47 protein-coding genes and 1 pseudogene (1 of these 48 only partly in view) are annotated in these 57,345 nt (G+C 73.9%); 10 read left to right on the top strand and 38 right to left on the bottom strand.

The genetic code is table 11. From position 1 onward, the window contains the following. The 3 genes from rdgB to LZF96_RS21025 form a co-directional block, all read right to left on the bottom strand. Positions 1–309, bottom strand: partial view of an RdgB/HAM1 family non-canonical purine NTP pyrophosphatase gene (rdgB, locus tag LZF96_RS21035; RefSeq protein WP_233875332.1) — the 5' portion only. 330 nt of this gene lie to the left of the window's left edge; only the first 309 of its 639 coding nucleotides appear in the window; its start codon is at positions 307–309; its stop codon lies beyond the left edge, outside the window. Next, complete coding sequence (gene rph, locus LZF96_RS21030; protein WP_233875329.1) at positions 306–1,031, bottom strand: ribonuclease PH; 726 nt, start codon at positions 1,029–1,031, stop codon at positions 306–308. The genes rdgB and rph overlap by 4 nt, the downstream gene beginning before the upstream one ends. Before the next feature lie 409 nt (positions 1,032–1,440). After that, the gene (locus tag LZF96_RS21025) at positions 1,441–1,698 is read right to left on the bottom strand and encodes a glucose PTS transporter subunit EIIB (protein WP_233875326.1); all 258 of its coding nucleotides are present in this window, start codon (positions 1,696–1,698) and stop codon (positions 1,441–1,443) included. 377 nt (positions 1,699–2,075) lie between these two features. Between LZF96_RS21025 and LZF96_RS21020 the strand changes: the two are divergent. Beyond that, a pseudogene (locus LZF96_RS21020) lies at positions 2,076–3,227 on the top strand (PTS transporter subunit EIIC); the annotation flags it as partial. Positions 3,228–3,700: 473 nt separating this feature from the next. On the opposite strand, the gene LZF96_RS21015 reads toward LZF96_RS21020, so the two are convergent. From LZF96_RS21015 to clpS, 9 genes are all read right to left on the bottom strand, one after another. Beyond that, the gene (locus LZF96_RS21015) at positions 3,701–4,456 is read right to left on the bottom strand and encodes an MBL fold metallo-hydrolase (RefSeq protein WP_233875323.1); all 756 of its coding nucleotides are present in this window, start codon (positions 4,454–4,456) and stop codon (positions 3,701–3,703) included. Between the two features lie 267 nt (positions 4,457–4,723). Next, on the bottom strand, positions 4,724–5,887 hold the full coding sequence (gene rodA, locus LZF96_RS21010) for a rod shape-determining protein RodA (RefSeq protein WP_233875355.1): 1,164 nt from the start codon (positions 5,885–5,887) through the stop codon (positions 4,724–4,726). Between the two features lie 354 nt (positions 5,888–6,241). Next, on the bottom strand, positions 6,242–7,192 hold the full coding sequence (locus LZF96_RS21005) for a PLP-dependent cysteine synthase family protein (RefSeq protein ID WP_233875321.1): 951 nt from the start codon (positions 7,190–7,192) through the stop codon (positions 6,242–6,244). Further along, on the bottom strand, positions 7,192–7,470 hold the full coding sequence (locus LZF96_RS21000; protein ID WP_233875319.1) for a MoaD/ThiS family protein: 279 nt from the start codon (positions 7,468–7,470) through the stop codon (positions 7,192–7,194). Before LZF96_RS21000 ends, LZF96_RS21005 begins: the two co-directional genes overlap by 1 nt. Before the next feature lie 232 nt (positions 7,471–7,702). Continuing rightward, positions 7,703–7,807, bottom strand: a complete 105-nt coding sequence (locus LZF96_RS27405) for a putative leader peptide (RefSeq protein ID WP_374203295.1) — start codon at positions 7,805–7,807, stop codon at positions 7,703–7,705. 122 nt (positions 7,808–7,929) lie between these two features. Then, positions 7,930–8,361 carry a Mov34/MPN/PAD-1 family protein gene (locus tag LZF96_RS20995; RefSeq protein ID WP_233875317.1) on the bottom strand — a complete coding sequence of 144 codons (432 nt, stop codon included), beginning with the start codon at positions 8,359–8,361 and terminating at the stop codon, positions 7,930–7,932. Between the two features lie 271 nt (positions 8,362–8,632). Further along, positions 8,633–10,201, bottom strand: a complete 1,569-nt coding sequence (locus tag LZF96_RS20990) for a sodium:alanine symporter family protein (RefSeq protein WP_233875315.1) — start codon at positions 10,199–10,201, stop codon at positions 8,633–8,635. Between the two features lie 382 nt (positions 10,202–10,583). Then, positions 10,584–11,222 carry a DUF2017 domain-containing protein gene (locus LZF96_RS20985; RefSeq protein ID WP_233875313.1) on the bottom strand — a complete coding sequence of 213 codons (639 nt, stop codon included), beginning with the start codon at positions 11,220–11,222 and terminating at the stop codon, positions 10,584–10,586. 3 nt (positions 11,223–11,225) lie between these two features. Next, positions 11,226–11,528 (bottom strand): ATP-dependent Clp protease adapter ClpS, encoded by a 303-nt coding sequence (clpS, locus tag LZF96_RS20980; protein ID WP_233875311.1) that lies wholly within the window; start codon positions 11,526–11,528, stop codon positions 11,226–11,228. Positions 11,529–11,840: 312 nt separating this feature from the next. On the opposite strand from clpS, the gene LZF96_RS20975 reads away from it, so the two are divergent. Both LZF96_RS20975 and LZF96_RS20970 read left to right on the top strand, forming a co-directional pair. Beyond that, positions 11,841–13,169: a nicotinate phosphoribosyltransferase gene (locus tag LZF96_RS20975; RefSeq protein ID WP_233875309.1), complete on the top strand. Its 1,329-nt coding sequence runs from the start codon at positions 11,841–11,843 to the stop codon at positions 13,167–13,169. A 252-nt stretch (positions 13,170–13,421) separates the two neighbouring features. Then, positions 13,422–14,015, top strand: a complete 594-nt coding sequence (locus LZF96_RS20970; protein WP_233875307.1) for an isochorismatase family protein — start codon at positions 13,422–13,424, stop codon at positions 14,013–14,015. A 74-nt stretch (positions 14,016–14,089) separates the two neighbouring features. On the opposite strand, the gene LZF96_RS20965 is transcribed toward LZF96_RS20970, so the two are convergent. Further along, positions 14,090–14,422 carry a hypothetical protein gene (locus tag LZF96_RS20965; protein WP_233875305.1) on the bottom strand — a complete coding sequence of 111 codons (333 nt, stop codon included), beginning with the start codon at positions 14,420–14,422 and terminating at the stop codon, positions 14,090–14,092. Positions 14,423–14,845: 423 nt separating this feature from the next. Here LZF96_RS20965 and LZF96_RS20960 point away from each other — a divergent pair, with 423 nt between their 5' ends. Then, positions 14,846–15,139, top strand: coding sequence for a hypothetical protein (locus LZF96_RS20960; RefSeq protein WP_233875303.1), 294 nt, complete (start codon positions 14,846–14,848; stop codon positions 15,137–15,139). A gap of 41 nt (positions 15,140–15,180) precedes the next feature. Here the strand turns inward: LZF96_RS20960 and LZF96_RS20955 are convergent, their stop codons facing one another. Both LZF96_RS20955 and LZF96_RS20950 read right to left on the bottom strand, forming a co-directional pair. After that, on the bottom strand, positions 15,181–15,861 hold the full coding sequence (locus tag LZF96_RS20955) for an RDD family protein (protein WP_233875301.1): 681 nt from the start codon (positions 15,859–15,861) through the stop codon (positions 15,181–15,183). A gap of 87 nt (positions 15,862–15,948) precedes the next feature. Next, complete coding sequence (locus LZF96_RS20950) at positions 15,949–17,850, bottom strand: RDD family protein (protein ID WP_233875299.1); 1,902 nt, start codon at positions 17,848–17,850, stop codon at positions 15,949–15,951. 366 nt (positions 17,851–18,216) lie between these two features. Here LZF96_RS20950 and LZF96_RS20945 point away from each other — a divergent pair, with 366 nt between their 5' ends. Beyond that, positions 18,217–18,681 (top strand): SsgA family sporulation/cell division regulator, encoded by a 465-nt coding sequence (locus LZF96_RS20945; RefSeq protein WP_233875297.1) that lies wholly within the window; start codon positions 18,217–18,219, stop codon positions 18,679–18,681. A gap of 51 nt (positions 18,682–18,732) precedes the next feature. Here LZF96_RS20945 and LZF96_RS20940 read toward each other — a convergent pair whose 3' ends face one another. Further along, entirely contained in the window at positions 18,733–19,290 is a 558-nt protein-coding gene (locus LZF96_RS20940; RefSeq protein ID WP_233875295.1) for an Lrp/AsnC family transcriptional regulator, read from the bottom strand. A 259-nt stretch (positions 19,291–19,549) separates the two neighbouring features. On the opposite strand from LZF96_RS20940, the gene hppD reads away from it, so the two are divergent. Then, entirely contained in the window at positions 19,550–20,629 is a 1,080-nt protein-coding gene (gene hppD, locus LZF96_RS20935) for a 4-hydroxyphenylpyruvate dioxygenase (protein ID WP_233875353.1), read from the top strand. A 112-nt stretch (positions 20,630–20,741) separates the two neighbouring features. Here hppD and LZF96_RS20930 read toward each other — a convergent pair whose 3' ends face one another. The 4 genes from LZF96_RS20930 to LZF96_RS20915 all read right to left on the bottom strand — a co-directional run bounded on the left by LZF96_RS20930 (position 20,742) and on the right by LZF96_RS20915 (position 23,676). Continuing rightward, on the bottom strand, positions 20,742–21,128 hold the full coding sequence (locus LZF96_RS20930) for an alpha-amylase (RefSeq protein ID WP_233875292.1): 387 nt from the start codon (positions 21,126–21,128) through the stop codon (positions 20,742–20,744). A 527-nt stretch (positions 21,129–21,655) separates the two neighbouring features. Next, positions 21,656–22,519 (bottom strand): S16 family serine protease, encoded by an 864-nt coding sequence (locus tag LZF96_RS20925; RefSeq protein WP_233875289.1) that lies wholly within the window; start codon positions 22,517–22,519, stop codon positions 21,656–21,658. Between the two features lie 75 nt (positions 22,520–22,594). Further along, a complete protein-coding gene (locus LZF96_RS20920) occupies positions 22,595–22,813 on the bottom strand; it encodes a DUF397 domain-containing protein (protein WP_233875286.1) in 219 nt (72 codons plus the stop codon). Then, positions 22,810–23,676, bottom strand: coding sequence for a helix-turn-helix transcriptional regulator (locus tag LZF96_RS20915; RefSeq protein ID WP_233875283.1), 867 nt, complete (start codon positions 23,674–23,676; stop codon positions 22,810–22,812). Before LZF96_RS20915 ends, LZF96_RS20920 begins: the two co-directional genes overlap by 4 nt. A gap of 147 nt (positions 23,677–23,823) precedes the next feature. Here LZF96_RS20915 and LZF96_RS20910 point away from each other — a divergent pair, with 147 nt between their 5' ends. Further along, positions 23,824–24,357, top strand: coding sequence for an ATP-binding protein (locus tag LZF96_RS20910; protein ID WP_233875279.1), 534 nt, complete (start codon positions 23,824–23,826; stop codon positions 24,355–24,357). A gap of 48 nt (positions 24,358–24,405) precedes the next feature. On the opposite strand, the gene LZF96_RS20905 is transcribed toward LZF96_RS20910, so the two are convergent. The 8 genes from LZF96_RS20905 to LZF96_RS20865 all read right to left on the bottom strand — a co-directional run bounded on the left by LZF96_RS20905 (position 24,406) and on the right by LZF96_RS20865 (position 36,508). Continuing rightward, complete coding sequence (locus LZF96_RS20905; protein WP_233875276.1) at positions 24,406–25,050, bottom strand: IclR family transcriptional regulator; 645 nt, start codon at positions 25,048–25,050, stop codon at positions 24,406–24,408. 455 nt (positions 25,051–25,505) lie between these two features. Beyond that, a complete protein-coding gene (locus tag LZF96_RS20900) occupies positions 25,506–27,287 on the bottom strand; it encodes a DEAD/DEAH box helicase (protein WP_233875350.1) in 1,782 nt (593 codons plus the stop codon). Between the two features lie 829 nt (positions 27,288–28,116). Next, the gene (locus LZF96_RS20895) at positions 28,117–29,799 is read right to left on the bottom strand and encodes an MFS transporter (RefSeq protein WP_233875274.1); all 1,683 of its coding nucleotides are present in this window, start codon (positions 29,797–29,799) and stop codon (positions 28,117–28,119) included. A gap of 100 nt (positions 29,800–29,899) precedes the next feature. After that, on the bottom strand, positions 29,900–32,206 hold the full coding sequence (locus tag LZF96_RS20890) for a molybdopterin cofactor-binding domain-containing protein (RefSeq protein ID WP_374203296.1): 2,307 nt from the start codon (positions 32,204–32,206) through the stop codon (positions 29,900–29,902). A gap of 26 nt (positions 32,207–32,232) precedes the next feature. Then, positions 32,233–33,609, bottom strand: a complete 1,377-nt coding sequence (locus LZF96_RS27400; RefSeq protein ID WP_267941184.1) for a 2Fe-2S iron-sulfur cluster-binding protein — start codon at positions 33,607–33,609, stop codon at positions 32,233–32,235. 5 nt (positions 33,610–33,614) lie between these two features. Next, positions 33,615–34,511 (bottom strand): xanthine dehydrogenase family protein subunit M, encoded by an 897-nt coding sequence (locus tag LZF96_RS20875; RefSeq protein ID WP_233875217.1) that lies wholly within the window; start codon positions 34,509–34,511, stop codon positions 33,615–33,617. 1,131 nt (positions 34,512–35,642) lie between these two features. Beyond that, complete coding sequence (locus tag LZF96_RS20870) at positions 35,643–35,939, bottom strand: DUF3039 domain-containing protein (protein WP_233875213.1); 297 nt, start codon at positions 35,937–35,939, stop codon at positions 35,643–35,645. 11 nt (positions 35,940–35,950) lie between these two features. Then, complete coding sequence (locus LZF96_RS20865) at positions 35,951–36,508, bottom strand: YqgE/AlgH family protein (RefSeq protein ID WP_233875210.1); 558 nt, start codon at positions 36,506–36,508, stop codon at positions 35,951–35,953. A gap of 614 nt (positions 36,509–37,122) precedes the next feature. Here LZF96_RS20865 and murA point away from each other — a divergent pair. Next, positions 37,123–38,454, top strand: a complete 1,332-nt coding sequence (gene murA / locus LZF96_RS20860) for a UDP-N-acetylglucosamine 1-carboxyvinyltransferase (protein ID WP_233875345.1) — start codon at positions 37,123–37,125, stop codon at positions 38,452–38,454. Positions 38,455–38,548: 94 nt separating this feature from the next. Here murA and LZF96_RS20855 read toward each other — a convergent pair whose 3' ends face one another. From LZF96_RS20855 to LZF96_RS20835, 5 genes are all read right to left on the bottom strand, one after another. Then, positions 38,549–38,830 carry an HU family DNA-binding protein gene (locus LZF96_RS20855; protein WP_182662874.1) on the bottom strand — a complete coding sequence of 94 codons (282 nt, stop codon included), beginning with the start codon at positions 38,828–38,830 and terminating at the stop codon, positions 38,549–38,551. A gap of 464 nt (positions 38,831–39,294) precedes the next feature. Continuing rightward, entirely contained in the window at positions 39,295–40,740 is a 1,446-nt protein-coding gene (locus tag LZF96_RS20850; RefSeq protein ID WP_233875207.1) for an NAD-dependent malic enzyme, read from the bottom strand. A gap of 662 nt (positions 40,741–41,402) precedes the next feature. Further along, entirely contained in the window at positions 41,403–42,674 is a 1,272-nt protein-coding gene (locus tag LZF96_RS20845) for a DNA cytosine methyltransferase (RefSeq protein WP_233875202.1), read from the bottom strand. Positions 42,675–42,747: 73 nt separating this feature from the next. Further along, complete coding sequence (locus LZF96_RS20840) at positions 42,748–43,662, bottom strand: serine hydrolase (RefSeq protein WP_233875197.1); 915 nt, start codon at positions 43,660–43,662, stop codon at positions 42,748–42,750. Continuing rightward, positions 43,659–44,840, bottom strand: a complete 1,182-nt coding sequence (locus tag LZF96_RS20835) for a LysR family transcriptional regulator (RefSeq protein ID WP_308294253.1) — start codon at positions 44,838–44,840, stop codon at positions 43,659–43,661. Before LZF96_RS20835 ends, LZF96_RS20840 begins: the two co-directional genes overlap by 4 nt. A 203-nt stretch (positions 44,841–45,043) precedes the next feature. On the opposite strand from LZF96_RS20835, the gene bla reads away from it, so the two are divergent. Then, complete coding sequence (gene bla / locus LZF96_RS20830) at positions 45,044–46,078, top strand: class A beta-lactamase (protein WP_233875195.1); 1,035 nt, start codon at positions 45,044–45,046, stop codon at positions 46,076–46,078. Positions 46,079–46,247: 169 nt separating this feature from the next. Continuing rightward, positions 46,248–48,044 (top strand): arginine--tRNA ligase, encoded by a 1,797-nt coding sequence (argS, locus tag LZF96_RS20825; protein ID WP_233875192.1) that lies wholly within the window; start codon positions 46,248–46,250, stop codon positions 48,042–48,044. Between the two features lie 54 nt (positions 48,045–48,098). Here argS and LZF96_RS20820 read toward each other — a convergent pair whose 3' ends face one another. The 5 genes from LZF96_RS20820 to LZF96_RS20800 form a co-directional block, all read right to left on the bottom strand. Then, positions 48,099–48,506: a TmrB-like protein gene (locus tag LZF96_RS20820; RefSeq protein WP_308294252.1), complete on the bottom strand. Its 408-nt coding sequence runs from the start codon at positions 48,504–48,506 to the stop codon at positions 48,099–48,101. Positions 48,507–49,220: 714 nt separating this feature from the next. After that, positions 49,221–51,560, bottom strand: coding sequence for an AAA family ATPase (locus LZF96_RS20815; RefSeq protein WP_233875343.1), 2,340 nt, complete (start codon positions 51,558–51,560; stop codon positions 49,221–49,223). Between the two features lie 505 nt (positions 51,561–52,065). Continuing rightward, a complete protein-coding gene (locus LZF96_RS20810) occupies positions 52,066–53,208 on the bottom strand; it encodes a uroporphyrinogen-III synthase (protein WP_233875188.1) in 1,143 nt (380 codons plus the stop codon). A gap of 117 nt (positions 53,209–53,325) precedes the next feature. Continuing rightward, positions 53,326–54,720 carry a NarK/NasA family nitrate transporter gene (locus LZF96_RS20805; RefSeq protein ID WP_233875185.1) on the bottom strand — a complete coding sequence of 465 codons (1,395 nt, stop codon included), beginning with the start codon at positions 54,718–54,720 and terminating at the stop codon, positions 53,326–53,328. A gap of 562 nt (positions 54,721–55,282) precedes the next feature. Beyond that, complete coding sequence (locus LZF96_RS20800; RefSeq protein WP_233875181.1) at positions 55,283–56,293, bottom strand: DUF1015 family protein; 1,011 nt, start codon at positions 56,291–56,293, stop codon at positions 55,283–55,285. Between the last annotated feature and the right edge of the window lie 1,052 nt (positions 56,294–57,345).

Below are 57,345 nucleotides of genomic sequence, written 5' to 3'. Positions count from 1 at the left end.
CCAGCGGGCGGAGAGGATGCCGGGGGCGCCACCGAGGACGTCCACGCACAGCCCGGAGTCGTCGGCGAGGGCGGGCAGACCGGTGGCCCGGGCGAGGGTGTGCGCCTTGAGAAGCGCGTTCTCCTCGAAGGTGACGCCGGTCTCGGCGACCTCGCCGACCTCCGGGAAGGCGTCGGCGCCGACGAGTTCGCGGTGTACGCCCGTCTCACCGAGGATGGCGCGCAGTTCGGCCACCTTGTGGGCGTTGCGAGTGGCGAGCACCAGGCGGTCGTCGGTGCCCGACGCGGTGGAACCGGGGGTGTCGCTCATGCGGCCAGCGCCTCCTTCTGCTTCTCGGTCAGCGCGGCGCAGCCGAGTTCACCGAGGTCGAGCAGGGCGGTCAACTCGGTGCGGGCGAAGGGCGCCCCCTCGGCGGTGCCCTGCACCTCGACGAAGCGGCCGTCGCCGGTGCACACCACGTTCATGTCGGTCTCGGCCCGCACGTCCTCCTCGTAGCAGAGGTCGAGCAGAGGGGTGCCGTCGACGATGCCGACGCTGACGGCGGAGACGGTGCCGGTCAGCGGGCGGGCGGAGGACTTGACCAACTTCTTGCCCCGGGCCCAGTCCACGGCGTCGGCCAGTGCCACGTACGCGCCGGTGACGGCGGCGGTGCGGGTGCCGCCGTCGGCCTGCAGGACGTCGCAGTCCAGGACGATCGTGTTCTCCCCGAGGGCGGAGAAGTCCACCACGGCGCGCAGCGAACGGCCGATCAGACGGGAGATCTCGTGGGTGCGTCCACCGATCCGGCCGCGCACCGACTCGCGGTCACCACGGGTGTTGGTGGCGCGGGGCAGCATCGAGTACTCGGCGGTGACCCAACCCTTGCCGCTGCCCCGGCGCCAGCGGGGAACCCCCTCGGTGACGCTGGCGGTGCACAGGACCCGGGTGTCCCCGAAGGAGACGAGGACCGAGCCTTCTGCGTGCTTGCTCCACCCGCGTTCGATGGTGACGGGGCGGAGCAGGTCGGGGGTACGGCCGTCGATGCGTGACATGCGGTGAGCCTAGTCGTCGGCGGGGGCCGGGCCGGTCGGCGGGGGCGGCCCGCCGCACCGCCGGGGAGGGACGGCGCCGGATCGGGGTCCACGCCCGGCGCGGGGCGCGACCGACGGGCCGAACCGGATCAGGAGGGGTCCCGGCCCACCCGGCGTGGGGCCGGGTACAGGAGCAGGACCGACGCGATACCGGCCCCGAACGGCGGACCGGGCGAGGGAGGCCGATCGGTTCCGGAACCGACCACGGATGCGCGGCCGACAGGCCGAACCGGATCCGGGAGGGCTCCCGGCCAACCCGGGTAACGGGTTGGCCGGGTAACGGGTTGGCCGGGTAACGGGTTGGCCGGGTAACGGGAACACCAGCGACGAGGTACCGGCCCCGTACGGCGGGCCGCCCCGGCATCGGTCCCTACATGAGGTCCTCGATCTCGGAGGCCAGCGGGTCGGCCTCCGGCCCCACGACCACCTGCACCGCCGTGCCCATCGCCACCACGCCCATGGCGCCGGCGGCGCGCAGAGCCGCCTCGTCCACCAACGAGGGGTCCTCCACCTCGGTGCGCAGTCGGGTGATGCATCCCTCGACCTCGACGATGTTGTCGATTCCGCCGAGGCCGGCGACGATGCGCCCGGCCTTCCCGGCGAGGTCGTCGCGTCCGCGTGCCGCCATGGCCGCCTCCCTGATCGTGGTCTGCTCGTCGGTCCACCCGCCCGTTTCCCGGCGGGGTCCTCCCGACGGGTCCCGGCCGGGGGCCGGGATCGGGCTCGGGCGCGGATCAGCATACGGGTGGGTCCGGCGGCGCCCGGGGAACCGGAACGCCTTCCGACGCGCGCCTCGATGTGGTCATAATGACCCGCGCCCGAAATGGTGTAGACCACACTACCCGGAAGGGTGTTCGCGACCACTCCCGGAACCGGTCGTCCCCGTTCCCATCGGAACCCCCGTCCCACCCCCCACCGCGCCCGGAGGCATCCGTGTCCACCACCCCGACCACCGAACGCGGGGACCGCCCCGCCCCCGCACCACCCGGTCGCCGCTCCCGCGTCATGGCGGTGGCACAGCGCATCGGCCGCAGCCTGATGCTGCCGGTCGCCACCCTGCCCGCCGCCGCCCTGCTGGTGCGCTTCGGCGCCGACGACATGCTGGGCAGCGACGCGCTGCCCGACGCCGTCAACCGGATCGCCGAGTTCATGGCCGCCGGCGGTGGCGCCCTGCTGGACAACATGGCGCTGCTGTTCGCGGTGGGCATCGCGATCGGCTTCGCCCGCAAGTCCGACGGCTCCACCGCGTTGGCGGCCGTCGTCGGCTACCTGGTCTTCGACAACGTGCTGGCCACCTTCCACGACCCCAACACCGACTCCCCGGTCTCGGCCGGGGTGCTGGGCGGCGTGATCATGGGCATCACCGTCGCCCTGCTCTACCAGCGTTTCCACCGCACCCGCCTGCCGGACTTCCTCGGCTTCTTCGGCGGACGCCGTCTGGTGCCGATCATCTCCGCCTTCGCGGGCCTGGGGCTGGGCATCGTCGTGGGCTACGTGTGGCCGGTGCTGGGCAGCGGCCTGTTCCACTTCAGTGAGTGGCTGGTGGGCTCGGGCGCGGTCGGCGCCGGCATCTTCGGCACGCTGAACCGGGCGCTGATCCCGGTGGGGATGCACCACCTGCTGAACTCCTTCCCGTGGTTCCAGGCCGGCTCCTACACCCGGGACGACGGGACGGTCGTGACCGGCGACATCGCGCGGTTCCTGGCCGGTGACCCGACCGCCGGTCAGTTCATGACGGGCTTCTTCCCGATCATGATGTTCGCGCTGCCGGCGGCCTGCCTGGCGATGTACCACTGCGCGCGGCCGGAACGGCGCGCGGTGGTGGGCGGCATGATGGTCTCCATCGCGCTGACCGCCTTCGTGACCGGCGTCACCGAGCCGATCGAGTTCACCTTCATGTTCATCGCGCCGGCGCTGTACGCGATCCACGCCGTGCTGACCGGTGTCGCGCTCGCGCTGACCTGGGCGCTGGACATGCGCGGCGGCTTCGGGTTCTCCGCCGGCGCGATCGACTACGTGCTCAACTTCGGCATCGCGTCCAACCCGCTGGGCCTGGCGCTGGTCGGGTTGTGCTTCGGCGCGGTGTACTACGCGGTCTTCCGGTTCGCGATCATCCGGTTCAACCTGCCGACGCCGGGTCGGGAGCCGGACGAGGACGACGACCTCGCGATGCCGGGCGACCCGGGGCGCAAGCGGGCGGGTGCCCGACGCGGCGGCGCGGAGGCCGGCGGCACCGGGACGGTGACCGTTCCGGCACCGGCGCCCTCCACCGATCCGGAGCCGGAGGGCTCCCCGACCGGCGGGACGACCCCCTCCCCATCCGGGAAGGACCCGGCGACCCCGGGCGCGGCCCCGATGTCCCCGTCCGGCGGCCCCGTCGACGGGACGTCCGACGAGACGGCCGACGAGACGGGCCGAACCGACGGGGCGAGCGGACCCACCGACGAAGCCGACGGGACCGACCGGTCCATGGGCGGCGGGCGGCCCCCGGCGGGCTGACACCCGACCGACCACCGGGAGCGGCCCGGTCACCGGGCCGCCCGAATGACCGGAACGCCCCGGGGCGCGGCCCCGGGGCGACGGGTTCGAAGGAACCCCGGTCCATCCGGATGGCCTCCGTCCGAGGGGCCTCAGAAGGTGTAGACCGCGCCGGGTCGGGCCGCCTCGACGGGCCCGTCGAAGACCGCGCGGGCGTCCCGGAGGTTGGCCCCGGTGTCCGTCCACGGCGGGATATGGGTGAGCACCAGGCGGCGGGCCCCCGCGACCCGGGCGGCCTCCCCGGCCTCGCGACCGGTCATGTGGACGTCCGGCAGGTTCTCCTTGCCGTCGGTGAAGGCGGCCTCGCACAACAGCAGGTCGGCGTCGCGGGCCAACTCCTCCACCTCCGGGCAGGGACCGGTGTCGCCGGAGTAGGTGAGGACGCGCCCCCGGTGTTCCACCCGGAAGCCGTAGGCCTCGACCGGGTGGCGGACCCGGGAGACCTCGACGGAGAGCGGGCCAGGGGTGAGGACCTCGCCGTGGTGGAGGGTGCGGAAGTCGAAGACCTCGCTCATCGACTTCTCGTCGGGGGTGTCCTCGTAGGCGGTGTTGAGCCGGTGTTCGGTGCCGGCCGGGCCGTACACCGGGATGGGCTCGCAGCGTCCGCCCTCGTGCCGGTAGTAGCGGGCCACGAAGTAGCCGCACATGTCGATGAAGTGGTCGGGGTGAAGATGACTGAGGACGATCGCGTCGATGTCGTACAAACCGGTGTACTTCTGCAGTTCGCCGAGGGCGCCGTTGCCCAGATCCAGCAGCAGACGGTAGCCCTCGGCCTCGATGAGGTAGCAGGAGCAAGCCGAGTCCGCGGACGGGAACGATCCCGAGCAGCCGACAACGGTGAGCTTCATGGGCCTGGGGACCTCCGGGGTGGGGTCCAACGACTGTACGGCGGCGGTGGGCCGCGGGGACGGCGCGGACCGGACGGTGTGGGCGGAATCACCAGTCCGCGGGCGGTGTTCGCCGCCCGGTCGTCGCCCGTCCCCCCGGCGGGGGAACGGTGTTCGACGGTGGGTTCGGGGCGGTTCCCGGCTCGCCCCGGAGCGGCTCGACGGGGCACCCGAACCGGCACCTCCACGGGCGCCCGGAGGGCTCGACGCGCGGGACCGGGGCGCTCCTCAGCGCCGGGCCGTGGTTTGCAGATGGATCGCCTGCAACAATCCCACCGCGATCCACACCGCGAACATCGAGGAGCCGCCGTAGGAGATGAACGGCAGCGGCAGTCCGGTGACCGGCATGATCCCCAGGGACATGCCGATGTTCTCGAAGGTCTGGAAGGCGAGCCACCCGGCGATGCCGGCGGCCAGGACCGTCCCGTACAGGTCGGAGCACTCCCGGGCGATACGCAGCGCCCGCCACATCACCACTCCCAGCAGCAGGATGATCGTGACGCCGCCGACGAAGCCGAGTTCCTCCCCCGCGACGGTGAAGATGAAGTCGGTGTGCTGCTCGGGGACGAACTGTCCGATGGTCTGACTCCCCTGGAAGAGGCCCATCCCGGTGAGCCCGCCGGCGCCGATCGCGATCCGCGCCTGGTGCGTGTTGTACCCCACCCCGGCGGGGTCGAGTTCGGGGTTGGCGAAGGCCGCGACCCGGTTGATCTGGTACTCGTCGAGCACGCCGAGCTGCCAGACCGCCACCGCTCCGGCGGCGCCCGCCGCGATCAGACCGAGGATCCACGCCCGGTGCGCGCCGGCGGCGGTGAGCAGCACCAGGACGATGGCGATCAGCCCGAGGGTCTGGCCGAGGTCGGGGGTGAGCAGCACCAGCACCGCGGGCAGGGCCACCAGGAGGAGTACGGCCATCACGGTGAGGGCGTTGGGCGGGTGTTCCTCGCCCGGCCGGCGCCGGGCGGCGCCCTCGGCCCGGGAGGCGATCAACGCGGCGGCGGCGAGGATGACGGCGACCTTGACCAGTTCGGAGGGCTGGAAGGCGAAGCCGCCGCCGATCTCGATCCAGCGCCGGGCGCCGTTGACGGTGCTGCCCAACGGGGTGAGGACCAGGGCGGTGAGCACGACCGAGACGACGTAGAGCACCGGGGCGACGTCCCGCAGCCGGCGGTGACCGACCCGCAACACGAAGGCGGCCAGCAGCAGGCCGATGAGGATGTTGAGGCAGTGCCGGAACAGGAAGTGGTAGGGGTCGCCGCCGGTGAGGTGGTCCCGGCTCCGGGTGGCGGAGAGGACCAGGACCGTACCCAGCAGGGTGAGGGTGAGGGAGGCCAGCAGCAGCGGCCGGTCCAGTCGGCGCAGCGGGCCGTCGCGGGCGAGGAGGGCGCGCAACGGTCGTCGGCGGTCGGGCCGGCCGCCGAGGAGCGGGGGCGGGCCGGCGTTCGTGGTCTCCCGACAGTAGGTGTTCACCGTGCTCACCGGCCGCTCCCGCGCTCGCTGCCCGCTGGTCCTTCCCCCGGGGCGGCGGGCCGCCGGTGCCCGCCGGGGCCGGCGGATCGGGGGCCGGGCCTCCCGGTGGTGACTGTACGCGCGGCCGGGGTGGCGTTCGGTGATCCCGCGCCCCGCGCCCGGCGGGTCCCCCGGAAGGGTGCAACGCCACCCCGCCGGTTCGGGGCCCGGTTCGGGGTCCCGGGACGCGCGTCGGGGCCCGATCCGGTCGGATCGGGCCCCGGCGGGGTGCGGGTCTCAGGCCCAGAGCTGTCCGTGCAACAGCTCGACGGCCGCCTCGGTGGACTCGGCGGTGTAGACGCCGGTGGACAGGTACTTCCATCCACCGTCGGCGACCACGAAGACGATGTCGGCGGGGACTCCCGCGCGGACCGCCTTGCGGCCGACCCCGATCGCCGCGTGCAACACGGCGCCGGTGGAGATGCCCGCGAAGATGCCCTCCTCGGAGAGGAGTTCGCGGGTGCGGGCGACCGCGTCGGCGGAGCCGACGGAGAACCGGGTGTCGAGGACCTCCGGGTCGTACAACTCGGGGACGAATCCCTCGTCGAGGTTGCGCAGGCCGTAGACCAGGTCGTCGTAGCGCGGTTCGGCGGCGACGATCGTGACGTCCGGCTTGTGCTCGCGCAGGTAGCGGCCGACGCCCATCAGGGTGCCGGTGGTGCCCAGCCCCGCGACGAAGTGGGTGACGGACGGCAGGTCGGCGAGGATCTCCGGGCCGGTGCCGGTGTAGTGGGCTCCGGCGTTGTCGGGGTTGCCGTACTGGTACAGCATCACCCAGTCGGGGTGTTCGGCGGCCAGCTCCTTGGCGACCCGCACGGCGGTGTTGGAGCCGCCCGCGGCCGGCGAGGAGATGATCTCCGCGCCCCACATGGCCAGCAGCTCGCGGCGCTCGCGGGAGGTGTTCTCCGGCATGACGCAGACGATGCGGTAGCCCTTGAGGCGGGCCGCCATCGCCAGCGAGATGCCGGTGTTCCCGGAGGTCGGCTCGAGGATGGTGCAGCCGGGGGTGAGCCGGCCGTCCTTCTCCGCCTGCTCGATCATGTGCAGGGCGGGACGGTCCTTGATCGACCCGGTGGGGTTGCGGTCCTCCAGCTTGGCCCAGATCCGCACGTCCTCCGAGGGGGACAGGCGCGGGAGGCGGACCAGCGGGGTGTTGCCGACCGCCGCGAGGGGGGAGTCGAAGCGCATCAGCGCGATCCCCCGGCGACGGCGGGCAGGATCGTCACGCTGTCGCCGTCCGCCAGCTCGGTGTCGATGCCGTCGAGGAAGCGCACGTCCTCGTCGTTGAGGTAGACGTTCACGAAGCGGCGCAGCTCGTCCTTCTCCACCAGCCGCTCCCGGATGCCCGGGTGGTTGGCCTCCAGGTCCGCGAACAGCTCGGAGAGGGTGGAGCCGGAGCCGGTGACGGCCTTCGCGCCGTCGGTGTAGGTGCGCAGGATGGTCGGGATGCGGACCTCGATGGCCATGGTGGTCGAACTCCAGGGGTGAGGGGGCGGAAAACCCGGTTGGGCGGTGCGGTGCGGTGTGCCGCACCCCGGCGCCGTTCGCGACCGAACGGTGTGGAGGGGGCGTCGGCGGGTGTCGGAGGCCGATGGGCGCGCCGGAATCCCACCCGGAGGGCGCGTGGTGGGGTCACCGGTCGCCTGGCGGCGGTCCCGGAGAGACCCGGGGCCGGGGGCGCCCGCCGGTCGGTCGGCGTCAGCGCGCGCGGCTCCCGGCACGCCGACACAGTGCGCCGGCGAGGCGGCACAGATCGATGTGCAGACGCTCGACGAGCAGCGGCGGCTGCGGCTCACTTCTCACGTCCGGGACAACCATGCGGTCATCGTAACGATTCCCGGCCGGGACTCCGGAAGTCCGTCCCGTGATGCGGACTCTTCCGTCCCGACATGCGGGCAATCGGTGACGGAATCCGGAGTGGCCGGTCACACCGCGTGGGAATCCACGATCCGGACCTCCTCCTCGGACACCTCGCCATCCACGATCCGGAAGGAACGGAACGACACCGGTCCCTCGTCGTCGCCGCACTCGGCGGTGGAGACGATCACGTAGTGCGCGGCGGGCTCGTTGGCGTAGGAGATGTCGGTGCGCGAGGGATACGCCTCGGTGGCGGTGTGCGAGTGGTAGACGACCACCGGCTCCTCGTCCCGGTCGTCCATCTCCCGGTAGAGCTTCAGCAGGTCGCCGGAGTCGAACTCGTAGAAGGTGGGCGAGCGGGCCGCGTTGAGCATCGGGATGAAGCGCTCTGGGCGGTCGGTGCCGGCGGGTCCGGAGACGACGCCGCAGGCCTCGTCGGGGTGGTCCCGGCGGGCGTGGGCCACGATGCGGTCGTGGAGATCCCGGGTGATGGTCAGCATGGGCGCCAGGATAGCCGGCGCGTCCCGGACACGGATGGGGGCCCGGTCCGTACCCCCGAGCGGTACGGTCCGGGCCCCGTGACCGACCCGTGGGTCCGTCCCCGGTGGGGGCGGGCCGCGGGTCGGGGTCGGTGTCCGTTCGCGGCGGGGCGGTCGGGCCGCCGACCGCGCACGGTCTCCCGTGTGGCCGGTGGCGGCCGGGCCCCGGTGTTCGCCGGGGGCCGGCCGCCTCACCGGTCCGTCGGGGCTCGCCCGAGGGACCGGTGGGTGATCACTTGTCGACGGTGACCTTCTCGCCCTCACCACCGTCACCGGGGGCGTTGGCGGCGGCCTCGGAGGCCTCGATCTCCTCGTCGGTCTCGCCGGCGTCGCGGCGACGGATGTACTCCAGCACCCGGCCCAGCTCGTGCTTGACCACCGGGGCCAGCAGGTAGAGGCCGATGATGTTGAAGACCGCGGCGAGGAAGAGGAAGGAGTCGGTCAGGTCGACCAGGGTCATCAGCGGCAGCAGGGCGCCGATGATGACCATGCCGCAGAACAGCGCCTTGTAGACCGTCTCGCTGGTGCGGGAGGCACCGAAGATGTGGGCCCAGGACTTCAGGCCGTAGTAGCTCCAGGTGATCAGCGTGGAGAAGGCGAAGAGGATCACGGCCAGGGTCAGCAGGCCGGAGAACCACGGCAGGGCGGTCTGGAAGGCGTCGGAGGTGATCGCGATGCCGTTGATCGAGTCGTCGCCGGCGCGGCGGGCCTCGTAGAGCGGACCGGCGGCGACGATGATGGTCACGGCGGTCATGGTGCAGATCACGACGGTGTCGATGAACGGCTCCAGCATGGCGACCAGACCCTCGGTGGCCGGACGCTTGGTCTTCACCGCGGAGTGGGCGATCGGGGCGGAGCCGATGCCGGCCTCGTTGGAGAAGGCCGCGCGCTGGAAGCCGACGATCAGGGCGCCGAGCAGACCACCGGCGACGCCGGACGGGTTGAAGGCCTCGGTCACGATGGTCACCAGCGCGTCCGGGACGGCGGTGATGTTCCACAGGATGACGATGAGGCAGGCGGCCACGTACATGAGGGCCATGGAGGGCACCAGTCGGCTGGTGACCTTGCCGATGGACTTCATGCCGCCCAGGATCACCGCGCCGACCAGCACCGACAGCACGATGCCGTACAGGATGGAGCCGGTGTTGCCGGCGAAGAAGCTGTCCCCGCCGCCGGTCTCGGAGGCGAGCTGCTCCAGGGACTGGTTGACCTGGAAGAGGTTGCCGCCGAAGAAGGTGAAGGCCACGATCATCAGGGCGGAGCCCCAGGCCAGGACCTTGCCCAGGCCGGGCAGGCCGCGCTCGGCGAGGCCCTTGCGCAGGTAGTGCATCGGACCGCCGGAGACGGTCCCGTCGGCGTGCACCTCGCGGTAGCGGACACCCAGGGTGCACTCGGCGAACTTGGTGGCCATGCCGAGCAGACCGCAGAGGATCATCCAGAAGACGGCGCCGGGGCCACCGATGGAGATCGCGATGGCCACACCGGCGATGTTCCCGAGGCCGACGGTGCCGGAAAGGGCCGAGGTCAGGGCCTGGAAGTGGGTGACCTCACCGGGTGCGTCGGGGCTGTCGTACTTGCCGCGCACGACCTTGAGGGCCGTCTTGACGTGGCGCACCTGCGCCAGGCCGAAGTAGGCGGTGAAGATCAAGCCGGCGATGACCAGCCACAGGACGATCGGCATGATCGTCGCGCCGCCGACGTCGAAGTTGAAGAAGACGATGTCTCCCATGAGGCCGGCGAACGGCTCCACCCAACCGTTGATCTTGTCTGCGACCGTATCGGCCCAGGTCGTTTCATCCATGGATTACCTCTGGCGGGTTGCTGCGGGGACGAATGAAGGCACGGAATGCTGCCGATGATGCGGTATTTCCGACGAGCCGCCGGGGTGAGGGTGACCCCCGAAAACATTCGGATGTGCGTTCCTACCACGCAGAGCGATATTCACTGTGTGACGCGCATCACACGTTCGGATAACGGTCGAGTTAACGCGACGGCATTACACCACAAAAGCGACACATGCCTCCTACAGCCAGTAGCGTTGTCCGCATAACGGATACCAAAGATCACGCTGCGTATAGATCGACGGCGTTCCGAACACGAACGGAAGTCAAGGAAAAACCCCCGGCGCACTCGAAGAACGCGTCAGGGGTTTCCGTCGGTAACGCTACTGTCCCGACGCCGATCTATGTCATGAGTGTTTCCAGCAATGACTCCTGCAGGAAGCCGAGCCAGAGATAAGCCATCGCCATCGGTTTACGCGGATCATCATCGGGTAGAGCGATGATCCGCTCGGAGGTGTCGTCGTCCTCGATGCCCAATCTCGCCCCCACCGCCAACCGCAGATCGTTGAGCGTGCCGAGCCACCGACGGCACCCCTCGGCGTCCAGGCGCACCACGCCCCCGCCACCGGGCACCGACCCGTCGGCCGCCACGGCGTCCAACGACCGCACCACCGCCAGGCCGTCCTCCCGCTTGCGGGCCCGCAGGTCCGGCTCGGTGAACCGGCGGAACTCCGCCGCCCACCGGCGGGTCTCCTCGTCCGGGGCCTCCCCCGGCCCGCCGTAGGCGTCGGGCAGGAGCCGGGCCAGCGCGGGGTCGGCGGGGGGCTCGGTGGGCCCCTCCGCGAACAGCGCCTCCAGCGGGTCCACCTCCCCGCCCGGCGCGGCGTCGGCCGATCCACCGGGGCCGACCAGTTCGAGCAGTTGGACCACCAGGCTGCGCAGGATGGAGAGTTCGGCCGGGTCCAGGGCCAGGGCGGCCCCGCCCCCTCCCGGACCGTCGCCGTCGCCATCGCCGGGAAGGGGTTCGAATCGGGCCGCCATCACTCACCGGTCCCGCTGCAGCGTCGCCCACAGCCCGTAGCCGTGCATCGCCTGGACATCTCGCTCCATCTCCTCACGGCTGCCGCTGGAGACCACGGCGCGCCCCTTGTGGTGCACGTCCATCATCAGCCGCTTCGCCTTGTCCTTGGGGTACCCGAAGTACGTCTGGAACACGTAGGTCACATAACTCATGAGGTTCACGGGGTCGTTGTGCACCACCGTGACCCAGGGGACCTCCGGTGAGAGCACCTCGACGGGCGCCCCCTCCGATTCCGTGCGCTCGATCTCCAGGGGGATGGCACTCACGGCAACCTCATCGCTCGCTCGACTGCTCGGTCCGTCCGGCCGATCACCATCCGGTCGGCCCCGGCTGTCACGCGGTGACGCGCGCCGGCGTTCGGCACGCGAAGTCGACCGACCGATCCGCTTCGACCCCACCCCGGGGCCGGCGCCCGACGACCGCGGGGTCCGACCCCGGGGCGCGACCGACACGTGATCGTCCTCACCCCCCATGCTGCCGGCCCGGGAGACCGCCGCGCACCGCAGCCGGGAGGAGCCACCGCACACCCGGCCCCAATAGATATCGTCAAACTGACGAATAAGCGCTACGCTGATCCCATGAACCACGGACCCTCGGGGCTGTCGGTGGCCGTGCCGTCCACCGCGCTCTTCACCGACCACTACGAGCTGACCATGCTCCGCGCCGCGCTGCGGGGCGGCACCGCCCACCGCCCTTCGGTCTTCGAGGTCTTCACCCGCCGTCTCCCGGAGGGCCGCCGCTACGGAGTCGTCGCCGGCACCGGCCGTGTCCTGGACGCCATCGCCGGCTTCCGCTTCGAGGAGGACCAGCTCGACTTCCTGCGCCGCACCGGGGTCGTCGACGAGCCCACCCTGGAGTGGCTGGCCGGATACCGCTTCACCGGCGACGTCCACGGCTACCCCGAGGGCGAGGTGTACTTCCCCGGCTCCCCGATCCTGCGGGTCACCGGCACCTTCGCCGAGTGCGTGCTGCTGGAGACGGTCGTGCTGTCCGTCCTCAACCACGACTCCGCCGTCGCCGCCGCCGCCTCCCGGATGGCCGTCGCCGCCCGGGGCCGGCCGCTGATCGAGATGGGCGCCCGCCGCACCCACGAACTGGCCGCCGTCGCCGCCTCCCGGGCCGCCTTCATCGGCGGCTTCGACACCACCTCCAACCTCGCCGCCGGCTACCGTCACGGCATCCCCACCGTCGGCACCAGCGCCCACGCCTTCACCCTGCTGCACGACACCGAGCGGGACGCCTTCCGCGTCCAGGTCGACGCGCTCGGCCGGGGCACCACCCTCCTGGTGGACACCTACGACGTCACCGAGGCCGTCCGGGCCGCCGTGGAGATCGCCGGCCCGGAGCTGGGCGCCGTGCGCATCGACTCCGGCGACCTGCTCCTCGTCGCCCACCGGGTGCGCCGACAACTCGACGAGCTGGGCGCCCGGGACACCCGCATCGTGGTCACCAGCGACCTCGACGAGTACGCCATCGCCTCCCTCGCCGCCGCCCCCGTGGACGCCTACGGTGTCGGAACCCAACTGGTCACCGGCAGCGGTCACCCCACCTGCTCGATGGTCTACAAGCTGGTCGCCCGCGCCGCCGGGGACGACCCCGGCGCGCCGCTGGTCCCGGTGGCCAAGAAGTCGGCCGGCGGCAAGCTGTCCATCGGCGGCGTCAAGTGGGGAGCGCGCCCCGACGGGCCCGACGGGGAGCCCACCACCGAGATCGTCGGCACCGGCCCGGCGCCGGAGGAGTTGGCCGACGACCTCCTCCAGGTGGAGCTGGTGCGCGGCGGGGAGATCGTCGGCGCGGAGCCGCCCTCGGCCGCCCGCGAACGCCACCGGCTGGCCCGTGAACGTCTCCCGCTCTCCGCCGGTCAGCTCTCGCGCGGGGAACCGGTCCTGCTCACCGAGTACCGCTGAACCGAACGCCCCCTCCCGGGGCGGGGCGCGCCCCGGAAACCGGCGAGGCCGTCCGGCGGGAGGGGGCGGAGCCACCTTTCCGGGGCACACTTCACCCGAACGGAGCAGTCGAGCCGACGGTGCCGGGCCACCCCGAACCCGCCCGCCCGCTTCCTCGGAGCGAGCGGAACACCGAACATCCGGGCCCGCCCGGCCGGTCGGAACCACCGGCCCGACCATCGGGCCGCACGAGAGGAAAAGAGGTCCGCACCCATGCACCGCGCCCTGATCGTCGTCGACGTGCAGAACGACTTCTGCGAGGGCGGGAGCCTCGCCGTGAACGGTGGCGCCGCCGTGGCCGCCGCCGTCACGGACCTGATCGGCGCCGCCGGTCCGGGCTACCGCCACGTGGTCGCCACCCGCGACCACCACATCTCCCCCGGCGACCACTTCTCGCCGACCCCGGACTTCACGGACTCCTGGCCGCCGCACTGCGTGGCCGGCACCGAGGGGGTCGGGTTCCACCCCAACTTCGCCCCCGCCGTCACCTCCGGCGCCGTGGACACCTGCTTCGACAAGGGCGCCTACTCCGCGGCCTACAGCGGCTTCGAGGGCGCGGAGGAGAACGGCACCGGCCTGGCCGAGTGGCTGCGCGCCCGCGAGGTGACCGAGGTGGACGTGGTGGGCATCGCCACCGACCACTGTGTGCGCGCCACCGCCCTGGACGCCGTCCGGGAGGGCTTCCGCACCCGGGTCCTGCTCGACCTCACCGCCGGTGTGGCCCCGAACACCGTCGAACGGGCGCTGGAGGAGATGCGGGAGGCCGGCGTGGAACTCTCCGGCACCCCGGTGGTGACCGCGGGCTGACCCCCGCCCGGCCCCGCCGCCCCCCGGGCGGGAAACCGGCCCGGCACCGCCGGTCCCCGCCGGCCGGACCCGGCTCAGCGGGATCGCAGCAGGGCGCCCATCGGTCGCCACGGGTCGATCGGTCGAGCGGCCCGGCAGCGCCACAGCAGCCCCTCGGGGTGGTGCAGCACCGCCGTGATCTCGTCCGACGTGGGGGGCTCGACGTTGCCCCGCAGATAGACCGCCCGCAACCCCAGGTTGCGCAGGCGGGTCAGGGCCCGAGCCCGGTTGCGGGCATGCACCAGGACCCGCACCCGCTCCGGCTCGACGCCACCGGGACGCGCCCCGGACGACGCCCCCGGGCGGGGCAGGGACAGCGCCACGACGACGCTGCCGTCGGGTTGACGAACCCATCCACCATCCGGCACGGCACCTCTCCCTCCGTTCGTCGCGCGGCACGCCGGGACCGTGCGACCGGGTCGCGCGGCACCGGCTCCCGCGCCGACCGCCATATCCTGACCGGATCCCGCCCCCACCGCCAGGGTCTTCCTCACATCCGCCGGTGACCTGCGGAAACTCATCCGTTCGAGGGCCCGGTCGGTCGCTGCGAAGGCCCCGGGGCGCCCGTCGTCGCCCGGAGGCCGATCGCCGTCTTGCCTGTGGGCATGCGGACAACTACGGTGCGTTGAGATCCTGTTGGAACGTGATGCCGTGCGCCCCCCGTGCACCCGCCGCGCGGATCGGCGCACGCTTACCGCCGATCCCCCACGGGCATCGAGGCTCGTAGGACCCGGTCGGGCCCCCGCCCGGTCGGTCGTCGTGCACCCCCATCCCCCAGGACGGAATCCGTCATGCCGCATCCGAGTCCCGCTCAGGTCGTCCACGGGTCGGCCGCCGTCATCGGCACCACCCTCCTGATGGTTCTCCTCTTCCCCTCCGCGCCCGACTGGGTCGTCGCGCCGGTGACGGTCGTCGCGCTGGCGATCGGCGTGCTGGTCGCCCTGCGGCCGGCGCTGCGGGCCGGTGCCCGGTCGGCCCCGGCCGCCGTCACCGGTGCGTCCGCGACACCTCACGCCGCGCCGGTGGAAACCCCCGGGGCCCCGGAGCGGATCGGAGCCGACCGGCCGCGCGCCGTGCGGGTCTGAGCGTCCCGGATCGGGGCGCCGACGGGCGGCCCGATCCGGGGTCACCCCGCCCGGACGACCACCGTCCGGGCCGCCTTGTCGTGGACGCACTGTCGGTAGGGCCGGTCCCAGGTACAGCTGAGGACGTTCCAGAGCCAGAACAGCGTGCCGAGGCAGGGCACCAGCTGCGGCAGGGAGTACACCGCCGCGCGGGTCCAGCCCGGGTTGCCGGCCGGGATCGAGCCGTTGTCGAGCATCGAGACCCGGATACCGAGCAGCATCTTGCCCAGCGTCTGACCCCGGTTGGCCAGCATCAGCCCTTCGTATACGAAGTACACCAGCAGATAGACGAGCTGGGACACGAAGGACCCCGTGCCGGGGAAGGCCCCTCCACCGCCGTCGAACGCCCACGGCAGGGTGATGAGGCCGACCGGGATGGCGACGACCAACCAGTCCACCACCCGGGCGAGGAAGCGACGGCCGAGCGGGGCGAGCGGCGGCATCCCCTCCAGCGGGTCCCGGGCGCCGCCGGGGCCGCCGTAGGGGTTGTGGGCATAGGCGTCGCCGGGCGCGCCGAAGCCGGGGCCGTGTCCCGGGCCCGGTGGCGGGGGCGGGCCGTATCCGGGCTCCCCGTACCCCGGACCGCCGGGGCCGGCGCCCCCCGGCGGGTTCGAGCCGGGGGGCTGCTTGCGCAGGGGGTCCCGCTCCGGCTCCGGGCCGGAGGGGGGCTGCTCGTTACTCATGGCCCGAGTGCACCCCGCCCCGCCGACCCGCGCACGCCGCGCGGGTCAACCGGGGGATCCACTCGGCCGTCCGGGGCGGCGCCCCGTTCAGCGCGCCTCCGCGGGCCGCCTCGATCGCGCGGGTCGGCGCCCGGCCACGAAGGTGCGGGCCACCCGGTCGTGCCACCCCTGGCGCCAGGGCCGGTCGAACAGGGCGAGCACGACGCCGATCGCCCCCACCACCGTCCACCACAGGACGGTGTGGGTGAACCAGCGGATCAGCGCCGCGCCGATGCCGGGGCGGTCCCGACTCCCCATGTCCACCACCCGCAGGCCGCACAGGGCCTTACCGGGCGTGCGCCCCCACAACGCCATGGGCAGTGCCTCGAGCAGGAGGCCGGCCAGCAGGAAGACACCGAGCACGAGGACGATCCAGGGGCCGGTGGTGCCGTCCACCAGCCATACGTCCTCGGTCACCCCCGCCTGTTCCACGGCGGTGATCTTTCCCTCGATGTGGTCACGGGCCGGCCCGGCGAAGGGCAGCGCCACCCCCACCGCGGCGGCGGCCGGCAGCAGGCCGTCCACCAGTCGGGCCAGGATCCGGCGGACCGGCGAGGCGGGGTAGGCGTCGTCCTCGACCTCCCAGGGCGCGGGCGTTCGCACGGCGGTCAGACCGGCCTCGGTGAGCGGGGACATCTCCGGGGCGCCGAGCACCCCGGCGGAGGTCGGGTGAGCGGAGCGGAGCACCGGGGTCGGCCCGGGACGGGAGTGCGCGGGGACGCCCGGTGCCCCGGGTGTCGCGCGGGGGGTCGGGGGGTCGGGGACGACGGGGCCCGGGGCGACGGCCGGGCGGGCGAGGTCCTGCACCCGGTCGGTCCACCCCGGCCCGGCGGGGGACGACACGGTCCGGGGATCGGACTCCGCGCGCTCCCCCCGATCGGTGGGCGACGGTGCGGACCGGACCCCGGGCGGGACGCCCTCCGCGCCCCGGCCCGGCGGGAGGACCCCGGGTGCGACGGGGGCGGGATGTGTCGACGGGCCGACGGTGCCGGCCGCCGGACGGGAAAGGGCCGCCGGGTCCGGGGCGGGACGCGCCGCGTCCCGCCCCGGGTGCGGCCGTTCGGCCCCGGGGCCCGGCCGGGTGATGTCGGTGCCCGTACCGGCCGGCGCGTGTCCGGCCGGCGCGTGCCCGGCGGGAGCGTGTCCACCGGGCGTGTGCCCGGCCGGCGCGTGCCCGGCGGGAGCGTGTCCACCGGGCGTGTGCCCGGCCGGCGCGTGCCCGGCGGGAGCGGTCGGCCGCTCCGGGGTGTCGGTCGCCGGAGCCGGGTGTCGGCCGGCGGCGGGGCGCGGGATACGTTCCGCCGCGGCGGTGCCGGCATCGGGCAGGGAGGGCACCGGCGAGGTGCTCATGTCGTCGGCCGACGCCCAGCCGGCGCCGATGCCGGCGGGGCCGAGCCGGGGATCGCGCGGCGTCCGCCCACCGGCGGGGGCGCCGGCGCCCGGGAACGCCGCCGGGGGCGCCGCCGACTCCGCCGATCCCGGGGAGACGGCGGTGTCGGGGCGCTGGGTCCGCCGTCGCCGCAGTTCGGGCAGGACCGGTGGGGCGCCGGAGCGCACGCCCGGTACCGGGTCGACGGCGTCGGGGAAGGCCCCGGGGCCGCCCGGCAGGGCGGTACCGCCTCGGGCGGCTTCGACGTTCCCGCTCGGGGGAACGTCGAAGCCGGCGGGGGACGTCCCGCCGGGACCGCCCGGTCCGGTGGAGCCGCCGCCGACGGTGCCGTCGAGGAAGACGGGGCCGGTCTCCTCCGGTGCGGGAACGGGCGCGGGCCGGGGAGCGGGCGCGCCGGGCGGCGGCGCGGGCATGGCCTGCCCCGGCTCCGGTCGACGGCGGCTGCTGCCCGGCACCCAGGAGGCACCGTTCCAGTAGCGGATGTACCCCGGGATCGAGGGGTCCGGGTACCAGTCGGGCCCCGGGGTGCCGGCGTCGCCGCCTTCCGCAGGAGAGCTCATGAGGGGGTCCGATTCTCCTCGTCCGTTCGTCCATGTCGCGTCGGGTTACGCATCGTACGCCGACCGTGCCCCCTCGGGGTATCGCCGCGTCCCCGGACCGGCGATGGGTGACCGCACCGGGAAAAACACCGATCGGAGTCGGTTCCGGGATCGATCGGCCGGTGATCGGGGAGGTTCGTCGACGACCGGATCAAGGCGGAAAAAAATTCTTCCCGAAGTCGCGTAAGAATCCGCCCGGCTCTCCCTCCCACCCTGTGGCGGCAGCGTCGGCCAGCACCGGGACCACCCCGGCGCCCGGACGCGGCCGGGGAGAACCCCCGGGGCCGTGGGGACCACAGGGAACGACAGGGACCACAGGGAGAAGTCATGCAGATCACCGTCGAGCGCGAGATCACCATGCGTCTGGTGGTATCCCCCGAACGGGGCGTGGACGTGCCCACCCGGCTGCGCTACCGCTCGGAGGACCCGTACGCCGTCCACCTCACCTTCCACGTCAACAGCCCCGTGCCGGTGAACTGGACCTTCGCCCGCGACCTCCTCGTGGACGGGATCGCGGGCCCCGCCGGGACGGGTGACGTGCGGGTGCGCCCGGCCGTGGCGGACGAGGTGCCGGTGATCAATCTTGAGTTGACCTCACCGGACGGGGACGCCCTGTTGCAGGCACCGGCCGAGGAGCTCTCCACGTGGTTGGAGCACACCCTGCTGGCGGTGCCGGTGGGCGCCGAGTTGGAGCGCCTGCGCATGGAGGACGGCCTGGCCGCCCTGCTGGCCACGGGGAACGGCGGCCCCGGCGGGGAGCCGGGCACCGAGGACTCCCTGGCGGAGGGGTGAGGGGCGGCACGGCGGGAACGGTGGGTCGGGACGGGCCGGGACGGGTCCCGCTCACGCCCGTTCCGGGGACGGCCCGGGCGGGCCGGACTGCTCGCCTCCGTCGGACCGCTCGGGCCCCTCGGCCTCCGCCCCGTCGAGTCCGGAGGCCCGCCGCACCAACGGCAACACCCGCAGCGGCACCGGGTTCTCCATCACGATGGCGGTGGAGGAGCGCAGGATGCCCTCGAACCCGAGCACCCGGTCGATCACCCGTTGCAGGTCGGCCGTGGAGCGGGCCACCAGCCGGCAGAGCATGTCCCCCTGCCCGGTGATGGTGTGCAGTTCGAGCACCTCCGGCACGGCCCGGAGATGGTCCCGGACCCGGGGCCCCCGACCCTGCCGGATCTCCAGGGTGGCGAAGGCGGTCACCGGGTAGCCGATCGCGGCCGGATCCACGTCCGGGCCCAGGCCCCGGATGACGCCGACCGCGCGCAGCCGGTCCAGGCGCGCCTGCACGGTGCCCCGGGCGACCCCGAGCCGGCGGGACGCCTCGAGCACCCCGATCCTGGGCTCGCGGTCGAGCAGTTCCAACAGCCGGCCGTCGAGGCGATCGATGCGACGCTCACCCATGACTCCCCCACACTGGGCATCCTGCCCGGAACGCCCGACGTTTCCCCGGGTTCACCGGACGTATTGTCCAGCCGGAACGCGAACTCTTGCACACCCCGGGGGCCGCCGGGACCCTTGGGCCATGACGGACACCACGCGCGAGAACCCGCTGTCGTCGCCGGAGACCCCGGGGACGACCACCACCAGTTCGGTTCCCACCACCGTCCCGGCGACCCCGCCGGTGCCGGGAACCTCCGAGGACCTGTTCCCCGTGCACGGCATGGACGCCATCGTCTTCGCGGTCGGCAACGCCAAGCAGGCCGCCCACTACTACTCCACCGCTTTCGGGATGCGGCGGGTCGCCTACTCCGGGCCGGAGAACGGCAACCGCGAGACGGCCTCCTACGTACTGGAGTCGGGCGGCGCCCGGTTCGTCCTCACCTCTGTCATCAGGCCGACCACCGACCACGGTCGGTTCCTCGCCGGCCACGTCGCGGAGCACGGGGACGGCGTCATCGACCTCGCCCTGGAGGTCCCGGACGTGCGGGCCGCCTACGAGGGCGCGCTGGCGCGTGGTGCCCGGGGGTTGGTCGAGCCCCACGAGGTGAGTGACGACGACGGCACGGTGGTGCTGGCCGCCATCGCCACCTACGGCGAGACCCGCCACACCCTGGTGGACCGCTCCGGGTACAAAGGTGCCTACCTGCCCGGTTACACGGCGGCCGACCCGATCGTGGAGCCGGCTGGACGCCGCTTCTTCCAGGCCGTGGACCACTGCGTGGGCAACGTCGAGCTGGGCCGGATGAACGACTGGGTGGAGTTCTACCGGCGGGTCATGGGCTTCACCAACATGAAGGAGTTCGTCGGCGACGACATCGCCACCGAGTACTCCGCCCTCATGTCGAAGGTGGTCGCCAACGGCACGCGCAAGGTGAAGTTCCCGATCAACGAGCCGGCGATCGCGAAGAAGAAGTCGCAGATCGACGAGTACCTGGAGTTCTACGGCGGCCCCGGCGTGCAGCACGTCGCGCTGGCCACCAACGACATCGTGCACACCGTGCGTTCGATGCGGGCGGCGGGCGTGGAGTTCCTGGACGTGCCGGACTCCTACTACGACACCCTCGGCGAGTGGGTGGGCGACACCCGGGTGCCGCTGGACGAGCTGCGCGAGCTGAAGATCCTCGCCGACCGCGACGAGGACGGCTACCTGCTGCAGATCTTCACCAAGCCGGTCCAGGACCGGCCGACGGTCTTCTTCGAGATGATCGAGCGCCATGGCTCGATGGGCTTCGGGAAGGGAAATTTCAAGGCACTCTTCGAGGCCATCGAGCGTGAACAGGCGAAACGGGGGAATCTGTAGTAGTACCACCCCCTCGAGCCGCCCCCGCGACCTGCACTCGCGGGGGCGGCCCGTTTTCCGGGTGGCGCCGATGGTTCGGGGCCGTGGGCGACGGCCCGACGGCACGCGCCGATCAGTCCTCGCAGGGCTCCACGGCCACCGGGTGGTCACCGTCGAAGCCGTACCCCCGGAAGGTGTGCCACCCGCCGGCGGTGACCAGCCGGCAGTCGCTCGCCTCCCCGAAGGTGTAGTGGACGCGCAGCCGGTGGTCCTCCCCGCACTCGCTGTGGAGATGCGTGTACCGCAGACCGGCGTACAGGTGGACGCACTCCGGCGCGGCGGCCTCCGCCGGTGCGGATGCGGGTTCGAACGCGACGGATGGGGCGGCCGTCGCGAGGCCGACGGTTCCCGTCAACCCGGCGAGCAGCAGGGCGACGGACGCCCGGCGCACCCGCCCGGCGGAGCGGGCGGGGACCCCGCCCGACGAACGACGGGAAACGCGGAACGCGGTGGTGCGCATGGTGACTCCCTCGGGTGGTGCGGTCGGTGCCGGCCGCCGGGATTCCCGATCCGTTCACCGGTTCGGGTGACGGCCACGGCCATCATGCCCTCGCTGAAATTTCTTGCAGTGATTTTGCGCAAGAACTTTCCGGTACGGAACGCGCTTACCCGGTAACGCGGAGATGTCGTGGCCGCGACTCCCTCCCGTCGCGACCACCTCGGCGCGGGCCCCATACGACTCCCACCTGCGGATTTTCCGGCGAGCGGCGGAGCACCCCTCCCGGCGGACCGGCCCTGCCCGATTCCGGCCGAAAACGTGTTCCGATCCCGAAGACGGAAACGCCCCGCTCCGGACGGCACGGCGGCCCCCGTCCCCGGCACGGTCCCGTGACGTCGCGCGCCCCGGTCGGATGACGACCGGGGCGCGCACGGGGCCGGGGTTCCGCCGGCCGACTGCGGGACGGACCCGTCCGGCCGGCCGGACGGGAGACATGGGGTCAAGGGATCCGCCGGGAACCCGCCGGGGCCGGCGGGAGGGGACCGGGGTCAGCAGGAGGGAACGGGGTCCCCGCTCTCCAGTGCCTCCAGCGCGCGCACCGCGTCGTCCAGGGTGCTCACCGGGATCAGTCGCAGCCCGTCGGGGGCCGATCGACTCGCCTCGGCGCACTCCGCCGACGGCACCAGGAAGACCTCCGCCCCGTCCCGCTCGGCGGCCCGGGTCTTCAGCGGTACGCCACCGACCGAACCGACCCGCCCGTCGGCGGCGATGGCGCCCGTACCGGCGATCACCCGACCACCCGTCAGGTCCCCGCCCTCACCGTCGCCGTCCAGCAGCTCCACCACGCCCAGGGCGAAGAGCAGACCCGCGCTGGGGCCGCCCACGTCCTCCAGTCGCAGCTCGATGTCGAGATCGTCCAGGTCGTCCGGGAGTTCCGCACCGGCACCGGTGTCGGTCCGGGCCCCGATCAGGGCCAACGCCGCCGCGACGGCGGTCCGCTGGGAGTCGAGCATCTGCCCGGTGGTGTAGTCGCGGATCTCCTCGGTGTCGCGGCCCGGCGGGTAGACCGCGTCCCGGGGCATCACCGCCCGGTCGTCGGAGAAATAGCCGGAGACCACCTCGGAGAGGCGGATCTCGGCGTCCGGCGGGGTGGCCAGGATCGTGGTCATCCGCAGCTCGCCGGCCGGCTCGCGGAGCTCCGTCCCGGAGATCTCGATGACCGCCTCGCCCTCCGCGTCCCCGAGGACATCCACCGTCGCGCCGGGGTAGGCCACCACGAACGGCAGCGGCAGCAGCGCCACCACCAGCAACAGGGCCACGACGGGCGCCGCGCACAGGGCGAGCACCACCGCGCGGCGGGAACGGGACCCGGCACTGAACCGGGAGGTGGCGGCGGAGGGCTCGGCGGGCATGTGACGGAATCTAACGCACGCCCCCACCGCCACGACCAACGCCCCCGAACGGGGCACGGTCCCCGGCGGCGCCGGTCAGAGGGTTCCCGATATGAGCGCCCGCCGGAAGTCGCCCCACCGGCCGGCCGGGAACCGCAACGGAGTGCGGCCGATGTCCTTCGAATCCCGCACGGCGACACCATCCGCCAGGCTGGCGACCTCCACACAGTTGTGCTCCGGCCCGCTGGCCGTGGCCCTGCGCCAGCGGGCTGCTGAAAGGCCGTACGCCCGCAGTGGCGTCCGTGGGGGGTTCACACCCGTTGTCCTTCCTCCAGGGCCGACAGGCGGGCGAGAGAATCCTGAACCGACAGGGCTGCGGCACTGATGCGCTCCATGGCGTCGATGAAGGGAGCCGCCTCCTCGCCCTCAAAGTATGTGCTTCCCCGCAGGTTCTCCAACGCCACGAGCTCGGCAGCCGGAGCGGGAAACCCGACCACCCCGAAACCGCCGACGATTCCCGGGTGCGCGGGCGACGCCAATGGCATGACCTGAAGGGTGACGTTGGGGAACCGCGCCACCTCCACCAAGCGGCGGAGTTGTTCCCGCATGGTGTTCGGTCGACCCGGAAACCGCTGGCGCAGAGCCGCTTCGTGAATGATCGCCCGGAACAGAAGAGGGCGATCGGGGCGGGACAGAACAGCTTGACGAGCGCGACGGATCTCGGCCAGGGCGGTGATCTCCCGTGATGTACGGGAGAAGGAGGAGCACGCCATGGTTTCCGTCGCGTAGTCCGCCGTCTGGAGCAGGCCGGGGACGATCAGCGGAGACCACTCCCAGATCCGCTCGGCGTCATCCTCCAGCGAGATGTAGTCCGCGTAGGACGCCGAGATGATGGCGCTGTAGGTCTGCCACCATCCCTTCTTGTCCGCGTCCCGGGCCAGGCTCTCCATCGCACCGAAGACCTGTGCGTCCGTGATCCCGTACATCTCGAGCAGCGTGAGGACCTGAGCGGGCTGAATCTTCTGCCGGGCGTTCTCGATCTTCGACAGCTTCGGGGGCTGCCACCCCATGGCATCCGCCGCTTCCTCCAAAGTCAGCCCGGCGTCGGTGCGGAGCTTCCTGAGCGTGGCGCCCAATCGTCGACGCCGAATGGTCGGCACCAGGGGTTGGTGTGGCATGGGGGCAGTTTCGCACCGACCCGGGCAGCAAAGCGAATACCCTTCCGCAATACCATCATACTTAAAGGCAGAAACTTGCGGCCCGCATAGGAAATGCGCCACCATCTTTGAGAAAGCAGACAACTGGCATCAACCGTGCCGATTCGAGTGCTGCTTGATCCAGTGCTGTGCGGTCGATGGCGCCGCAGGTTGGAGACGATCGTGTTCGTCGCATCCCCCACACCGAACAGTCCGGTCATTCCGGCGTCCGAGGGGTACGTGAAGCCGCTGCCCGGTGGTTTCTCCATCTACTTCAACGCCGACGCCGCACGCCTGCGGATAATCCGTGACGTGACCACGCGGGTCCTGCGCGCGGCGGGGGCGGGGGCGGAGACCTGCGAGAACGCCCGGCTGATCGTCTCCGAGCTGATCGGGAACTGTGTCCGGGCGTGCGGTGACGGTGTGCCGGTGGTCGTGGACATCGAGGTCGAGCCCACCGGGGTGTGGATCAGGGTCCATGACCCGGAGAGCCGTCGACTGCCGACCCCCTCCCGGACGGCGATGGACGATCCGGCGGCCGAGACCGGGCGGGGACTGGGCCTGGTCGATCTCCTGGCCCCCGGCCGGCGGGTGGTGCCCACCGCCGTGGGCAAACAGATCGTGTGCCGACTCCCCCGCTCCCCGGGGGAACGGGCCGCCTGAGCACGGCCGGCGCGCCGCCCGTGCGGAAGGCGGTCGGGACCGACCCGCTCAGCGGAGGACGGCGGCGACCTCGCGGGCCGCCCGCACCACCCGGGGGCCGATCTCCGGCGGGATGGCGTCGTTGAGCATCACGACACCCACGCTGCCCTCGATCCCGCACCCCGACGGCAGCGGCGCGGCGGCCCCGCTGGCCCCGGCCTCCAGCTCACCGTGGGTGAGGACGTAACCGTCCTCGTCGTCGATGTCCTTGCAGCGTCCGGTGAGGATCGCGCGCCCGGCCGCTCCCCGGTCCAGGGAGTGCCGGAAGCCGGCGCGGTAGGCGACGTGATAGTCGGTCCAGCTCGGTTCGACCACGGCCACGGCCAGCGCCTCGGTGCCATCCACCACCGTCAGGTGGGCGGTCGCGCCGACGTCCTCGGCGAGGGAACGCAGGGCGGGCAGGGCGGCCTCGCGGACCAGTGGGTGGACCTGGCGGCCCAGGCCCAGCACGCCGACGCCCACCCGGGCCCGGCCGCCGGCGTCGCGGCGCACCAGGGCGTGCTGTTCCAATGTGGCGAGCAAGCGGTACACGACCGTGCGGTTCACCCCGAGACGTCGGGAGAGCTCGGTCACGGTCAGCCCGTGATCGGTCTCGGCGAGCAGCTTGAGGACGCGCAGTCCCCGGTCGAGCGTCTGAGAGGTCTCCGCGGTCACGACGCCCCCTGTTCTCGGGTGGGTCCGGCTCGGCGTCGCGGGGTGCGTCCGACCACCGACCCGGCCGACCGCACGCGCGAGGAGCCATGGGTGGCGGTGGCAGGTCACACAGCCGGCTGCGCCCCGGGACGGCTCCGGCCCGGCGTGCGCGTGACCGGAAACCTATACACGGTCACCGCTCACCGGAAGGGCTTGTCCGGGATTCGAGCGATCCTCGGAACGCTTTGGGCGAAAAAGCGAGAAAAATCCCGCCTGCCTTTCCGCATTGAGGACACCCGGCCGCTGTGGTTTTCATGCCCGTTCACGGCCCGGTCGGGGCGGCGCGTGCCCCCGACCACCCGTTTCCGTGCCGGAGGGCCCCGGTCCGCGAGCGGGCCGAGGCCCTCCGGAGGCTCCACGGGACAAGGCCGGGACACCGACGGCACCCGGCCGGGACTCCCGGCTCGAGCCGGGGCTCAGCGCATCCGGGTGGCCCAGTCCCGCACCCGGTCGATGCGCTGCCGCAACTGCCCGGCGGTCGCCTCGGCGGTCGGGGGTCCGCCGCAGGCACGGCGCAGCTCGTTGTGGATCGAGCCGTGCGGCTTCCCCGTCTGGTGCGAGTAGGCGCCGACCAGGCCGTGCAGTTCCCGCCGCAACTCCTGGAGTTCCCGGTGGGTGACCACGGGCCGCCGCTCGGCGGGGAGTTCGAGGAGATCGGCCTCCTCGGCCGGCTTCTTCTTGCTGTGCGCGATCTGCCGGGCCTGCCGCCGCTGGAGAAGCATCTGCACCTGGTCGGGTTCCAGGAGTCCCGGAATACCGAGGTAGTCCTGTTCCTCCTCGCTGCCGGGGTGCGCCTGCATCCCGAACTCCGCGCCGTCGTACATCACGCGGTCGAAGACGGCGTCGGATTCCAGCGCCTCGAACGGCAACTGGTCCTGGTCGCCGGTGTCCTCGTCCTGCTCCCGCTCGGCCTCCTTCAGCAGGTCGGCCTCCTCGGCGTACGGGTCGTCGTCCCCGCCGCGCTTCGGCTTGTCGAGCACGTGGTCCCGCTGGAGCTCCATCTCGTGCGCGAAGCCCAGCAGCGAGGGGACGGTGGGCAGGAATACCGAGGCGGTCTCGCCGCGCCGGCGGGACCGCACGAAACGGCCCACCGCCTGCGCGAAGAACAGCGGGGTGGAGATCGTCGTCGCGTACACCCCCACCGCCAGGCGGGGCACGTCCACCCCCTCGGAGACCATCCGCACCGCCACCATCCAGCGGTCGTCGGACTGCCGGAACGCCTCGATGCGGTCGGAGGCGCCGGAGTCGTCGGAGAGCACGACGGTCGGCTTCTCGCCGGTGATCTCCCGCAACAGCTTGGCGTAGGAGCGCGCGGAGTCCTGGTCGGTGGCGATCACCAGCGCGCCCGCGTCCGGGATGCCCCGCCGAACCTCGGTCAGCCGACGGTCGGCGGCGCCCAGCACGGACGGTATCCAGTCGCCGCGCGGGTCCAGGGCGGTGCGCCACGCCTGGGAGATCGCGTCCTTGGTCATCGGCTCGCCGAGCCGCGCCTCGATCTCGTCGCCCGCCTTGGTGCGCCAGCGCATGTTGCCGCTGTAGGAGAGGAAGATCACGGGACGGACGACGCCGTCGGCCAGGGCGTTGCCGTAGCCGTAGGTGTAGTCCGCGACCGAGCGGCGCAGGCCCTCGGCGTCCTCGCCGTATTGCACGAACGGGATGGGGTTGGTGTCCGAGCGGAAGGGCGTGCCGGTCAGGGCGAGCCGGCGGGTCGCCGGGTCGAACGCCTCCAGGCACGCCTCGCCCCAGGAACGGCTGTCGCCGGCGTGGTGGATCTCGTCCAGGATCACCAGGGTCTTGCGCTGCTCGCAGCGGTTGCGGTGCAGCATCGGTCGGACACCGACGCCCGCGTAGGTGACCGCCACCCCGTGGTACTCCCGGCCCAGCGGTCCGGCGCTGTACTCGGGATCGAGCCGGATCCCTATCCGGGCCGCGGCCTCGGCCCACTGCTTCTTCAGGTGCTCGGTGGGCGCGACCACGGTGACCTGTCGCACCACGTGGTGGTGGAGGAGCCAGGAGGCGAGGGTGAGCGCGAAGGTGGTCTTTCCCGCGCCGGGGGTGGCGACCGCGAGGAAGTCCCGCGGGTGCTCGGCCAGGTAACGCTCCATCGCCCCCTGCTGCCAGGCACGCAGCTTGCCCGCCGTGCCCCACGGCGCGCGGCCGGGGAAGGCGGGTGACAGGTGCGAGGAGGCAGCGGGCACGGTGGCGACCTGTGGGGCGGACGGGGCGGCATCCGGTTGGGTGGACGACGGGAAACCCAACTGGGCGGCTGGGGAGGACGACGGGATGGTCACGGTCTCCGGCGGGGGTTCGGTCGGGGGCGGTTCGGAACCCGGTCAGCCTAACGGCATCCCGGCGTGCCGGGATGCCGGCACGCCGCCGGGGCCGGCGGCGCCGGCCGGCCCCTCCCGCCGGCCCCGGCGGGTTCCCGGCGGATCCCTTGACCCCCACGGGTCCCGTCCGGCCGGCCGATACGGGTCCGTCCCGCAGTCGGCCGACCGAACCCCGGCCCCGTGCGCGCCCCGGTCGTCATCCGACCGGGGCGCGCGACGTCACGGGACCGTTTCTCGGGGGAGGTCACGGCCCGACAGGAGGCCGCGCCCCGACGGGAGGTCGCGCCCCATCCGGGGCGCGGCGCGGCCCGCCGGGACGGCCGGCCCCTCCCCCGTCCCGGCGGGGCTCGCCCCGGTCCCGGCGGCACACTTTCGGGGGGCGATCGGCCGTGCCGATGCCCGGCCGGCGGCGGAGTGGGAAACGCCGCCGGGGTCCCCCATCTCGATGGTGCCGCCCGGGGCCGGTGGACACGGGGCCGTGCGACCCCTCCGACACCGCGTCCCCCCGGCGGGGCGACCCGCGCCGGCCCGCCGGGGGCGCGACCCCGGCACGGAACACCGGCCGTCCGCCCGACGTCGGCCCCTCCGCGACCCGAACGGATCGGGGCGCGACGGCTCCCGCGGCGTCCCGCACCACGACGGTTCACGTCGCTGTCGGTGTCGGAACCCGGCGGGTGACGGGACGGGTGAGGCGGCGTCAGTCCACCGGCGGGATGGGACCGGGAGCGGGGCCGGGGGGCGTGGACCGGCCGGTGGCGTCCCGCACCACGGTGACCCCGTCGCTGTCGGCCTCGGCCCGGCCGGTGTCGCCCGCCGCCGGCCCTTCGGTGGCCGGCCCATCGGCGCCGGTGTCACCCGCACGAGCGGCGTCGACGCCGGCCGCCGGGACGGCGTCGCGCTTCGGCGCGTCCCGGGGGATCAGCCGTCCGGCGACCGGTATCGCGGCCAGCGCCATGAGCGTGGTCACGACGTACACCACCAGGAACGCGCCGGGGGCGATCTGCGCGTCCGCCGCCCGCTCGCCCTCGGCGAGGGCCGCGGTGGAGCCGCCCAGCGCCGCGAAGGCGCTGCCGACCACCGTGAGGGTCACCACGTTGGCCAGGGCGTCACAGACCTGGAGCGAGGAGATGTTCCCGCCCACCTGCGCGGGCTCGGAGAAGCGCAGGATCAGCACACCCACCGAGGAGATGATCAGGCCCATTCCGTAGCAGGCCAGGGCCAGGGTGATGACCGGCAACCACACCGGCACGGCCTCCAGCAGCACCAGCGCGGTGCCGGCCACCCCGATCGGGACCAGGACGGTCCCCACCCGCATGAGCGGCAGCCGGTGCGGCTCGGCCGCCGGACGGGACTGGGTGAAGGACCCCAGCGCCCAGGTCAGGCCGCCGGCGGCGATCGCCAGTCCGGCCTGGGTGTAGGACAGGCCGCGCTGGGTGACCAGCAGCAGCGGCACGAAGCTCTCGGCGGAGAGGAAGGAGGCCGAGACGATGCCGCGCAACAGGATCGCGGAGGGCATCCCGCGCGCCGAACGGAAGGTTCCGGTGGGCAACAGCCGCACCGCCGACGGCACCAGCAGCGCCGCGCCGATCACCGCCGGCACCAGGGACCACCAGCGCAGTTCCTGGCCACCGAACTGGAGCAGGGCCGCGCCGATCGCGATGGCGCCGGCCAGCCGCAACCCGCGGCCGTCGAACCGGCCCCGCGGCCCGTCCTCGGTGGGGCCGCTCGCCGAACGGCGCATCGCGGGGAGCATCACCAGCAGCGGCAGCAGGACCAGCACCGTGATGCCGAGGAAGACCCACCGCCAGCCGAAGCGCTCGGTGATGGTGCCCGAGATCACCGGGCCGACCATCGCGGGGACCACCCAGGCCGAGGCGAAGGCGGCCAGCGCGGAGGGCCGCAGGTGGTCGGGGTAGGCCCGGCGCACCACGACGTACAGCGCGACGATGATCAGCCCGGATCCGAAGCCCTGGCCGGCCCGGCCGAGGATGAGCATGAACATCGTCTGCGCCCCGCCGGCCAGCAGCAGGCCGCCGCAGAAGATCCCGATACCGGTCACCACGGGGGCGACGGGCCCGGTCCGGTCGCACCATTGGCCGGAGAGCACCATGCCCAGCAGGCTGGTGGTGAAGAAGGCGGCGAAGGCGAAGGCGTACAGACCCAGGCCGTCCAGTTGGGCCGCCGCCGCGGGCATCGCCGTGCCCACGGCCATCGCCTCGAAGGCGATCAGCAGGATGACGCTGACGCTTCCCAGGGTCAGCGCGCGGTACGGCGCGCTCAACACCCCGCCCGGTGGGTGTTCGGGGGTGGCGGTATCCGGCCGACCGGGCGTTCCGGTGGGACGGGCGGCGACGTCGGCGCCGGCCTCGACATGACTCATGAGGGACACCGTAAGGACCAAAGACCGGATTCGCCTATGGCCTTCGGTCGGGGATTCCCTCCGCCGCCGGTCCCGGGTCCCGTTCCGGCGGGGCCGGCCGTCAGCGGGCGACGGCGGACTGCGGCCGGATCGGCAGCCGGTTGACCGGCCGGCCGGTCGCCGCCCGCACCGCCGAGGCGATCGCGGCCGGCGCCACCACCAGCGGGGCGGCACTCGCGGACTTGGCGCCGAAGGGCGCCACCACGTCCCGCTCCTCGACCAGTCGGACGATCCTGATGTCCGGGGTGTCCAGGGCGGTGGGCAGCGCGTAACCGGCGAGGTCCGGCCGGCGCACGACGCCCTTGACCACCCGCAGGTGCTCGGTCAGCGCCGCGCCGACGCCCTGGGTGAGGCCGGCCTCCAGCCGGGAGCGCAGCCGGGCCGGGTTGAGGATCCGCCCGACGTCCTGGGCCAGGGCCAGTTCCACCACCCGCACCGAGCCCAGTTCCACGTCCACGTCCACCACGGCGCGCAGGGCCGCGAAGGTCAGACCGACGAAGGCGTCCCCCTGACCGGCGCCGTCCAGCGGTTCGGTGGGGTGCGGGCGGCACTGCGCGGTGGCCCACAGTTCCTTGCCCTCCAGCGCCTCCACGACCGTGGTGCTGAGCACGCCGTCGTAGGAGGTGATCTTGCCGTCGGCGATGCTCAGCAGCTCGGCGGACATCCCGAAGGTGGCGGCGAGGGGCTGGAGGAGTTGGGTACGGACCATCTTGGCCGCCCGTTCCACGGCGCCGGCGGAGACCCAGGTGTGCCGTCCGCGTCCGCCGGGGCCGGCGGGGGGCTGGTCGGTGTCGACGGGGGCGACGTACACCTCCTCGATGCCCAGCACCTCCTGCACGATCTGGCGGGCGAGGGTGGTGAAGCCCTGGCCGGTCTCCACCGCCGCGCACAGCACGGTGGCGACGGTGCCCTCCACCTTGACGGTGGCGGTGGACACCTCGTCGGTGCCCTCGGCCCCGAGCATGTGCACCATGCCCACGGCCCAGCCCACGCCCCGGCGCACCGCGCCCGGCTCGCCCGCGCCCTCGGGACCGCCGGGCAGCAGCCACTCCTCGACGGGGGTGTCCCGGGGCAGCGGCGGCAGGGGGGCCTCGCGGACCGCCTCCAGCAGTTCGGCGACCGGCGCGGGGCAGGTCACGGCCTGGCCGGTGGGCAGGCGGTCGCCGGTGGCGAGCACGTTGCGGGCGCGCACCTCGGCGGGGTCCAGACCCAGCCGGGCGGCCAGCTTGTCCATCTGACCCTCGTGGGCCGCGCACACCTGCATCGCGCCCTCACCGCGCAGGTGACCGGCGGGCGGGTTGTTGGTCCGCACCACCCAGCCGTCGACGACGGCGTTGGGCACCTTGTAGGGGCCGGCGGCGAAGGCCACGGCGGCGGCCAGCGCCTCGGCGGAGTCGTCGGCGTAGGCGCCGCCGTCCATGAGGATCTGCGCCTCCACCTTGACCAGCCGGCCCTCCGCGTCGGCGTGGTGCCGGTAGCTGAGCATGCTGGCGTGGCGGTGGGCGTGGCCCAGGAAGGACTCCTCGCGGCCGGCGGCCAGCTTGACCGGGCTGCCGGTGCGCAGCGCGAGCAGCGCCAGGGGGAGTTGGAAGCCGAGGTCCTCGCGGTCGCCGAGGGCGCCGGGCACGCCGGTGACGCAGATCTTGACCAGGTCGGGGTCCATGCCCAGGCACGTGGCCAGCCGGTCGCGGTCGGTGTGCGGGTCGGTGGCGGCGGTGTACAGCTCGACGCCGCCGTCCAGGCGCGGCACGGCGAGGCCGGCCTCGGCGCCGATCGGCGCCGGGTCCTGCCGGCCGATCCGGTAGACGCCCTCGACGACGACCTCGCCGGTGGCGGAGGGGTCGCCGTGGCGCAGCGGGATGTGGCGGATGAGGTTGCCGTCGGGGTGCAGCGGCTCGGACTCGAAGGCCTCGCCGGGGTCGGTGATCGGCTCCAGCACCTCGTACCCGACGGCGATGGCGGCGGCGGCCAGGCGGGCGGTGTCGGGGTGGTCGGCGGCGACGGCGGCGATCGGCTCGCCGTGGTGGCGGACCTCCTCGGAGGCCAGCGCGGGGCGGTCGAGGACGCGGCGGCCCAGGTGGGGTTCACCGGTGATGTCGCGGTGGGTGACCACGGCGCGGACGCCCGGTATGGCGGCGGCCCGCGAGGTGTCGATGTCCAGGATGCGCGCGCGTGGGTGCGGCGAGCGCAGGATGGTCGCCCACAGCAGGCCCTCGGCCCACAGGTCGGCGGTGTAGGGGTGGGTGCCGCCGGCCTTGGCGGTGGTGTCGGTGGAGGGCACCGAGGAGCCCAGGCCGTGCGGCGGGCCACCGCTCGGTCGCTCGTCCTCGGTCGGGCCGACGGGGGTGTCGGCCGGGGTGACGGTGATGGCCGACGCGCCGTCCTGCTGCCGGTTCACGCCTCGCCTCCCGGGGTGTTCGGGTCGGTCCGGTGCGCCGTGGGGGCGGCGCCGGGGTCGGTCTCCCACTCGTCGGCGGCCCGGCGTTCGGCCTCCGCCTCCTGCTCGGCCATCCTGGCGGCGCGTTCGTCCACCACCTCCTGGACGGCGTCGAGCACGCCCCGGTAGCCGGAGCAGCGGCAGAGGTTGCCGCACAGCGCCTGCCGGGTCTCCAGCTCGGTGGGGGCGTGGTTGCCCTCCAGCAGGTCGTGCACCGTCATCGCCATGCCGGGGAGGCAGAACCCGCACTGCACATCGGTGCGGGCCAGCGCGCGCTGCACGTCGGAGGGTGAGCCGTCGTGCTCGATCAGGCCCTCGACGGTGGCGATGTCGCAACCGGCGGCGGTGGCGGCGGGTACCAGACAGGCGGCGACGAGCCGGCCGTCCAGCTGGATGGAGCAGGCACCGCACTCCCCCTGCGAACAGCCGTCCTTGGCACCGGCCAGACCGAGCCGTTCGCGCAGCACGTACAGCAGGGACTCGCCGATCCAGGAGCCCTCGACGGCGCGGTCGACGCCGTTGACGCGCAGCACGTAGGAGACCACGGGGTGGTCGCTGTCGCCGGTGGCGTCGGGGTCCGGTCGGGGGTCGGGGTCGGCGGCGAGGGCCTCGGGGAGCGGGTCGGAGGGCGAGTCGGCGGACGGGACGGGGCCGGGGCCGTCCGGGCCGCCGGGTGGGGCCGACCACGCCTCGCCGACGGCTCCGGTGTCCGTCGCCGGGTCGTTCGCGCCGGGGCCGCCGGGGGTCGGGGGCGCCGGGGTGGGCGGGACGGGCGGGAGATCCGTGTCGGGGCGACGCTCGGTGTCGGTGCGGCCCCGGGTCACGCCGGCGAGCGCGGCCGCGGCGCCCTGCCCCATGGCCGCCGCCGAACCGGCGGAGCCGGGGTGCGGGACTCGGGGCTCGGCGGGCGGGTGGCCGGCGAAGGCGGTGGGGGCCTCGGCGGGACCGGCCGGGCCGGTCCCGGTGGGCCGCAGAGCGGCGTCCGGTCCGGCGGGGGCGGGGCCGGCGTCCGCGCCGAAGGGCATGGTCCAACTCGCCCAGCGCCCCGGCGCGCCGGGGTCGGTCTCCGGACCGGGGACGACCGGCCCGCTACCGATCTCCGGCGGCCGGAAGTCCTGCCCGCCGGGCGCGGCGAGGGGGTCGGCGGAGGTGTCGGTGTCCGGGATGGAGGGGGGCAGTTGGATGTGGGCGGTGGCCTCGGAGTCGTACTCCACACCCCATTCGGTGCGCGGGAGCGGCACCCCCGGGTACTCCGGGTGCTCGGGGTGCTGTCGCGGCCCCTCGAACCCTTCGCCTGCGTGCTCCTCCGGACGCCGGGGCCGGTGCTCGTTCATGTCGCTCACGACAGGGCCCTCCCGAGTCCACGGCGGGCCAGCGCCGCCACCGTGCGCCGCAGATGTCGCAGCGCGGGGGACAGTTCGGCGGGTTCCCCGCCCTCCGGCCCCGGTTCGGGGTCCGGCACGCAGGCCGCCCCCACGTATTCGCCGAACGCGGCGAGCGCGTCCGGGGGCAGTCGGCGTTCGGCGTCCCAGTCGACCAACGACGCCACCCAGCGCTCGGCTTCCAACGGGCGCAGCGGCATGGGGGCGACGGCCCCGACGGCGCAGCGCACCTCGCGGCGGACCGGGTCCAGCACCACGGAGACCGAGGCCAGCGCCCGGGCGGGGCCGGTGCGGCCGGTCGCCTTGAGGAAGGTCTGCGGGGCGTGGAGCAGCGGAACCCGGACGAAGGCCAGGATCTCGGCCGTGCGCAACCGCTCGCGGCCCGCCAGCAGATGACTCACCGGGATCTCGCGCTCGGAGCCCTCGGGGCCCACGATCACCAGGTGGGCCTCCAGCGCCGCCAGCACGGGAAGGGTGTCGCCGGTGGCGGCGCCGGTGATGATGTTGCCGCCGAGGGTCCCGGCGTTGCGCACCTGGGGCGGACCGGCGGTGCGGGCGGCGGCGGCCAGGGCGGGGATGAGGGCGGCGAAGTCGGGGCGCCCCATGCGGGCGTGGGTCATGCACGCGCCGAGGACGGCGTGGCCGTCCCGGTACTCCCAGCCGCGCAGCTCGCCCAAACGGCCGAGGCCGACGAGCGCGGCGGGGCGCAACAGCCCGGCGTTGACGCCCCCCATCAGGTCGGTCCCGCCCGCCACCGGCACCGCCGCGGGCTCCGCGGCCAGCGCCGCGACGGCCTCGTCGAGCGTGGTCGGGAGCGCGACCGGCTGCGCCGTGCGCGGTGCGTGCGTGCTCACTCCTGCTGCCCCTCTCCGGTGGAACCCGGCTCCCGAGCCGTACGGTACGTCCTCCCGGCCCGGAGGTGGCAACTCTGGCATATTTTCCCGACCGGCAAACCGGGGGGTGACCCCCTCGGGGGCCTCTTCGGTCGTTCCCGGGTGGGGAATCGGGGGTCGGGGGTGCCGTTCGGGCCGTCGGAACCTCTGTGGGCACGGCGCCCCCGGTGGTGCCGGGGGCGCCGGGTCGGAGGACCCGATGTCCTCACCGACGGCTTCCCGCTCGTGTCGTGTCGCTTCGTTTCGTGTCGCCCGGGGAGGGCGCGGGCGCGCCGGGGTGCGCGGGCCCCACGGGTGGGGGCCGACGTGCCCGGAATCCCGGGCGGGGCACGAACCGCGCGGGCCCGTGGGTCAGGGGGCTGCCACGGAGACCCCGTCGACGGCTTCACGGCCGCTTCGGGGAGGCCCGCCCTGCCGCACCGGTGCCGGGGCACGAGGCCCTGGGCCGGAGGACACCCCCGGGTCGGCGTCACGAACGCTTCGACGGGGACCCGGCCGGGCCGGGGCGCGGACGGGGGGCCGACCGCACGGGGTCTCACGAACGCCTCGCCCGGGTCGCCGGCGCACCGGCGGCCCGGGCGCGTCCCCGCGGGTCCCGGGGAGGACACCCCCGGTCGGCCTCACGAAGACCTCGGGAGGTCACGGCCGCGCCGGCCCCGCCCGGAGCGCGTCACCGCCACGCCGGAACCCGTGGGCCCCGGCGCCGGGGAACGGTCACGGTCGGCTTCGCGGCCGCTTCCGGGAGGTCACGGCCGCGCCGGGGTCCGGGGCGCGTCACCGCGCCGGGGCGCGGGCCCGGTGGGTGGGGGACGGTCACGGCCGTCGGGGGTTCGGCGTCCGTCCCACCGTGGCGACGCGGGCGCGGCCGGGGCGTCCGGGCGCGGTGTCGTACGACGGGGGCGCGCCGCGCGCCGTCTCACCCCGCCGTCTCACGACGCCGTCTCACGACGCCGTGGCGCGGACGGCACGGCACCCGGACGGCTCCGGACGGACGGCCCACCCCGGGGCGCGACCCGACCGGGACGGAACCGGCTCGACCGGGACCGGGAGGCGCGGGCGCACCGCCGGGGCCGCGCGGCCCCGGCGCGGGGGTCAGCCCTTGTCGCCCTTGTCGCCACCCTTGCCACCACGACCGCCGAAGGAGCTCATCGACTCGTAGATCTCCTTGCACATGGGGCAGACCGGGTATTTCTTGGGGTCCCGACCGGGCACCCAGACCTTGCCGCAGAGCGCCACGACGGGGCTGCCGTCGATCGCGCTCGCCATGATCTTGTCCTTCTGGACGTAGTGCGCGAAACGCTCGTGGTCGCCGTCACCGTGGGACGTCTGCGGGGTGGGTTCGACCAGGGTGCCGGTACCCGTCCCGCGCTCGGGCTCAGGAGTGCTCATGGATCCCAAGCCTAATTGAGCGACGGGTCGTCCGGGTATGTGGCCAACAGGGCCAGTCCGGAGCGCTGGCGTCGCAGCACGGCCCGCCACAGACCCTCCGGCCGGGGCACCGAGACGTCGCCGGGTTCGGAGTCCACGACGTACCAGGCGCCCTCCTCCAGTTCGCTCTCGAGCTGACCGGCCCCCCATCCCGCGTAGCCGGCGAAGACCCGCAGCGCGCCGACCCCGCCCGCGAGGACCTCGGGGGGCGCGTCGAGGTCCACCAGGCCGATCGAGCCGTGCACGCGCCGCCAGCCGAGCGGTCCCTCGCCGGGGACCACGGCCAGCGCGAGCGCGGCGTCCAGTGCCACCGGCCCGCCCCGGAAGACGACCCCCGGCTCGACGGCGAGCGCGGCCCAGGGCTCCAGCACCGCGGAGACGTCCACGAGGGTGGGGCGGTTGAGGACCACGCCGAGGGCTCCGTCGTCGTCGTGATCGAGGATCAGGACGACGGAACGCGTGAAGTTGGGATCCGCCAGGGCGGGGGCGGCGACCAACAGCCGCCCGACGAGCGAGGACACCTCGGTCATGACGCCATGATTGCCCATCCGGGGGCTGCTCGGGAGGACAACGACGCATCGCGCCCCGGCGGATGACCGGAGCGGTCGGGGACGGTTCGGCGGATCGCCGACCGGCGTGCGACTGCCGTGCTACCCGAGTTTTTCGTACAGATGTCCGGAGTGGGTGCGCGGTCAGCCGGAGGAGCGCGCCGAACACCGGGACCCTCCCCGTCGAACACCGGACCGAGGGGTGCTCGGTCTCGGCGCGCCACCGGTCGGGATGCCGGAAGGGGCGCCACGGGGCCGGGAACTTCCGCATCGCGTCGGCCGGCGCCCGGAATCGCCCCGTTCCCGACCCGCTCCGCCGCGACCGGGTCACGGTCGCGCCGAGGGCGCCTCGGGAACCGGACGGGACGTGCCGGGAAATTCGGGAACGCCACCGGGAGCACCCCGCGAAACGCCGGGGGAAGTCGTCGGGGAACACCCGCGGAACGACGCGGAACACGTCAAGGGGATACGGGGAGGAACGCCGACCGAGCGGCGCCCGACGGATGTTCGGGTCACTCATCGGGGGGAATGGTCAGCACGATTGTCCGATTATCATCGTGTCTGGTTCCCACCCCTTCCCGCAGATCGCGAGTTCCATGACCGACACCGACACCGATGACGTCCTGCTCGTTCGCGGCGGCACACCGCTGGAGGGCGAGATCACCGTACGCGGCGCGAAGAACCTGGTCCCCAAGGCCATGGTCGCCGCGCTCCTCGGCAGCGGACCCAGCAGATTGCGGAACGTCCCCGACATCCGGGACGTGCGGGTGGTGCGGGGCCTGCTCCAACTGCACGGGGTGACCGTACGCGCCGGTGAGGAGCCCGGCGAACTGGTGATGGACCCCTCACGGGTGGAGAGGGCCCACGTCGCGGACATCGACGCGCACGCCGGTTCCTCCCGCATTCCGATCCTGTTCTGCGGCCCGCTGCTGCACCGCCTGGGACACGCCTTCATCCCCGGCCTGGGCGGCTGCGACATCGGCGGCCGGCCGGTCGACTTCCACTTCGACGTACTGCGCAAATTCGGCGCCCGCATCGACAAGCGCGAGGACGGCCAGTATCTGGAGGCCCCGCAGCGCCTCCAGGGATGCAAAATCAGCCTGCCCTACCCCTCTGTCGGCGCCACCGAACAGGTACTGCTCACGGCCGTGCTGGCGGAAGGGCTGACCGAGCTCTCCAACGCGGCGGTGGAACCGGAGATCGAGGACCTGATCTGCGTTCTGCAGAAGATGGGCGCGATCATCTCCCTGGACACCGACCGCACCATCCGGATCACCGGTGTGGACCGTCTCGACGGATACACCCACCGGGCGCTGCCGGACCGGCTGGAGTCGGCCTCCTGGGCCAGCGCGGCGCTCGCGACCGGCGGTGACATCGTCGTCCGGGGTGCCGGCCAGCGCGAGATGATGACCTTCCTGAACGTCTATCGGAAGGTCGGCGGCGCCTTCGAGGTCACCGACGACGGAATCCGTTTCCGGCACCCCGGCGGACCGCTGAACTCCATCGCCCTGGAGACCGACGTGCACCCCGGTTTCCAGACCGACTGGCAGCAGCCGCTGGTGGTCGCCCTCACCCAGGCCACCGGGCTCTCGATCGTCCACGAGACCGTATACGAGTCGCGGCTGGGCTTCACCGAGGCGTTGAACCAGATGGGCGCCCGGATCCAGCTCTACCGCGAGTGTCTGGGCGGCACCCCCTGCCGCTTCGGGCGGCGCAACTTCCTGCACTCGGCGGTGGTCTCCGGGCCGACCCGCCTGCAGGGCGGCGAACTGGTCATCCCCGACCTGCGCGGTGGATTCTCGTACCTGATCGCCGCCCTGGCCGCCGAGGGCACCTCACGGGTGCACGGCATCGACCTGATCAACCGGGGCTACGAGAACTTCATGGGCAAGCTCGAGAGGCTCGGCGCCAAGGTCGAGCGCCCCTGAGGGTCGCTTCCCCCCGCCGGGCCCCGTCGACCGGGAAACCCGGGACCGTCCGTCGTCCGGCCCGGCGGACGGGCGGGACCACGGACGGTGGGAATCACTTGCCCTTGGCGGCGTCCTTGAGCTTCGAGCCCGCGGAGACCTTGACGCTGTAACCGGCGGGGATCTGGATCGGCTCGCCGGTCTGCGGGTTGCGGGCGGTACGGGCGGCACGGTGGGTGCGCTCGAAGGTCAGGAAACCGGGAATGGTGACCTTCTCCTCGCCCTTGGCGACGACCTCGCCGGTCACCTCGGCGAGCGCGGCCAGCACGGCATCGGCGTCCTTGCGGGTCACCTCGGCGCGCTCGGACAGCGCGGCCACCAGCTCGGTGCGGTTCATAGTTCGTACTCCTGTGTGTTTCTTGCCGGTCGGGCGTGAGATCGAAGCCGATGGTGCCAGGGTGCTCGGACAGCACCCCGGTCGGGTCCGCCTGTTCGGCCTCTCGCCCGAGTGTGCATCCTGCCCCCGGAACCGGCCGGAAAGCCAATCCGGCGCCGCCCCGGCCGGGCGATCAGCCTACGGGTGACAACCCGCCGACCACGCACGACGCGCCGCCGAATGGGTCCGAAGGACCGTTCGGACCACTCCCGCGGGGTATCGGCGCCCTCCCCCGGCCACTCATCGGAGTGATCTTCGACACCGGGACACACCCGGCGCGCGGCGGGGGCGCGCGGAACGCCCGAAAGGGTGCCGGGGCACGCCGGGGGGACCGGGGCCGGCCGGTCCCCCCGACAATGATCACATCCGGTCACGCCGGGGCGGCCCGGACCACCCGCGGGCCCGGAACCCCGGGGCCCCGCGGATCAGGGCCCGGCGGGCGCCTCGGAGGCCGCGGACGCCGCGGCGCGGGTGCGCTCGACGGCGTCGCGCACGGCTCCCGCCACCGTGCCGGAGACCCTCTCGTTGAAGACGCTGGGCACGATGTAGTTCGGGTTCAGCTCGTCCGGGCCCACCACGTCGGCCAGGGCGCGGGCGGCGGCCAGCATCATCGTCTCGTCCACCGTGCGGGACTGGGCGTCCAGCAGGCCCCGGAAGACGCCGGGGAAGACCAGCACGTTGTTGATCTGGTTGGGGAAGTCCGACCGGCCGGTGGCCACCACCGCCGCCGTGCGACGGGCGACGGCCGGGTCGATCTCCGGGTCGGGGTTGGCGAGCGCGAACACGATGGCACCCTCGGCCATCGCCGCCACGTCATCGGCGTCCAGCACGTCGGGGGCGGAGACGCCGACGAAGACATCGGCCCCCACCACCGCTTCCTTGAGGGTGCCGGTGAGGCCGGTGGGGTTGGTGTTGTCGGCGATCCAGCGCAGCGGGGTGTCGGCGTCCGCGTCGGCCAGATCCTCCCGCCCGGCGTGCACCACGCCGTGGATGTCGGCGACCACCGCGTCCCGCACACCGGCGGCGAGCAGCAGCCGCAGGATCGCCGTACCGGCGGCGCCCGCCCCGGACATCACGACCCGTACCCCGCCCAGGTCCTTGCCGACCACCCGCAGCGCGTTGTGCAGGGCGGCGAGCACCACGATGGCGGTGCCGTGCTGGTCGTCGTGGAAGACCGGGATGTCCAGGGCCTCGCGCAGCCGCGCCTCGATCTCGAAGCAGCGCGGCGCGGAGATGTCCTCCAGGTTGATGCCGGCGAAGCCGGGGGCGATGGCCCGGACGATCTCGACGATGGCGTCGGTGTCCTGGGTGTCCAGGCACAACGGCCAGGCGTCGATCCCGGCGAACCGCTTGAACAGGGCCGCCTTGCCCTCCATGACCGGCAGCGCGGCCTTCGGGCCGATGTTGCCCAGCCCGAGGACGGCGGAGCCGTCGGTGACCACGGCGACGCTGTTGCGCTTGATGGTCAGCCGGCGGGCGTCCTCGGGGTTGGCGGCGATCTGGGTGCACACCCGGGCCACACCGGGGGTGTAGATCATCGAGAGGTCGTCGCGGTTGCGAATGGGGTGCTTGGAGCTCATCTCGATCTTGCCGCCGAGGTGCATCAGGAAGGTCCGGTCGGAGACCTTGCCGACGGTGACGCCCTCGATCGTCCGCAACTTCTGCACGATCTCGTCGGCGTGCGCGGTGGAGGTCGCGGCGACCGTGACGTCGATGCGCAGGCGCTCGTGGCCCGAGGCGGTGACGTCGAGGCCGGTCACGTGGCCGCCGGAGGACTCCACGACCGTGGTGAGCTGACTGACGGCGGTGCCGCCGGCGGGCACCTCCAGTCGCACGGTCATCGAATAGGAGACGCTGGGCGCCGTTGCCATGGCGGAACTTCCTTCTCTATCCCTGTGTGTGCCGAGGGAATCAGCCCTGTGATGCGCGGCGGACGCGGCGGTCCGGGGGTTCGCCCGGCCCCTCGCCCGACGGCGCGCCCCCGCATCGTCGCACTTACCGACGAGTACGCGGTAATGCGTGGTATGTCGTGCGGATCTCATCGGGAGCCGCCCCACGACCCTAGGAGACGGCGTCGCGGCGGGCCGGCCCCGGAGCCCTCCGACCCCGGGAACAATACGACCGCAACACCGAACACCTCGGATCGGCCGGCGAATCCCGGCCGGCCGCCGGGGCCGGCCGGTCGGTGACGTCCCGCCCCGGCACCGGTCCGGCGACCGTGCGACCGGGGTCGGCGGGAACGGGATCATCGTTCACATATGTGAACGGTGATGGACCCGCCGGGCCGGCGGGCCGGGGCGAACACCACGCCTCCCGGGACCACCCGGCGCACCACGGGAAGGGCCCCGGGACCCGGCGGGACGGCGGATGGCACCCCCGCCCCGGCCCGCCTCCCGCGAGCGGGCGAAGCCCGAGGGCGGGAGGGACGGAACGGAACAGGGGCGAGGTTCTCGGAGCCCGGGTCCGGGACCGACCCCGCGACCGCCGGGCCGGGGCGCACCCGTCCGCACGGCCGGACCCGCGCCGGGCGGGATCAGGCGGCGTCGAGGGCGGCGACGGCCGGGGCCGGCCCGGGGCACGGCGCGGCGACCGATTCCTCGCGGATGTCCTCCGCCCTCAGATGGGTTCCGGGCAGCACCAGTTCCTCCACCGTCGGCCGACGGCCGGTGAGGATCCAGCGGCAGACCGCCGCGAGTTGGTAGGCGATCAGCGGTGGCACCGCGTCCCCGATGTGCCGGTAGCGGTTGGCCAGCGCGCCCTCGAAGCGGTAGCCGCGCGGGAAACCGTTCAGGATGCCCAACTCCCGCACCGTGCACAGTCGGTCCTGCACCGGGTGCGCGTACCGGCCGTTGCCCACGTGGGCGCACTCGCGCTTGACGGTGGGCGCCGGCCGGTCCCAGGCCATCCGCCCGTACACGTCGGGGAAGCTGCCGAAGTCCCCCCGGCGGGCGGAACGCGCCATGCTGGGGGTCAGGTACCCCTCGCCGTCGGGCAGGACCAGCAACTCCCGCCAGGAGCCGCCGTCGTGCGGGATGGCCCGCACCCGGCGCTCGGTGGCGGCGGAGTGGAAGCCGGGCGAGGCGTGCGAGGGATCGTCGGGGTGCGCGACGCCCGCCGGCAGCGGCGGCAGGCCGCCGATCGCGCGGCGGACGGTGATCGCCTCCGGTGCGAGCGAGCGGCCGGCCCAGGCGTCCCGCGGGGTACGGAGGGGCAGTCCCTCGGCGACCGCGATCACCAGGGCGCGCTCGCGGACCTGCGGCAGCCCGAAGTCGGTGAGGAAGTGCCGCTCGGCGTGCACGGTGTAGCCGCGCGCCTCCAGGTCGGCGCGGAGCATGTCGAAGTGGTGGCTCCAACGACCCTGCAACAGTTCGCGGGCGTTCTCCATCACCAACACCCGGGGACGCAGCGCGTCCACGTGCACGATGGTGCGGCGCACCAGGCTGTTGCGACGGTCGTCGGTGAGGTGGTTGCGGGCGTTGGTGCGGGAGAAGCCCGTGCAAGGAGGGCAGGCGGAGAGCACGTCCACCGGCCCGGTGACGCCCATCATCGCCATCAGTTCGTCGGGTTCGACCTCGGAGAGGTCCACCTCCACCGGCCGCAGACCCATATTGGCGGTATAGGTCGCGTTGCAGGCCAGCGCGCCGGGCGGGCTGCTCGGCTTGCCCAACTGCGCGTCGGCGGCGCCGAGCAGGGTGAAGTCCGGTTGGGCGTGGAAGCCGTAGCTCATGCCCCCGCCGCCGGAGAACAGGTCCACCACCGTGAAGGGCGCACCCGGTCGCTCCGGTCCGCCGCCCCGCTCCGTCATCCGCCTGCCTCCCGCAGCCACCCGATGCGCTGGAGACTAACAGTCCCGTCCGATCCGGGCCGGCATCGCGATCTCAGCGCCCGCGCAGGTGGTCGCGGAGAGCCCGGGCGACACGGCCCATCAGCGCCTCGGCGTCGGGTTGGGCACCCGCCGGCACACCCGACTCGGTGAGGGCGGCGACGGCGTAGCACCCGCCGTCGGTGTGCTCGACGACCCCGACCTCGTGACGGAGGTTCAGCAGGGTGCCGGTTTTGGAGGACCAGCGGGCGGAGTCGGAGACGAAGTCCGGGGCCAGGCGTTGGCGCAGCAGGTTGTCCCCCATCACCTCGCGCACCCGGGCGGCGGTCGCCGGGTGGATGCCGGAGCCGTCCGCCGGCGGCGTCCACAGCGCCTCCAGCAGGTCGGTGAAGGCGCGGGCGGTGCCGGAGTTGGCGCGGCTGACGTCGAGTTGGGGGACGAGGTGGCCGCGCCCCCGGGTGCCGGCGTCGATGGCCAGGACGTGCGCCAGGTGCACCTCGGCGGTGTCGAGCCGCTCGGCGGGGGTGTCGTTCAACTCCCCGATGGTGTGGCGGACGGTGATGCCGCGCAGGCCGTGCGCGCGCAGCGACGCGGTGACCCGGTCGGGCGGGGTGAGGGCGAAGAGGGTGTCGGCGGCGACGTTGTCGCTGATCGCCACCGCGAGGTGGACCAGATCGTCCACCGCGATTCGCGCCGGGTGGCGGAAGCGGCCCAGGCCGGTGGGGGTGGGCCGGGCGAGGTCGGTGGGGTCGACGGTGATCCGGTGCGCGCCGTCGATCTCACCGCGCCGCACGCGGTCCACGGTGGCCAGTGCCAGCGGCACCTTGGCCAGGGAGGCGATGGGCAGTTCGAGATCGGGGTCGATGCCCACCTCCTCGCCGGTGCGCAGGTCGCGGACGAGGAAGGAGCCGGTCAGGCCGCCCTCGCGCAGTTCGGCGCGGAGCCCCGCCACGAGGCGGTCGGTGGTCACGGGGCGGACCTCCGGGGGCCGGCGGTCGGACCGGTCGGCCCGGAAGTGTCGGTACCGACCGGACCGGTGGGGCCGGAGGTGCCGGCCGGATCGGGACCGGTGAAGCCGGGATCGGTCGGATCGTCGGGACCGGCCGGATCGGGACCGGCCGGATCGGGACCGGTGAAACCGGAGAAGCCGGGACCGGCCGAACCGGCCGAACCGGAGGCACCGGAGCCCGTCGGACCGGAAGCACCGGCGCCGACACCGGGGCCGGCCGGGTCGTCGTGGTCGGGAGGGACCGTGGTGCCCGCCGGATCGGTGGAATCCCCCGGCTCGGCACCCAGGCAACGGGCGATGGCCTCCCCCAGCCGGGCCCCGAGCCGCTCCGCGTCATCCGCCGACCCGGCGACCAGCGCGTACCCCCGGACGAGGTCGATCTCCCCGACCGGCAGCCAGCGCAGCCCGAACTCGCGGGCCCTCGCCGGGGAGCACACCAACAGGTCCTCGGAGCCCAGGGCACGGGCCGCCGCCGCCTCCGGGCTCGTCTCCACGACCAGTTGGGACGGCCGCAGGCCCACCGCCCCGCACACCCGGAGCAGTCGGTCGCGGACGTGCGGCACGTCGTCCTCCGGTTCCAGGCACAACCGGCGCGCCGGGCCTCCGCCCCGGCCGAGGCGGAGGGTCTCCACGTACAGCCGGCGCCCGGCGGGGACGGCACGGCCGGCCACTCCGAGCCGAACGGTCCAGGTCGCCTCGGTCGGCGGCACCGCGAGCAGGGCGGCGCGCACGGTGCGGGAGGCGAGCAGTTCGGCCCGTTCGGCCGGCGGGCCCGGTCGGGAGTCCAGCGGGATGCCCCGCCCGGTCGCCTCGGCGAGCAGCCGGGCCAGTTCCCGACGCGGACAGGTGTCGGGCACGGCCAGCCCGACGGGGGCGCGACGGGCGCGCTCGGCCTCGTCCTCCAGCGATTCGGCGGCCAGCACCAGTCTCCGGGCGGCGGGCAGCAGGTGCCGGCCGAAGGGCGTGGGGGTGGTGCGTCGGGAACCACGCTCGAAGAGGGGTTGCCCCAGATGCCGTTCGAGGGCCGCCACCCGCCGGCTGGCCACCGACTGCGACATCCGGGCCGCCGCCGCCCCGACGGTGAAGCTGTTGCGTTCGCTCACGTGCACGAAGGCCCGACACGCCCCCACCAGGTCCATGACGCCCACCCTAGCCGGCCGGCACATCCATGCCGGATCGGCATGGAATCGCGCGTTCCCGTCTTGGACCGCATGGTGGGCCCGCCGTCAGGGTGGCCGTGTCCCCGGGATCCCCGGGGTGTCCGGGACCGCGCCGTACCGCGCCGTCCCACCGTTCCCGACACTCGTCACACCGGGTGTCCGAGCCGACACGAAAGGTCGAGATGACCCCCGCGTTCCCCGTTCTCCTCGCCCGCCGTCCCTCCCCCGCCGAGCCGCTCGAACCCACCCGCCCCGGCCGCCGTGCCCCGGGGCGGGCCCGCCGCGTCCTGGCCGGGGCGGTGGGCGCCCTCGTCCTGGCCCCGCTCGCGGCCTGCGGCGTCGGCACGACGGAGGCCGCCACCCCGACCCCACCGGCCGGCTCCGCCCCCGCCTCCGCCGCGCACGGCCCCGAGATCGATCGGGAGGCCCTGGACGAGGCCTTCGCCGAACTGGAGGAGCGGTACGACGCCCGGCTCGGCGTCTACGCCGTGGACACCGGCACCGGCGCGGAGATCGACCACCGGGCCGACGAGCGCTTCGCGTACGCCTCCACCTTCAAGGTCCTGGCGGCGGGCGCCGTGCTGCGCGAGTACACGGTGGAGGGCATCGACGAGGTCATCCCCTACGCCGAGGAGAGCCTGGTCGAGCACTCCCCCGTCACCGAGGAGTTCGCCGGGGTCGGCATGACCCTGCGCGATCTGTGCGCGGCCGCCCTGCGGTTCAGTGACAACACCGCCGCGAACCTGATGTTCGACGCGCTCGGCGGACCCGGGGCGCTCAACGACGTCCTGCGCGAGTGGGGTGACGAGGTGACCGTGATGAGCCGGTACGAGACCGAGCTGAACGAGGCGGTGCCCGGCGACGACCGGGACACCAGCACCCCCCGCGCCCTGGCGGGGAACCTGCGGGCCCTCCTGCTCGGCGACGTGCTCGAGGCACCCGAGCGGGAGTTGCTGACCGAGTGGATGCTCACCAACCTCACCGGCGACACCCTCATCCGGGCCGGAGTGCCCGAGGGGTGGGAGGTCGCCGACCGGAGCGGCGCCGGCGGGTACGGCACCCGGAACAACATCGCCGTGGTGTGGCCGGAGGAGGGCGACCCGCTGGTGATGGCGGTCCTCTCCAGCCGGGACGTCGAGGGCGCCGAGCGCGACGACGCGCTGATCGCGGACGCGGCCGGCGTGGTGGCCGACGCCCTCGCCCGCCCCGCCTCCTGACCCGCCCCCGGCCCTCCCCACGGGGGCGGGGCCGGCCACGAGGGCTCCGAAAGCCTGCCATGCTGGTGTGCACGAACCACGGCCCCGCCCGGGGCCGGCCGCCGGCGGGGAGCCGGCGACGGAGCGGAGCCCGGACGTCACGGGCCCGACAACGGAGGATGTGCGAAGGATGACGGAGCAGGTGCGGTCCCTGGCCGATGAGGTGGAGGCGGCGGTGTCGGCGGCGATGGCCGAGACACTGCCGGCCGAGCTGGCGGCGCTGGACCCGCTCGTGCGACGTTCCGACCACGCCGACTTCCAGTCGAACGTGGCGCTGTCGTTGGCCAAGCGGCTCGGCGAGAAGCCGCGCGACGTGGCCGAGCGGCTGCGCGAGCGGCTGGCCGCCGTGGCGTGGATCACCTCGGTGGAGGTCTCCGGGCCGGGCTTCCTGAACATCCGCCTCGCCGACACCGCGCTGTTGGAGCGGCTGTCCGCCCGCCTGGGCGATCCCCGGCTGGGGGTACCGCGCGAGCGGTCCGGCGACGTGGCCGTGGTGGACTACTCCGCCCCGAACGTGGCCAAGGAGATGCACGTCGGGCACCTGCGCTCGACGCTGATCGGCGACTCCCTGGTGCGGGTGCTCGACTTCCTGGGCACCGACGTCGTGCGGCAGAACCACATCGGCGACTGGGGCACCCAGTTCGGCATGTTGATCCAGTACCTGACCGAGCACCCGGAGACCCGGTGGCGGACCGCCGACCTGGACGCCCCCGAGGGAGAGAGCACCGCCGGGGCCGGGGACGCGGTCTCCGCGCTGGACTCCCTCTACCGCGAGGCCCGCAAGCTGTTCGACGCCGACCCCGCCTTCAAGGAGCGGGCGCAGCGTCGGGTGGTGGCCCTGCAGGCCGGTGACGAGGAGACGGTCGCCGCCTGGCGGGAGATCGTGACCGAGTCCGAGGCCGCCTTCCAGCGGATCTACGCCCGCCTGGGCGTGCTGCTCACCCTGGACGACGTGGCCGGCGAGTCCTTCTACAACCCGCGCCTGCGGTCGGTGGTGGACGAGCTCGGGGAGAAGGGCATCGTCGAGGAGAGCGACGGCGCCCTGTGCGTCTTCTACGACGACATCCGAGGCCCGGAGGACACCCCGGTGCCGATGATCGTGCGGAAGGCGGACGGCGGCTTCGGCTACTCGGCCACCGACCTGGCGGCCGTGCGGTACCGGACCCGGGAGCTGAAGGCCAACCGCCTGCTGTACGTGGTGGACGCCCGACAGGCCCAGCACTTCGACATGCTCTTCCGCACCGCTCGCCGCGCCGGCTGGCTGACGGACGACATCGAGGCCGTCCACGTGCGCAACGGCACGATCAACGGCCCCGACGGCCGCCCGTTCAAGACCCGTGCCGGCGGCACCGTCCGGCTGGCCGACCTGCTGGACGACGCCGAGGGCCGGGCGCGCGAGGTGGTCGCGGAGAAGAACCCGGAGCTGACCGGCGAGGAGTTGGACGCCATCGCCCGGGGCGCGGGGATCGCCGCCGTGAAGTACGCGGAGCTGTCCACCTCGCGGGCCAAGGACTACGTCTTCGACGTGACGCGCATGGTCTCCTTCAGCGGCCAGACCGGCGTCTACCTCCAGTACACCCACACCCGGATCGCCTCGATCCTGCGGCGGGCCGGGGACGACGCGTCGGCGGCGCGCTTCGACACCTCGCTGCCGCTGGAGCGGGCCGAGCGGGAACTGGCCCTGGCGGTGGACGAGTTCGGCGCGGTGCTGAACTCGGTGGCGGAGACGCTGGAGCCGCATCGGCTGGCCGGCTGGCTCTACACGCTGGCCAAGGCGTACACCGACTTCTACGAGAACTGCCCGGTACTGCGGGAGGGCGTCCCGGCGGAGATCCGGACCAACCGACTGGCGCTGTGCCGACTGACCGGCGACACCCTGGCCCGGGGCCTGTCCCTGCTGGGCATCGCCGCCCCCGACCGCATGTGATCGACCACGTGTGACACCCCGTCGGCCCCACGCCCCTCGCGGGGCCGACGCCCGTCACCCACGGCCCACCCGGGCCATCACCTCGTCCGCGAGGTCCCGGGTGGGCCGTTCGCCGTCCAGCACGACGGTGTCGCCGGGCAGGGCGTCCACGGCGGCGACGCGCTCCGGGACACGGCGGTGACACCAGCGGCGGGCCGCCTCGTCCCGCTCGGGGTCGTCGGGGTGGAGCACCCCGGCGTCGATGCGACGCCCCAATTCCTCGACGGAACCCCTCGGGAAGACGTGGTGGAGGGGGACGCCGGCCCGGCGCAGACCGCCGATGATCTCCTCCGGGTGGGCGGGGTTCACCCGGGTCATCGGGACGAGCACGGGCCGTCCCGGGTACTCCTCGACCAGCCCGATCGCGAGGGAGGTCACCTGACGGCCCCACAGCACCAGGTCCTGGAAGTTCCCCGTGGGCACGGGGACGATCTCCCGCAGCACGAACCCGATCCACTCGGATCGAACACCGGGGCGTCGGGCAGACGGCGCTTCAACTCCCCGGTGAGGGTGGTCTCGCCGCTTCCGAAGGCGCCGTTGATCCGGATCAGCACGCGGGGCTCCCGGCGTCGGTGACGGGGTGAGGGGCGGTGTGGAGACGACCCCGCCTCTGCGCCACCGTCGGCTACCACCCCGTGCCGCATGGAGTCGGCCCCGCCGGCGGAACCCGGAACCACCGGCCGGGATCCGACCCCGTCCGGTCCGGCCCGGATGGGGCGGCGAGGAGGCGGCGGACGGCGGACGGCCGCGAACGGGTCGTCACGAAGGAGGGCCCCGGTTCGCGGGGAACCGGGGCCCGTCCGCCTCCCCGACCGGGGTCGGGGAGGCGGTACGTTGAGCACCGACCCGCCAGCTCGCCTCGCGGCAAGTGGTCGCTCGCGGCGACTATGGTTGGGCCCGGGGGCATGGATCGGGCCGGTGCACACCCAGGCTAACAAACGCCGGCCCGACGGTCTTCCCCACGCGAACACGCCCGCGCGCACCGGCGCGAAAGCTCCCTCGGCGCACGCCGTCGGTGCCCTTCCCCCTCCGTACTCCCCGGCACGTCCCGCCGGAACACCCCGGGGCACCCATCGGGATGCCCCCCGGGACGTCCCGATGGGCGGCTCCGGTACCGGGACCCCGGCCGTCGTCGGGTCAGCGCAGCAGGTCGGGCACGCCGGCGGCGTCGGGACGGTCCTCCGGCCAGGAGACCACGGTGAGCCGCTGCGTGGCGCGGGTGAGGTCCACGTACAGCACCCGCAGACCCGCCGGGGTCTCGTCCGCGATCCGGGCCGGTGACAGCAGCAGCGTGGCGTCGTACTCCAGCCCCTTGGCCTCCAGGCTGCCGAGCACCAGCAGCCGCTCGTCCATGCCGGCCAGCCGACGCCGGGTCTCCTCCCGGCGTCCCATGGCGGTGATCACACCCACCGTGCCCTCGACCTCCGCCAGCAGCCGACGGGCCTCGGCGCGGATCGTCTCCGTCGCGGCGTCCTCTCCGGCGGACCCGCCGGCCCGTGTCCGACCCCGCGCGGGCCCGGAGGCGGACGCGGGCACCGCGACGAACCTCGGCTCGATACCCACCGAGCGGACCGCGCGGGGCGGTTCGACGCCGGGCATCGCCAGCCGCAACACCCCGTCGGCCACCCGGGCGATCTCGGCGGGGTTGCGGTAGTTGACGGTCAGCTCGAAACGCCGGCGGGGCCGCTTGCCCAGTGCCGCGTCCCGTTCCCGTCCGGCCTCCTCCGGTTCGGTCCACGAACTCTGCGCCGGGTCCCCGACCACGGTCCAGGTGGCCTGCCGGCCGCGCCGGCCGACCATCCGCCACTGCATGGGGGTGAGGTCCTGCGCCTCGTCGACGATGATGTGCGCGTAACCGAGGCGCTCCCGCTCCTCCGCCTCGGCCTCGAGGTCGCGGCGGCGGGCGGTGCGGTCGGCGAAGGTGGTGACCTCCCGCACGCCCAACTCGGCGAGCATCTCCTCCTCGGTCCGCCGACGGGGGCGCGGCGGGGTGCCCAGCAGGGTGCGCAACTCGTCCAGCAGCGCCACGTCGTGCACCGACAGCCCGGTGCCCCCGGGGGTGACCCGTGCCAGGGAGCGCGCCACCCGGCGGACCTCGCCGGGGCGCAGGATCCGACGCGACCAGCCGGACAGCCGCCGCTCGTCGGCCATCGCCCGCAACACCCCCAGCGGGGTCAGCTCGGGCCACCACTCGGCGAGGAAGTCGATGAAGTCGGTCTCCTCGGAGACGTCCTCGAAGAAGGCGTCGCGGGCCTCGGCGGCGAGCGCCGGGTCGTCGGCGTGCCGGCGGGCGGCGCCGGCCTTCTCCCACAGTGCCTCCAGCAGCAGCCGGCGGGCGCGCGGCAGCAGCAGGTTGACCGGGGCGGTGCCGGAGAGGGCGGTGGAGCGCACGGCGGCGAGTTCACCGGCGTCCAGCTCGATCCGTCCGCCGAAGGCGACCACCCGCAGGCGGTCGGGGCGCTTGCCGGCCTCCAGCGCGCCGCGCGCGGCCCTGGCGAGCACCCGGGTCATCCGGGCCGAGCCCTTCACCACGGCGATCGGTTGTTCGTCGTGGGCCGTGGCCTCCGTTCCGTCGATCAGGGAGCCCAGGGCACGGATGACGACCTGGCCCTCCTCACCGAGGGAGGGCAGCACGCCCTCGGTGTAGGAGACGAGCAGGGGGGTGGGGCTGACGATCAGGATGCCCCCGGCGTAGCGGCGGCGGTCCCGGTAGAGCAGGTAGGCGGCGCGGTGCAGGGCGACGGCGGTCTTGCCGGTGCCGGGCCCACCGGTGACCTCCACGACGGAGGCGGCGGGAGCGCGGATGACCTCGTCCTGTTCGGCCTGGATGGAGGCGACGATGTCCCGCATCCGGGGGCCCCGGGCCCGGCCGAGGGCGGCCATCAGCGCGCCGTCGCCGACCACGGGCAGCTCACCGCCGTCGAGCAGGGCGCGCAGGCCGGGACGCAGCAGGTCGTCCTCCACGCCCAGGACGCGCCGGCCCCGGCTGCGGATGACGCGGCGGCGCACGACGCGGCCGGGTTCGACGGGGGTGGCCCGGTAGAAGGGGGCGGCGGCGGGGGCTCGCCAGTCGATCACCAGCGGCACGTACTCGGCGTCCAGGACGCCGAGCCGGCCGATGTGCAGGGTCTCGGCGATGTCGGCGACGGGGGCCCCGTCCTCCTCGCGGACGGCGTCCTCGGCCGGCTCGACGGAGGTCTGTGCGCCGTCGGGTCCGCGCTCGCCGTCCCGGCCGGCGAGCAGGTCGATGCGGCCGAAGAGGAAGTCCTCGAACTCGCTGTTGAGGCGGTTGAGGTGGAGACCGGCGCGGAAGACCAGGGCATCGCGCTCGGCGAGGGCGCCGGGGGTGCCCACCCGGCCGCGCCGGGCGGCGTCGTCCATGAGGAACTCGGCCTCGTGGATCTTCTCCTCCAGCCGCCGGTACACGACGTCGAGGTGACGCTGCTCGACGCGGATCTCCCGCTCGCGGACGTCCAAGGCCACAGCCCCCTTCTGATTCGGACAGGGCAGCCGTCAACCGTACACCGCGCGACCGGCGCGGACCGCCCCTTCCCGCCGGTCGGAAGGGGTTTCCCCGCACCGGCGGAGCGGCTCCGGCGACGGGTGGGGCGGAGCGGTGAAGGAGTCGCGGGGGAACGGGGCGGGAACGGCGGGAACACGGCCCCGCCGGGGCGCCGGGCGCGGTATTCGCGGCGGTGGCCGGCTCCGGCGTCGGGCCGGGGGCCGGGGGCCGTCCCGACGAGACGAACGAAGCGGACTCCGGAACGGTATCGGGGACGGTGTCGGGGGCGGGGAGACCGCCCCGGCCGCCCCGTCCCCGCCGGGACGGCCGGGGTGCCGGCCGGGGCGGGGTGCCGGGGCGAACCCCGGGGACGGACGGGCACCCGGACGGTCCTTCCGGGGATGGCCGGCCGCCGGACCCGGGAAACGGGCCCGGCGGAGGCGGCCGGCCCCGGGCACCGGCACGGTGCCGTCGGTGCCGTCAGGCGTCGTACTTGTGTCCGTCGGCGGCCGGGTCCACCGCCAGCCGGTAGCCGCGCTTGACCACGGTCTGGATGAGCCGGGGCGCGCCCAGCGCGGTGCGCAACCGCGCCATCGCGGTCTCCACGGCGTGCTCGTCGCGCCCGGCGCCGGGCAGGGCACGCAGCAGGTCGGCCCGGGGCACCACCCAGCCGGGGCGGCGGGCGAGGGCGCGCAGCAGGGCCATCCCGGCGGGCGGCACGGGCCGCAGTTCGTCGTCTACGAGCACCGCGTGGCCGCGCAGTTGGACGGTGTACCCGGCCACCCGCAACGGTCCGGACCGGTTGGGCAGCTCGTCGCAGAGCAGTTGCACCAGCGGGCCCAGGCGGAAGCGCTCGGGGTGCCGGGTGGGCACGGCGCGCGACTGGAGGGGCAGGGCTGTGACCGGGCCGACGCAGATCGGCAGCACATCCCCGCGCAGCGCGTCCAGGAGTTCCTCCTGCCGACCGAGTTCGGCGGCCCGTTCCAGCAGGGAGGCTGCGGCCGGGGCGCTGGTGAAGGTGACGGCGTCCAGGTGCCGGCCCAGGACGGCGTCGATGAGGCGGTCGACCGGGCCGAGGTCGATGGGCGGCATCCAGCGGTAGACCGGGACGTCCACCACCTCGGCGCCGGCCTCGCGCAGCGACTCGATGAAGCCGGGCAGCGGCTCGCCGTGCAGTTGCAGCGCGATGCGCCGGCCGGCCACGCCGTGTTCCAGGAGCCGTTCGAGGACCTCGGCCATGGATTCCGAGGCGGGCGACCAGTCCTCGGTGAGGCCGGCGGCCCGGACGGCGCCGCGCACCTTGGGGCCCCGGGCCAACAGCTCGGCGGCGTCCAGGGTGCGCAGCAGGTCGTCGCCCAGGCCCCAGCCGTCGGCGGCCGAGATCCAGCCCCGGAAGCCGATGGCGGTGGTGGCCACCACGATGTCGGGGACGCGGTCGATGAGTCCGCGGGTGGCGTCGAGCAGCAGGTCGTCGTCGGACAGGGGGACGATGCGCAGGGCCGGGGCGTGTTGCACCCGGGCGCCCCGGCGTTCGAGCAGGGCGCCGAGTTCCTCCGCCCGGCGGGCGGCGGTGACCCCGATCGTGAAACCGTCCAGGGGTTTGATCCGATCTGCTGTCCGCATCCTGTATCCGCTCCAACGTCGTCGTACGCGGGCACCGAGCCTGTCAACAGGGCGTGACGGACTCGGTGCCTCGACATTTCCCGGATGTAACACCCGGGGCGCGCGTGGTGGGCGGAGTCACACCCCGGCGTACGCGCGCCGTCCCTCCGGTTCGGTCGTTCCGGTCGCGGGCCCGCCGGCGGGGGCCGGGCGGGCGGAACCGCGCGCGTATACGGCCCATGTCACCGCGACGCAGGCGACGTAGAAGGCGCAGAAGACCACGAAGGCGGCGGTGCCGTTGCCGGAGGTCATGAAGGACTGCCGCAGGGCGAGGTTGATACCCAGACCGCCGAAGGCCCCGACCGAACCGATGATCACCATGGTGGCACCGGACAGCCGTCGCGCGTACACCGCGGCCTCCTCGCCCACCAGCCCCATGGTCGACGCCTTGGCGCGGTAGATACCGGGGATCATCTTGTAGGTGGAGCCGTTGCCCAGACCGGTGAGGACGAACAGCGGGATGAAACCGGCGACGAACAGCGGCAGCGACTCCAGCCTCGAGGCCACGACCACCACTCCGGAGACGGCGGCCATCGCGACGAAGTTCCACAGCGTGATCCGGGCACCGCCCCACCGGTCGGCGAGCCGGCCCCCGATGGGCCGGATCAGCGAACCGAGCAGCGGCCCGATGAAGGTGATGGAGGCGGCCTCCAGCGGTGTGCGGTCGAACTGGTTCTGCAACACCAGTCCGAAGGCGAAGCCGTAGCCGATGAAGGAACCGAAGGTGCCGATGTAGAGGAAGGACATGATCCAGGTGTGGCCCTCGCGGGCGGCCTCCCGGGCGGCACCGGTGTCGTTGGAGACCGGCCCCAGGTTGTCCATGCGGCGCCAACTGAGCACCACCGCCAGCACGATCAACGGGAGGTAGAAGGCGACCAGCAGACGGGGGTACTGCGCGCCGGCCACGAAGATCACCAGCAGTGCCACCCACTGCACCACCGGCACGCCGATGTTGCCGCCACCGGCGTTCAGGCCCAGCGCCCAGCCCTTGAGGCGCATCGGGTAGAAGCTGTTGATGTTCGTCATCGAGGAGGCGAAGTTGCCGCCGCCGAAGCCGGTGAGGATCGCGACCACCACGAAGGTGGTGTACGAGGTGCCGGGCTCCATCACCACCAGCAGGGCCGTGGTGGGGATCAGGAGCAGCGCGGCGCTGATCACCGTCCAGTTCCGGCCGCCGAAGCGGGCGACGGCGAAGCCGTAGGGGATGCGCAGCCCGGCGCCGACCGCCGAGGCGATCGCCACCAGGAAGAACTTTCCGGCGGCGTCGATGCCGTACTCGGGGCCCATGAACAGGGCCAGGACGGAGAACATCGTCCACACCGAGAAGCCGATGTGCTCGGAGACGATGGAGAACACCAGGTTGCGGCGGGCCACGTGGCGGCCCTCGCGCTCCCAGAATCGTTCGTCCTCGGGGTCCCAGGTCTCGATCCAGCGCCCGCCGCGACGGGCGGGGGTGGTGGTCGGAGCAGTCATCACGCCTCCAGGAGGTCCTGCGGGAAGGGCACGGCGGTCGGGCGGGGTCCGCGTCGCGGCGGACGACGGCGCGAGCGGGGCCGGCGGGGGACGGGACCGGCCGGGGATGAGCGGATGGGCGACGAGTGGGCACGGGGTGGGTGGCGGGACGGCCCGGACGGGGCGGGTCACGCGGCGCCGGGATCATGGGACGCCACGGGAAGAACGCTAGACAGGCCGCGTTTCACCGCTGTGCCGTTCGGTGACGTGAACGAAACCTTGCTCTCACCCGACGGTGGGGCGCGCGGTGAGCGTCACCCGGTCCGACCCCGGGGAACGCCCCGGCGGGGACGCCTCCCGGCGGCGGCCGGCACGCGGCCCACGGGGGCGTCGAAACCATCGGGACCCCGGGAATCGGCGGGGCCACGCGCCCGGACCACCGGGGCGGGCGCGCACGACGACCACCCCACCCCCGTACAGGCCCGGGTACGGAGGTGGGGTGGGGCGGGAGGGGCCGGCCGGGGTGCCGGTGGGGTCGGCCCGGGGTGGTCGGGGAGGTCGGGTGGCCGGGGGGCGGGGCCGATCAGCCGACGTGATCCAAGAGCCCCGGCAGCGGCTTGGGCCCCAGACAGGTGCTCTTGGTGGGCATACCGGCCCCGCTGGCGGCACCGGCCCAGATCTGGTTCCAGGTGGGTGGCGGCAGCACCAGACCGGCCTCACCGGGGCCGGGCAGCCGCGTGGTGTAACGGGGGGTGGGATCGATGCCCTGTTCCTCGCAGAGCGCGGGGATCAGCACGTGGTCACTGACGGCGGCGTCCAACTCGGCCCACTCGGCGGGGAACCGGCGCAACCTGCCGGCGAGCAGGGAGGTGGAGATGCCGGCCAACTCCCAGGTGCGGCCGGCGCCGGTGAGCAGGAAACTGCCACGCGGCGGGGGCGGGTAGGTCCCCCGGGGACGGGGGCGCACCCGGGCGAAGCGGCGCGCGGCGCCGGCCGCCCGGTGGGGATCCAGGCCCGGCACCACCCGGTGGGTGGCGGTCAGGGTGAGGGGGTGGTTGCCGTGATCGACGACCAGCGCCGGCAGGCGTGCCGGGGCCCGCGCCGGTCGGCTGCGGTCGATGCGCCGGGCGGCCTCGAGCCGGTGGTGGCCGTCGGCCAGCAGGACCGGGCCCAGGGGCGGCGGGGCCGCGCTCCAGCGCCGATCGCAGGTCCACAGCAGCACTTCCCCGGCGTCCGAGGTGGGGAGCACCGCGTCGGGGGCCCCCGCCGAGGTCAGCTCGATGCACTCGCGGAAGGTGTCCAGGTCCGGGGCGGCCAGCAGCAGCGGGTCGGGGGAGGGAGCCGGTGGGCCGCCGGCGGCGCGTCGGTCGCTCAGCAGCCGGCTCTGCCGGTCCACCTCCGCCTCGGTGACCCGCTGGTGCCGCAGTACGTGGCCGGACTCGGTGCCGCGCACGTCGAGGGTCCCGAGCACACCTCGCTGGGCGACCCGGCCGGTGGCGTCGCGGCGCTCGACCACGTGGGAGGGGACCAACAGGTCCGATCGGGGCTCGATGACCCTGGTCAGGGCCGGCGGGGACAGCACGTCAGACGGCACTGAGCTCCTCTTCCTCAACCCGGGCGGTCTCGTGCTCCCCGGTCGTAGGGCGCTGGCTGGTGATTCCGTTCGCATCGGTGTCGGCCGGGTGGCCGGTACCGGTGGGGGACACGGTGTCCCCGGGTGGGGACTGTTCCGCCGGGTCGGCCACCGGATTCGGCGCGCGGTGGGTCGTGGGCCGAGGTGGTGCGGGGAGGGCCGGCGGGATGCCCGGGGCTCCCGCTCCTCGACCGTCGGGGGCGTCCGCGGGGGCGATTCCCCCGGTGTCGGCCCGGCGCCCGGAACCGGGTCCGACGTGGTCCCGGGGGCGGTCGCGCTCCCGGGGGAACCCGGCGTCGGGCCGGGCCGGCGCGTTCGTTCCCGGCGGGTCACCCCCACCACCGGCGGCGTCTCCGGTGAACGGGGGTAACGGGGTGGCCCCCGCCCGTCCGGGGTCACCGACGGGGCCGGGGTCCGGGGGATCGGCGGGGCGGTTCCCCGGGCGGGGGCGCGGGGCCGGCCGGCGATCGGTACCCGCGGGGGTCCGGTTCCGTTCCGGAGGGGCAGCGCCGAAGGCCGGGGGCGATGCCCCGGGCCGCCCCGGGGAGGAACCTACCGTCCGGTCGGTTCGTCGGGGACCGGTCTCGCCGCCGGAAGCCCGGGAGCCCCCGCCGGCGATCTCACCGACCCGCGCCCCGTACGCGGCGCGGGCGGCTTCGACGACGGCGCGGGCCGCCTCCCGGTGGGGGGAGGCCGGGAGGCGGCCCGGCGGGGCGAGTCGGGCCTCGGCCGCGCGCAGCGCGGTGGCCACCCGCCCGGGGGTGGGTCCGGAGGCGATGACCGCGACCTGCGCGACGTGTCCGGCGACCCGGCTGGTGATCGCCGGCGCACGTCGGCCGCGAAGTGCCTCCGAACCGGTGGTGTCCGCCGCCGGCCCGGGGCGGGCGTTCCCGAAGGGGAAGCCGCCCGGACGAAGCGGGGAAAGCCGGGGCGAAGTGTGGAAGCCGGCGAGCCCGCCGGTGACGACCGCCGACGCGCCGAGGGATTCCGGAAAGCGCCGCGAGGACAGGGAG

This window comes from Streptomyces sp. ST2-7A, assembly GCF_021390475.1.
Taxonomy (GTDB): domain Bacteria; phylum Actinomycetota; class Actinomycetes; order Streptomycetales; family Streptomycetaceae; genus Streptomyces.
Note: the sequence above shows the minus strand (reverse complement) of the source record. Positions and strands in the feature narration are given on the sequence as shown.

What these genes read in the sequence shown, in the direction of transcription:
- rph (WP_233875329.1), bottom strand. Translation starts at nt 1,031, where the DNA reads ATGTCACGCATCGACGGCCGTACCCCCGACCTGCTCCGCCCCGTCACC.
- LZF96_RS21025 (WP_233875326.1), bottom strand. Translation starts at nt 1,698, where the DNA reads ATGGCGGCACGCGGACGCGACGACCTCGCCGGGAAGGCCGGGCGCATC.
- LZF96_RS21015 (WP_233875323.1), bottom strand. Translation starts at nt 4,456, where the DNA reads ATGAAGCTCACCGTTGTCGGCTGCTCGGGATCGTTCCCGTCCGCGGAC.
- LZF96_RS21005 (WP_233875321.1), bottom strand. Translation starts at nt 7,192, where the DNA reads ATGCGCTTCGACTCCCCCCTCGCGGCGGTCGGCAACACCCCGCTGGTC.
- LZF96_RS21000 (WP_233875319.1), bottom strand. Translation starts at nt 7,470, where the DNA reads ATGGCCATCGAGGTCCGCATCCCGACCATCCTGCGCACCTACACCGAC.
- LZF96_RS20995 (WP_233875317.1), bottom strand. Translation starts at nt 8,361, where the DNA reads ATGCTGACCATCACCCGGGATCTCCACGACCGCATCGTGGCCCACGCC.
- LZF96_RS20990 (WP_233875315.1), bottom strand. Translation starts at nt 10,201, where the DNA reads ATGGATGAAACGACCTGGGCCGATACGGTCGCAGACAAGATCAACGGT.
- LZF96_RS20985 (WP_233875313.1), bottom strand. Translation starts at nt 11,222, where the DNA reads ATGGCGGCCCGATTCGAACCCCTTCCCGGCGATGGCGACGGCGACGGT.
- LZF96_RS20975 (WP_233875309.1), top strand. Translation starts at nt 11,841, where the DNA reads ATGAACCACGGACCCTCGGGGCTGTCGGTGGCCGTGCCGTCCACCGCG.
- LZF96_RS20970 (WP_233875307.1), top strand. Translation starts at nt 13,422, where the DNA reads ATGCACCGCGCCCTGATCGTCGTCGACGTGCAGAACGACTTCTGCGAG.
- LZF96_RS20960 (WP_233875303.1), top strand. Translation starts at nt 14,846, where the DNA reads ATGCCGCATCCGAGTCCCGCTCAGGTCGTCCACGGGTCGGCCGCCGTC.
- LZF96_RS20955 (WP_233875301.1), bottom strand. Translation starts at nt 15,861, where the DNA reads ATGAGTAACGAGCAGCCCCCCTCCGGCCCGGAGCCGGAGCGGGACCCC.
- LZF96_RS20950 (WP_233875299.1), bottom strand. Translation starts at nt 17,850, where the DNA reads ATGAGCTCTCCTGCGGAAGGCGGCGACGCCGGCACCCCGGGGCCCGAC.
- LZF96_RS20945 (WP_233875297.1), top strand. Translation starts at nt 18,217, where the DNA reads ATGCAGATCACCGTCGAGCGCGAGATCACCATGCGTCTGGTGGTATCC.
- LZF96_RS20940 (WP_233875295.1), bottom strand. Translation starts at nt 19,290, where the DNA reads ATGGGTGAGCGTCGCATCGATCGCCTCGACGGCCGGCTGTTGGAACTG.
- hppD (WP_233875353.1), top strand. Translation starts at nt 19,550, where the DNA reads ATGGACGCCATCGTCTTCGCGGTCGGCAACGCCAAGCAGGCCGCCCAC.
- LZF96_RS20930 (WP_233875292.1), bottom strand. Translation starts at nt 21,128, where the DNA reads ATGCGCACCACCGCGTTCCGCGTTTCCCGTCGTTCGTCGGGCGGGGTC.
- LZF96_RS20925 (WP_233875289.1), bottom strand. Translation starts at nt 22,519, where the DNA reads ATGCCCGCCGAGCCCTCCGCCGCCACCTCCCGGTTCAGTGCCGGGTCC.
- LZF96_RS20915 (WP_233875283.1), bottom strand. Translation starts at nt 23,676, where the DNA reads ATGCCACACCAACCCCTGGTGCCGACCATTCGGCGTCGACGATTGGGC.
- LZF96_RS20895 (WP_233875274.1), bottom strand. Translation starts at nt 29,799, where the DNA reads ATGAGTCATGTCGAGGCCGGCGCCGACGTCGCCGCCCGTCCCACCGGA.
- LZF96_RS27400 (WP_267941184.1), bottom strand. Translation starts at nt 33,609, where the DNA reads ATGAACGAGCACCGGCCCCGGCGTCCGGAGGAGCACGCAGGCGAAGGG.
- LZF96_RS20870 (WP_233875213.1), bottom strand. Translation starts at nt 35,939, where the DNA reads ATGAGCACTCCTGAGCCCGAGCGCGGGACGGGTACCGGCACCCTGGTC.
- LZF96_RS20865 (WP_233875210.1), bottom strand. Translation starts at nt 36,508, where the DNA reads ATGACCGAGGTGTCCTCGCTCGTCGGGCGGCTGTTGGTCGCCGCCCCC.
- murA (WP_233875345.1), top strand. Translation starts at nt 37,123, where the DNA reads ATGACCGACACCGACACCGATGACGTCCTGCTCGTTCGCGGCGGCACA.
- LZF96_RS20855 (WP_182662874.1), bottom strand. Translation starts at nt 38,830, where the DNA reads ATGAACCGCACCGAGCTGGTGGCCGCGCTGTCCGAGCGCGCCGAGGTG.
- LZF96_RS20850 (WP_233875207.1), bottom strand. Translation starts at nt 40,740, where the DNA reads ATGGCAACGGCGCCCAGCGTCTCCTATTCGATGACCGTGCGACTGGAG.
- LZF96_RS20845 (WP_233875202.1), bottom strand. Translation starts at nt 42,674, where the DNA reads ATGACGGAGCGGGGCGGCGGACCGGAGCGACCGGGTGCGCCCTTCACG.
- LZF96_RS20835 (WP_308294253.1), bottom strand. Translation starts at nt 44,840, where the DNA reads ATGGACCTGGTGGGGGCGTGTCGGGCCTTCGTGCACGTGAGCGAACGC.
- bla (WP_233875195.1), top strand. Translation starts at nt 45,044, where the DNA reads ATGACCCCCGCGTTCCCCGTTCTCCTCGCCCGCCGTCCCTCCCCCGCC.
- argS (WP_233875192.1), top strand. Translation starts at nt 46,248, where the DNA reads ATGACGGAGCAGGTGCGGTCCCTGGCCGATGAGGTGGAGGCGGCGGTG.
- LZF96_RS20810 (WP_233875188.1), bottom strand. Translation starts at nt 53,208, where the DNA reads ATGCGGACAGCAGATCGGATCAAACCCCTGGACGGTTTCACGATCGGG.
- LZF96_RS20805 (WP_233875185.1), bottom strand. Translation starts at nt 54,720, where the DNA reads ATGACTGCTCCGACCACCACCCCCGCCCGTCGCGGCGGGCGCTGGATC.